This window comes from Streptomyces ambofaciens ATCC 23877 (genome assembly GCF_001267885.1).
GTDB lineage: Bacteria > Actinomycetota > Actinomycetes > Streptomycetales > Streptomycetaceae > Streptomyces > Streptomyces ambofaciens.
The window spans coordinates 8,077,986-8,134,451 of the sequence record NZ_CP012382.1; the positions used below are offsets into that span (position 1 = coordinate 8,077,986).

The 56,466-nt window shown below is 71.0% G+C and carries 47 protein-coding genes, 1 tRNA gene and 9 pseudogenes (1 of these 57 cut by a window edge); 32 read left to right on the forward strand and 25 right to left on the reverse strand.

The annotated features are described in order from the left end of the window. On the forward strand, positions 1-139 hold the 3' portion of the coding sequence (locus tag SAM23877_RS35105) for a hypothetical protein (protein ID WP_244903046.1). It extends 389 nt beyond the left edge of the window; only the last 139 of its 528 coding nucleotides appear in the window; its start codon lies off the left edge, out of view; its stop codon occupies positions 137-139. A gap of 46 nt (positions 140-185) precedes the next feature. On the opposite strand, the gene SAM23877_RS35110 is transcribed toward SAM23877_RS35105, so the two are convergent. Both SAM23877_RS35110 and SAM23877_RS40775 read right to left on the reverse strand, forming a co-directional pair. Next, the gene (locus SAM23877_RS35110) at positions 186-1,739 is read right to left on the reverse strand and encodes an alpha/beta hydrolase (RefSeq protein WP_053141916.1); all 1,554 of its coding nucleotides are present in this window, start codon (positions 1,737-1,739) and stop codon (positions 186-188) included. Positions 1,740-2,215: 476 nt separating this feature from the next. Then, entirely contained in the window at positions 2,216-3,085 is an 870-nt protein-coding gene (locus tag SAM23877_RS40775; protein ID WP_159042046.1) for a GNAT family N-acetyltransferase, read from the reverse strand. Positions 3,086-3,210: 125 nt separating this feature from the next. On the opposite strand from SAM23877_RS40775, the pseudogene SAM23877_RS42240 reads away from it, so the two are divergent. Next, a pseudogene (locus SAM23877_RS42240) lies at positions 3,211-3,326 on the forward strand (MerR family transcriptional regulator); the annotation flags it as partial. Positions 3,327-4,448: 1,122 nt separating this feature from the next. Here SAM23877_RS42240 and SAM23877_RS39860 read toward each other — a convergent pair. The 3 genes from SAM23877_RS39860 to SAM23877_RS35125 form a co-directional block, all read right to left on the reverse strand. Beyond that, positions 4,449-4,640: a hypothetical protein gene (locus SAM23877_RS39860; protein ID WP_159042047.1), complete on the reverse strand. Its 192-nt coding sequence runs from the start codon at positions 4,638-4,640 to the stop codon at positions 4,449-4,451. Between the two features lie 440 nt (positions 4,641-5,080). Continuing rightward, positions 5,081-5,154: transfer RNA gene (locus tag SAM23877_RS35120), tRNA-Met, on the reverse strand. A 14-nt stretch (positions 5,155-5,168) separates the two neighbouring features. Continuing rightward, positions 5,169-5,369, reverse strand: a complete 201-nt coding sequence (locus SAM23877_RS35125; protein ID WP_053141918.1) for a cold-shock protein — start codon at positions 5,367-5,369, stop codon at positions 5,169-5,171. Positions 5,370-5,821: 452 nt separating this feature from the next. Between SAM23877_RS35125 and SAM23877_RS38615 the strand changes: the two genes are divergently transcribed. Together SAM23877_RS38615 and SAM23877_RS35135 are read left to right on the forward strand one after the other, a co-directional pair. Continuing rightward, positions 5,822-6,346 carry a hypothetical protein gene (locus tag SAM23877_RS38615; protein ID WP_079030609.1) on the forward strand — a complete coding sequence of 175 codons (525 nt, stop codon included), beginning with the start codon at positions 5,822-5,824 and terminating at the stop codon, positions 6,344-6,346. 43 nt (positions 6,347-6,389) lie between these two features. Next, on the forward strand, positions 6,390-7,481 hold the full coding sequence (locus tag SAM23877_RS35135) for an IS630 family transposase (RefSeq protein ID WP_053141922.1): 1,092 nt from the start codon (positions 6,390-6,392) through the stop codon (positions 7,479-7,481). On the opposite strand, the gene SAM23877_RS35140 is transcribed toward SAM23877_RS35135, so the two are convergent. Beyond that, on the reverse strand, positions 7,478-8,581 hold the full coding sequence (locus SAM23877_RS35140) for a COG1361 family protein (RefSeq protein WP_053141924.1): 1,104 nt from the start codon (positions 8,579-8,581) through the stop codon (positions 7,478-7,480). The two genes, SAM23877_RS35135 and SAM23877_RS35140, sit on opposite strands and share 4 nt — an antisense overlap. A gap of 443 nt (positions 8,582-9,024) precedes the next feature. Here SAM23877_RS35140 and SAM23877_RS41610 point away from each other — a divergent pair. Next, positions 9,025-9,114 (forward strand): annotated as a pseudogene (locus tag SAM23877_RS41610) (IS5 family transposase); the annotation flags it as partial. A gap of 76 nt (positions 9,115-9,190) precedes the next feature. On the opposite strand, the gene SAM23877_RS42245 reads toward SAM23877_RS41610, so the two are convergent. Then, positions 9,191-10,257, reverse strand: a protein-coding gene (locus tag SAM23877_RS42245; RefSeq protein ID WP_425314744.1) for an IS630 family transposase whose coding sequence is annotated in 2 segments (ribosomal slippage) — positions 9,191-9,811 and positions 9,814-10,257 — 1,065 coding nt in all. Because the reading frame shifts where the segments join, the coding sequence is not laid out codon by codon here. Between the two features lie 61 nt (positions 10,258-10,318). After that, entirely contained in the window at positions 10,319-11,413 is a 1,095-nt protein-coding gene (locus tag SAM23877_RS35155) for an IS630 family transposase (RefSeq protein WP_053141926.1), read from the reverse strand. Positions 11,414-11,598: 185 nt separating this feature from the next. On the opposite strand from SAM23877_RS35155, the gene SAM23877_RS35160 reads away from it, so the two are divergent. Next, entirely contained in the window at positions 11,599-12,060 is a 462-nt protein-coding gene (locus SAM23877_RS35160) for a GNAT family N-acetyltransferase (protein WP_053143188.1), read from the forward strand. A gap of 9 nt (positions 12,061-12,069) precedes the next feature. Here the strand turns inward: SAM23877_RS35160 and SAM23877_RS42250 are convergent. The 4 genes and pseudogenes from SAM23877_RS42250 to SAM23877_RS35170 form a co-directional block, all read right to left on the reverse strand. Continuing rightward, positions 12,070-12,369: pseudogene (locus SAM23877_RS42250) on the reverse strand (IS5 family transposase); the annotation flags it as partial. A 38-nt stretch (positions 12,370-12,407) separates the two neighbouring features. Further along, positions 12,408-12,536, reverse strand: a pseudogene (locus tag SAM23877_RS42255) (hypothetical protein); the annotation flags it as partial. A gap of 64 nt (positions 12,537-12,600) precedes the next feature. Then, entirely contained in the window at positions 12,601-13,518 is a 918-nt protein-coding gene (locus tag SAM23877_RS35165) for a MerR family transcriptional regulator (protein WP_053141927.1), read from the reverse strand. Positions 13,519-13,738: 220 nt separating this feature from the next. Beyond that, the gene (locus tag SAM23877_RS35170; protein ID WP_053141929.1) at positions 13,739-14,350 is read right to left on the reverse strand and encodes a TetR/AcrR family transcriptional regulator; all 612 of its coding nucleotides are present in this window, start codon (positions 14,348-14,350) and stop codon (positions 13,739-13,741) included. A gap of 95 nt (positions 14,351-14,445) precedes the next feature. Between SAM23877_RS35170 and SAM23877_RS35175 the strand changes: the two genes are divergently transcribed. After that, positions 14,446-15,435 (forward strand): GNAT family N-acetyltransferase, encoded by a 990-nt coding sequence (locus tag SAM23877_RS35175; RefSeq protein WP_053141932.1) that lies wholly within the window; start codon positions 14,446-14,448, stop codon positions 15,433-15,435. A gap of 10 nt (positions 15,436-15,445) precedes the next feature. Here SAM23877_RS35175 and SAM23877_RS39865 read toward each other — a convergent pair whose 3' ends face one another. Further along, entirely contained in the window at positions 15,446-15,595 is a 150-nt protein-coding gene (locus SAM23877_RS39865; RefSeq protein WP_159042048.1) for a hypothetical protein, read from the reverse strand. Continuing rightward, positions 15,592-15,900 carry an Lrp/AsnC family transcriptional regulator gene (locus tag SAM23877_RS35180; RefSeq protein WP_053141934.1) on the reverse strand — a complete coding sequence of 103 codons (309 nt, stop codon included), beginning with the start codon at positions 15,898-15,900 and terminating at the stop codon, positions 15,592-15,594. The genes SAM23877_RS39865 and SAM23877_RS35180 overlap by 4 nt, the downstream gene beginning before the upstream one ends. Positions 15,901-15,994: 94 nt before the next feature. On the opposite strand from SAM23877_RS35180, the gene SAM23877_RS39870 reads away from it, so the two are divergent. Next, entirely contained in the window at positions 15,995-16,165 is a 171-nt protein-coding gene (locus SAM23877_RS39870) for a hypothetical protein (protein ID WP_159042049.1), read from the forward strand. 319 nt (positions 16,166-16,484) lie between these two features. Here the strand turns inward: SAM23877_RS39870 and SAM23877_RS35185 are convergent, their stop codons facing one another. Beyond that, positions 16,485-17,417: an oxidoreductase gene (locus SAM23877_RS35185; protein ID WP_079030610.1), complete on the reverse strand. Its 933-nt coding sequence runs from the start codon at positions 17,415-17,417 to the stop codon at positions 16,485-16,487. 81 nt (positions 17,418-17,498) lie between these two features. Between SAM23877_RS35185 and SAM23877_RS35190 the strand changes: the two genes are divergently transcribed. From SAM23877_RS35190 to SAM23877_RS41985, 3 genes and pseudogenes are all read left to right on the forward strand, one after another. Continuing rightward, positions 17,499-18,113, forward strand: a complete 615-nt coding sequence (locus SAM23877_RS35190; protein ID WP_053141938.1) for a TetR family transcriptional regulator — start codon at positions 17,499-17,501, stop codon at positions 18,111-18,113. Positions 18,114-18,894: 781 nt separating this feature from the next. Further along, positions 18,895-20,151 carry a serine hydrolase domain-containing protein gene (locus SAM23877_RS35195; RefSeq protein WP_053141940.1) on the forward strand — a complete coding sequence of 419 codons (1,257 nt, stop codon included), beginning with the start codon at positions 18,895-18,897 and terminating at the stop codon, positions 20,149-20,151. A gap of 92 nt (positions 20,152-20,243) precedes the next feature. Next, positions 20,244-20,627: pseudogene (locus tag SAM23877_RS41985) on the forward strand (helix-turn-helix domain-containing protein); the annotation flags it as partial. A 104-nt stretch (positions 20,628-20,731) separates the two neighbouring features. On the opposite strand, the gene SAM23877_RS35205 reads toward SAM23877_RS41985, so the two are convergent. The 4 genes and pseudogenes from SAM23877_RS35205 to SAM23877_RS41890 all read right to left on the reverse strand — a co-directional run bounded on the left by SAM23877_RS35205 (position 20,732) and on the right by SAM23877_RS41890 (position 24,419). Further along, on the reverse strand, positions 20,732-22,030 hold the full coding sequence (locus SAM23877_RS35205) for an MFS transporter (protein WP_053141942.1): 1,299 nt from the start codon (positions 22,028-22,030) through the stop codon (positions 20,732-20,734). Then, positions 22,027-22,515, reverse strand: coding sequence for a MarR family winged helix-turn-helix transcriptional regulator (locus SAM23877_RS35210; protein WP_053141944.1), 489 nt, complete (start codon positions 22,513-22,515; stop codon positions 22,027-22,029). Before SAM23877_RS35210 ends, SAM23877_RS35205 begins: the two co-directional genes overlap by 4 nt. 30 nt (positions 22,516-22,545) lie before the next feature. Continuing rightward, positions 22,546-22,695, reverse strand: a pseudogene (locus SAM23877_RS41625) (site-specific integrase); the annotation flags it as partial. A 587-nt stretch (positions 22,696-23,282) separates the two neighbouring features. Beyond that, positions 23,283-24,419: a ScbA/BarX family gamma-butyrolactone biosynthesis protein gene (locus SAM23877_RS41890; RefSeq protein WP_053141946.1), complete on the reverse strand. Its 1,137-nt coding sequence runs from the start codon at positions 24,417-24,419 to the stop codon at positions 23,283-23,285. Between the two features lie 2,232 nt (positions 24,420-26,651). Here SAM23877_RS41890 and SAM23877_RS35220 point away from each other — a divergent pair. From SAM23877_RS35220 to SAM23877_RS35225, 4 genes and pseudogenes are all read left to right on the forward strand, one after another. Beyond that, positions 26,652-27,965, forward strand: a complete 1,314-nt coding sequence (locus SAM23877_RS35220) for a cytochrome P450 family protein (protein WP_053141948.1) — start codon at positions 26,652-26,654, stop codon at positions 27,963-27,965. Between the two features lie 511 nt (positions 27,966-28,476). Continuing rightward, a pseudogene (locus SAM23877_RS42260) lies at positions 28,477-28,575 on the forward strand (IS5/IS1182 family transposase); the annotation flags it as partial. 55 nt (positions 28,576-28,630) lie between these two features. Beyond that, a pseudogene (locus SAM23877_RS42265) lies at positions 28,631-28,874 on the forward strand (IS5/IS1182 family transposase); the annotation flags it as partial. A 123-nt stretch (positions 28,875-28,997) separates the two neighbouring features. Continuing rightward, on the forward strand, positions 28,998-29,504 hold the full coding sequence (locus SAM23877_RS35225) for a DUF6624 domain-containing protein (RefSeq protein WP_053125929.1): 507 nt from the start codon (positions 28,998-29,000) through the stop codon (positions 29,502-29,504). A 177-nt stretch (positions 29,505-29,681) separates the two neighbouring features. Here SAM23877_RS35225 and SAM23877_RS35230 read toward each other — a convergent pair whose 3' ends face one another. Beyond that, positions 29,682-30,086 (reverse strand): type II toxin-antitoxin system PemK/MazF family toxin, encoded by a 405-nt coding sequence (locus tag SAM23877_RS35230; protein WP_053125927.1) that lies wholly within the window; start codon positions 30,084-30,086, stop codon positions 29,682-29,684. Between the two features lie 610 nt (positions 30,087-30,696). On the opposite strand from SAM23877_RS35230, the pseudogene SAM23877_RS41640 reads away from it, so the two are divergent. Continuing rightward, a pseudogene (locus SAM23877_RS41640) lies at positions 30,697-30,792 on the forward strand (diadenosine tetraphosphate hydrolase); the annotation flags it as partial. Positions 30,793-30,967: 175 nt separating this feature from the next. On the opposite strand, the gene SAM23877_RS35235 reads toward SAM23877_RS41640, so the two are convergent. After that, positions 30,968-31,351, reverse strand: coding sequence for a winged helix-turn-helix transcriptional regulator (locus SAM23877_RS35235; RefSeq protein ID WP_053125924.1), 384 nt, complete (start codon positions 31,349-31,351; stop codon positions 30,968-30,970). Between the two features lie 104 nt (positions 31,352-31,455). Here SAM23877_RS35235 and SAM23877_RS35240 point away from each other — a divergent pair, with 104 nt between their 5' ends. After that, positions 31,456-31,857: a RidA family protein gene (locus SAM23877_RS35240; protein ID WP_053125922.1), complete on the forward strand. Its 402-nt coding sequence runs from the start codon at positions 31,456-31,458 to the stop codon at positions 31,855-31,857. 468 nt (positions 31,858-32,325) lie between these two features. After that, positions 32,326-32,805, forward strand: a complete 480-nt coding sequence (locus tag SAM23877_RS35245) for an HIT family protein (RefSeq protein WP_053125920.1) — start codon at positions 32,326-32,328, stop codon at positions 32,803-32,805. A 414-nt stretch (positions 32,806-33,219) separates the two neighbouring features. On the opposite strand, the gene SAM23877_RS35250 is transcribed toward SAM23877_RS35245, so the two are convergent. Then, positions 33,220-34,170, reverse strand: a complete 951-nt coding sequence (locus SAM23877_RS35250) for an alpha/beta fold hydrolase (protein WP_053125918.1) — start codon at positions 34,168-34,170, stop codon at positions 33,220-33,222. A gap of 141 nt (positions 34,171-34,311) precedes the next feature. Here SAM23877_RS35250 and SAM23877_RS35255 point away from each other — a divergent pair, with 141 nt between their 5' ends. Next, positions 34,312-34,938 (forward strand): TetR/AcrR family transcriptional regulator, encoded by a 627-nt coding sequence (locus SAM23877_RS35255; protein WP_053125915.1) that lies wholly within the window; start codon positions 34,312-34,314, stop codon positions 34,936-34,938. Between the two features lie 667 nt (positions 34,939-35,605). Here the strand turns inward: SAM23877_RS35255 and SAM23877_RS35260 are convergent. Then, entirely contained in the window at positions 35,606-36,145 is a 540-nt protein-coding gene (locus SAM23877_RS35260; protein ID WP_053125913.1) for a GNAT family N-acetyltransferase, read from the reverse strand. Positions 36,146-37,066: 921 nt separating this feature from the next. Here SAM23877_RS35260 and SAM23877_RS35265 point away from each other — a divergent pair. The 5 genes from SAM23877_RS35265 (at position 37,067) to SAM23877_RS35285 (ending at position 43,064) form a co-directional block, all read left to right on the forward strand. Then, on the forward strand, positions 37,067-37,780 hold the full coding sequence (locus SAM23877_RS35265) for a ScbR family autoregulator-binding transcription factor (RefSeq protein WP_053125912.1): 714 nt from the start codon (positions 37,067-37,069) through the stop codon (positions 37,778-37,780). 1,374 nt (positions 37,781-39,154) lie between these two features. After that, complete coding sequence (locus SAM23877_RS35270) at positions 39,155-39,385, forward strand: acyl-CoA carboxylase epsilon subunit (RefSeq protein WP_053125910.1); 231 nt, start codon at positions 39,155-39,157, stop codon at positions 39,383-39,385. A 132-nt stretch (positions 39,386-39,517) separates the two neighbouring features. Next, positions 39,518-41,110, forward strand: a complete 1,593-nt coding sequence (locus SAM23877_RS35275; protein WP_053125907.1) for an acyl-CoA carboxylase subunit beta — start codon at positions 39,518-39,520, stop codon at positions 41,108-41,110. Positions 41,111-41,143: 33 nt separating this feature from the next. After that, on the forward strand, positions 41,144-41,815 hold the full coding sequence (locus SAM23877_RS35280) for a helix-turn-helix domain-containing protein (RefSeq protein ID WP_244902881.1): 672 nt from the start codon (positions 41,144-41,146) through the stop codon (positions 41,813-41,815). 409 nt (positions 41,816-42,224) lie between these two features. Next, entirely contained in the window at positions 42,225-43,064 is an 840-nt protein-coding gene (locus SAM23877_RS35285; RefSeq protein ID WP_053125904.1) for an AfsR/SARP family transcriptional regulator, read from the forward strand. A gap of 16 nt (positions 43,065-43,080) precedes the next feature. On the opposite strand, the gene SAM23877_RS35290 is transcribed toward SAM23877_RS35285, so the two are convergent. Further along, complete coding sequence (locus tag SAM23877_RS35290; protein ID WP_244902880.1) at positions 43,081-44,088, reverse strand: AfsR/SARP family transcriptional regulator; 1,008 nt, start codon at positions 44,086-44,088, stop codon at positions 43,081-43,083. 877 nt (positions 44,089-44,965) lie between these two features. On the opposite strand from SAM23877_RS35290, the gene SAM23877_RS35295 reads away from it, so the two are divergent. The 4 genes from SAM23877_RS35295 (at position 44,966) to SAM23877_RS35310 (ending at position 49,458) form a co-directional block, all read left to right on the forward strand. Next, complete coding sequence (locus SAM23877_RS35295) at positions 44,966-45,787, forward strand: AfsR/SARP family transcriptional regulator (protein ID WP_053125900.1); 822 nt, start codon at positions 44,966-44,968, stop codon at positions 45,785-45,787. Positions 45,788-46,145: 358 nt separating this feature from the next. Continuing rightward, positions 46,146-46,925: a thioesterase II family protein gene (locus SAM23877_RS35300; protein WP_053125898.1), complete on the forward strand. Its 780-nt coding sequence runs from the start codon at positions 46,146-46,148 to the stop codon at positions 46,923-46,925. Continuing rightward, complete coding sequence (locus tag SAM23877_RS35305; protein WP_053125893.1) at positions 46,922-48,193, forward strand: beta-ketoacyl-[acyl-carrier-protein] synthase family protein; 1,272 nt, start codon at positions 46,922-46,924, stop codon at positions 48,191-48,193. Before SAM23877_RS35300 ends, SAM23877_RS35305 begins: the two co-directional genes overlap by 4 nt. Then, complete coding sequence (locus tag SAM23877_RS35310; RefSeq protein WP_079029946.1) at positions 48,190-49,458, forward strand: ketosynthase chain-length factor; 1,269 nt, start codon at positions 48,190-48,192, stop codon at positions 49,456-49,458. Before SAM23877_RS35305 ends, SAM23877_RS35310 begins: the two co-directional genes overlap by 4 nt. Positions 49,459-49,970: 512 nt before the next feature. On the opposite strand, the gene SAM23877_RS35315 is transcribed toward SAM23877_RS35310, so the two are convergent. After that, entirely contained in the window at positions 49,971-50,213 is a 243-nt protein-coding gene (locus SAM23877_RS35315; protein ID WP_053125890.1) for a DUF6059 family protein, read from the reverse strand. Positions 50,214-50,559: 346 nt separating this feature from the next. Here SAM23877_RS35315 and SAM23877_RS35320 point away from each other — a divergent pair, with 346 nt between their 5' ends. The 4 genes from SAM23877_RS35320 (at position 50,560) to SAM23877_RS35335 (ending at position 56,098) form a co-directional block, all read left to right on the forward strand. Beyond that, a complete protein-coding gene (locus SAM23877_RS35320) occupies positions 50,560-51,444 on the forward strand; it encodes an aromatase/cyclase (protein WP_079030615.1) in 885 nt (294 codons plus the stop codon). After that, complete coding sequence (locus SAM23877_RS35325) at positions 51,441-53,264, forward strand: acyl-CoA dehydrogenase family protein (RefSeq protein WP_053125886.1); 1,824 nt, start codon at positions 51,441-51,443, stop codon at positions 53,262-53,264. The genes SAM23877_RS35320 and SAM23877_RS35325 overlap by 4 nt, the downstream gene beginning before the upstream one ends. Positions 53,265-53,535: 271 nt before the next feature. Next, a complete protein-coding gene (locus SAM23877_RS35330; protein WP_053125884.1) occupies positions 53,536-54,345 on the forward strand; it encodes a 4'-phosphopantetheinyl transferase family protein in 810 nt (269 codons plus the stop codon). A 229-nt stretch (positions 54,346-54,574) separates the two neighbouring features. Further along, the gene (locus SAM23877_RS35335; RefSeq protein WP_053125881.1) at positions 54,575-56,098 is read left to right on the forward strand and encodes a condensation domain-containing protein; all 1,524 of its coding nucleotides are present in this window, start codon (positions 54,575-54,577) and stop codon (positions 56,096-56,098) included. Positions 56,099-56,466 lie beyond the last annotated feature (368 nt).

The window sequence follows — 56,466 nt, forward strand, 5'->3', positions numbered from 1 at the left end:
GGACGACGCGCAGAGCCTCGCGTGGCGGATAGCTGGACCAACGACGAGGACACCATCTACTTCTACAACCCCTCCGGTGCCCGGGCCGACGTCCACAGCTACACCGAAGGCCGCACCAGCGAACCCGGCGCCTGCCTGATCGACAGCCAGAGCATCAAAACCTCCGCCGAGAATCAAACGCTCACTCAGGACATGCTGCCCCGGCACACCGTCCCCGCAGCCGGGGTGCGGCCCGTGCGGAGGTAGGTGTCGACCGCCTCCATGACGCAGCGGTTCTGCGGGTATGTGCCGTGGCCCTCCTCCTCGGCCGTCAGGAGCACGCCGACACCCTCGCCCAGGGCGCGGGCCATGTGGCGGGCACCGGGATACGGGGTGGTCGGGTCGCCGGTGCCGCCGACCACCAGGACCGGGGCCGCGCCGTCGGCGTTCACCTGGGGCGTGACGCGCTCGCCTTCGAACGGCCAGTCGTAACAGAGGTAGACACCGGTGGACCATGCCTCGCCGAAGACGGGCGAGGCGGCCTTGACGCGGGCCTCGTCCCGGGCGAGGCGTTCGACGTCGGGGCGCAGGCTGGAGTCCGCGCAGGTGATCGCGGTCTGGGCGACGTGGCTGATGTCGGGTGGGGTCTTCGTGCGGTCGGCGGAACCCATGTCGGCCGCGCCGTTGCTCAGCGGACCGCCGTCGTTGTGGTCGATCAGCGCGGTGAGGGCCTTGGCCAGGGGCGACCAGCCGTCCGTGCCGAGGACGAGATGGTCGCCCACGCTGAGCGCGAGGTCGTCGGCGTCCAGGCTGCTTCCGTCGCCGGCCGGGGCGGGCTTCTTCTCCAGGCGGTCGGCCAGCCGCGCCATGCGCCGGGCGGCTTCCTCGGGCCCGTCGCCGGTCGGGCAGTGGCGGATACGGGCCGCGCAGTGTGCAGCGAACCGGTCGAACGCCGCCTGGACCGCCTTGACCTGCGACACCTGCTCCTCGCTGAGGTCCTCGGTCGGATCGACGGGAGCTTCCAGGACGAGCCGCCCGACGTGCGAGGGATACAGGTGGGCGTAGACCGCGCCGAGCGCCGTTCCGTAGGAGACGCCGAAGTAGTGCAGCCGCTCGTCGCCGAGGAGGTAGCGCATCAGGTCGAGATCGCGCGCGGTGTGCGAGGTGCCGATATACGGGAGGAACGCCCCGGAGCGCTCGGCGCAGGCGTCGGCCCCGGCGTAGCCGGTGTCGTCCGCGGTCTTCCCGCAGCGCACGGGAATGGTCGCGCCGACGCCACGCGGATCGAAGGAGATCAGGTCGTAGCGGTCCAGGAGCGGCTTGTACTGGTCGAGGTGTTCAGGCAGTCCCTGCACGCCGGACACGCCGGGGCCGCCGAAGTTGAGGACGAGCGAGCCGATACGCCGGTCGTTCGGGCCGGTGGCCCTGCGGCGGATCAGGGCGACCTCGATCGTCCTGCCCTCCGGCTTCTGGTAGTCGAGGGGGGTCTTCATGGTGGCGCACTCGTAATCCGCGCGTGCGGTGGGCACAGAGGTGCAACCGGACCAGTCGAGATGCTGGCCGGTGGTGAGCGCAGGGGGGAGACCGGTGGGCGGGTTGTCCGCGGTGAACTCCGTACGCGGCTGCGCACTCCGGCCGGGAGCATCGTGCTGGAGCCAGGCACCGACGGCTCCGATCACGAGGAGGACGACCCCGGCGATGATCCGCGCGCCGGTCGAGAGGCCCGGTCTGCGGCTTCGTATCGGATGTGCGTCACTCATCGAAATCCCCGCTCCCGCCCCTGGACGCCCGCCCCGTGCCCGCATGCCCGTGTTCGTGATCGTCCGATCGTCGAATGAGTGCACAGTACAAGCCGCCCCCGACAGCAGCTGCCACCCGCGGGCCGTCGGCCACAGCCGGGCGGCGCCGTGGGCGGGGTGTGCGGGCGGGCCTGACGGGTAGTCCTGCCCAGGCCAGGGAGGGCCGCGCAACACCTGGGGAGCTTGAAGTCGGCCCTTCCCTTCTCCTGCCGATGCCACGGCTGGCGGACGGGCCTTGTCCGCCGACCGGGCCGCCGGTGCGGCGACAGCCGCGGTAAACGGGCTCCCACACCCTGGTCGAGCTCGCCGAGTCCGCCCTGGCCTGCCGGGGTGCGATCACCGCGCTCCCACGCCGTCCTCGCCGTCCTCGTCGGCAAGGGCGCCCGCTTCAAAAGCGGTCACCCGCCGACCGCCTGGGGCCAACCCAGCGGCACGGGTCAGCCGATCTCGTATCCGGCCGAGCGCAGAACAGTCAGCGCCTGGGCATGACGCTGTTCGGGGACAAGTATCAGGTCGGCATGGTAGGTCGAGCAGGTGAACACCGGAATTGCGGCGCAGGCCAACGGCGCGAGGACGGCGGCCAGCAGGCCCGGCTCGTCGAGTCCGTGGTTCGGATCGGCGTCGTACAGCGCGATCCAGCGATCGGCCGGGGACACCGAACTGTCCGCAGGACGGATCACCGTCAGCCCTTCCGGCGCCCGTACCAGCGCGAGCCAGTCGTCGCTGCCCGGCTCGCCGAGCTCCCGGCGGTGCTCCAGGGCCAAGACCGCGTCCAGCACCCGGAGCCGACGACGGGTGGGCCGGTCCGGGTCCCGGCCCAGGTCGACGGCGAAGGCCACCCGATCGAGTCCGGGGCCGTCGTAGTCCCGCTGGGTGGGTGCGGCGATGAACCCGAGGCGGGCGTGGAAGGCCTGTGACGCGGTGTTCTCCGGGCTGGTGATGCAGTGGACATACCGGCGGCCGTGGGCCCGCACGAGGGCGAAGAAGGCCCGGTAGAGGGCGCGTCCGACTCCTTGTCCGTGCTGCGCCGGGTCGACGCCGACGAAGTGCACATAGGCGACGTCCGGTTCGGTCTGCGAGAAGAAACCGACAAGGAACGCGGCGAGTTCTCCGTCGGAGCGCTCGATGAGAAAACTGGTGGTGGTGAAGTGCTGGAAGTACAGGCGCGGAAGCAGCAGTGCACGTTCGACTGCCCCTGCCTCGCCCTTGAGTCCGCCCCACCACCTGTCCAGCACGGCCAGCACCCGCGGGTGATCCTCGGCCCTGGGGTGCCGGGCGGCCAGTCCAGCAGGAAGGTCGTTGATCACCCGCGCAGTGTAGAGGCGCTGGAAAGGGGACTGTGCCGGGGTCCAGCAACCGGACACGGCTCGTGGTCCTTCGTTCGCTGCCCTCCCTGGACGCCCGAAGGCCGCCGCAGCCTGAACAACCCCGCGAACCGGAGCGGCGTCCCAACGGGGACCGGGTCGTTGCAGCTCCCGCAACGCCGTCCTGCTCGCCAGAGTGCGCCGACTCGCCGAACTCGGCCCCGGCTGCGATGAAGTGCGCGACTCACCGGCACTCGCGAGACCGTCATCAGCCGCATCTTCCGGCGCTCCGCGGCTGTAGGGGAGCACACCCCCGGCAACCTGCCTGAAGGCCGTCTGCTGGGGCGATGATGGCCTGCGGTGTCCGCGGCACTGGCTGGCGTTGGTCCTTCCAGGTGGGGGATGCGGGCGAGGTGGGCAACGGTGCACGGTGCGGATGTCGCCAGTCTTCTCGGCTGCCGCCGCGGGGCGCCGTCCTCCCTCGCGGCCTTCGGCCTCGGCAGCGCGCGTCCGTCGCCACTCTCCCTTGCGACCTGTGACTACGGCGGGCCGCAGTCCGTCGCCGCCAACAGCTCACCCTCGGCGGAGTACTGCACGCCGTGAAAGGACTGCGTGAGACCCACCTCGCCTTGTCGGCCCGCCAGCGCCTGATCGTGACCGGATGACTCGACAACACGGCCCGCGCCACGCCCGGATCGCCTTCTCTCACGCCGCCGCGAAGTCGTCCCCGAGATCGGCGAAACACCGCCCGGCGACTCCGCCACCACTCAGCTGCGATCGAGCAGGCGAAGGGCGAGAGCCGGTAGGCGGTTGAGGTGGCATGGAAAGAAGCGGGCTCGGCACCCGCAGTGACCGCCCCGGCCAGGGGGAGCCTCTGGAGCAGTTGGCCGGGGCGGCGAGGACCACGGGGGAACGGTCCTCGCGTGCTCTTCCGGGACGCCGGCCCGGGTGGAGGCGGCCCCTGCGCGTATTCACCCCAGTGGGTGACGGGCCGAGTCGCGGGACGACATCCGGTAGACGCCGACCGGGCGCGCCGGCGCGTACCGGATGCCGTGTGTAGCGGTAACGGCGCAGGGACGCTCCACCGAATTGCACGGAGCGCACACTGAGCAACATTCCGGAGGGCCTTCCGCAGTGGGATTCCGACTGCACGGTGCTGCAGTCGGCCCCTCCGAGCCGCTAGTGACCTGGTGGTGTGACCGAGACGGCTCGCCCGGATTCCTCCCTCACCGGAGCGGTGCCAGTGACGGGGCTGGTCGGGACGGAGGGGTCCGGTACGCAACGCTGCGGATCGCGTTCAGCACGGCGGTGCCATCGAAGAGTTGGGCTTCGATAGGCGACGTGGGTCCCTGCCGCCGCGCGGTGACTACGCGTCGTCGTCCGCGTTCTCCAGAGCGGGAGGCTCCTGCCAGGTCAGGGTGTCCAGTGGTCGCGGCAGCTGTCGGGTCGCGCCGGCCCTCGTCACCGCGGACGCCGCGTCGCTGAAGAGGGCGCCAGGGGCGCCCAGAGGCTGGCCGGGCACGGGTGCTGCCGAGCTTGAGGTCTTTGTGGTGGTCATCTGGTCCCCCTGATCCGTCACGGGCCGCGCCGGCCCGGCTAAACGCTGGCACAGGGCCAGCCGCGAAAGCTTATCCAGGTTTCGAACTGTGGCCCGAGGAGACTTCCTCGGGCCGCTTCCGCAGGTTAGGTCTCCTCGCTCCTGTTCGGGCGCCCACCGCTCCTGGCACGGCCGTGCCTGCGCAAGCACGCTGGGTGATCGAGAGCTTTGGAACGTTCGAATGTCGGGACAACAACAACGTTGCTGTTCGCTTCGTCTGTCCGTGGCGGCCTTCTGCCCGAGCCGGACCTTACGATGGACGACTCCAAGTCGGCGATCCCGGCAGCGACGCCGGCAGAGCCTTCTGAGAAAGTCCTGCTGTCGGGCGCAGGGGACTGCCTTTACGGTGCAGGGTCCAGACAGGGCGAGGGGCCCGGACGGAGTCCCGGCCCTTCGGTCAGTAGCGGGGACAGGATTTGAACCTGCGACCTCTGGGTTATGAGCCCAGCGAGCTACCGAGCTGCTCCACCCCGCGTCGGTAGGTTCACTCTACACGGTGGCTGTGGCGGGGAGGCGCGCAACTGCCGGGTCAGCCGCGGCGTCGAAGAAGACCTGCCCACCCTTGCTCAGCTCACGGAACCCGCTGCCGGAGATGCTGAAGCTGAAGTAGCGCACGAAGACGTCCGGTCCGCCGCCATCCTGGGAGGTGAAGCCGAAGCCCCTCTCGGCGTTCATGGTGCCGCTGGCCATGTGTCTGTCCTTCGGCATCGCCGGACGTTCTGGGTTGGCCTGTCGGTGATGCTTTCCGTCACGGAAGGGCGACCGGTAGCCGTTCTACCCCGTGGACGGCGCGGTGTGTTGTGGGCCGGAGGACACGCCTCCCTTCTGGGGCCGAGCAGCGGCGCGAGTCATGATGAGCCAGCTGGCCTCTTGAGTGAGCGGGACGGAACCTGCTGGGCCAACTGGTCGTGGCAGCTCGGTCCGGAGACGCGGCTGGCGGTCGGGCTGAAGCCGACGACGGCAAGCCGTCACGCCATCGGGTGACGCGGCTCGGTCAGACGGGTGGCAGCGGCTGGTGCGGGCTGCTCTCGAGCGGGCCGGTAGTCCAAGATTGGGACCGCCGCCATCCCCTGAGGAGCGTGCATCGACCGCGTCTGCGCCAGTGATCGGCGTGACCAGGCTGTTCCGAGGAGCCCCTCCCTATGCGTTCACGCGTCATCGCAGTCTTGGCCGCCGCGGCTGCGGCCACTGCGGCACTCGCACAACCCGCCCACGCCGCACCGGTCGTGGACGGCGTCTACAGGTTCGCTGCCCTCCAGGACGGCAAATGCCTGGTCTGGCCCAAATCGCACGCGAGCATCGGCTCGGTCGGGTTGGGCGCCTGCGCGGAGAGCGCGTCGACCTCGGCGAACTGGCAGGTGCGAAAGCGCCCCAACGGGACGATGGAAGTATCGACACCAGGCTCGAACCCGCGCACCTGCCTGGGAGTGAACACGGACCACAGGGTGAGCGTCAATGATTCCTGCGCCGACAAGTACGCCGAGTGGACCGTGTCCTTCGGCTCGGCTGGGCCCGGCAGCGTGGTGTGGGCCGACATCGAGCACACCCCCGGCGATCGATCCGACTCGTGGGGGAAGGTAGTCGACATTCCTGAGGTGACCGGTCGTGTCGTGGTAAGGCGGGTCCCCATCGAGCCGCACTACTGGGAATTGCAGCAGGTCAGCTAGTCTTCTGAGTCAGGAGTTCTGTTCAGATTTGTAGGGTTGCCTGGTGGCGCGTACTGAGCGGCCGAAGGCCGAGTTGATCCTGTCGGATGAGGAACGGGCTGCGCTGGAGGGGTGGGTACGGCGCCGTTCCACCCCGCAGGCGTGGGCTCTGCGGTGCCGGATCATCTTGGCCTGCGCGACTGGCGCGTCCAACAAGGACGTGGCCGCACAGCTCGGTTCGACACCGCATGCGGTGGGCCGCTGGCGGAAGCGGTTCGTCGAGCACCGGGTCGCCGGGCTGGGTGACATGCCGCGGTCTGGCGGGCCCCGAACGGTCACCGACGAGCAGGTCGCCGCGGTGGTGAAGCGGACGCTGGAGACCGCACCGAAGAACGCCACGCACTGGTCGACGCGGGCGATGGCCACGGAGATGGGTCTGTCGCAGTCGACCGTGTCGCGGATCTGGCGGGCCTTCGGCCTGCAGCCGCACCGCACCGAGACGTTCAGGCTGTCGACCGACCCGTACTTCGTCGACAAGGTCCACGACGTGGTCGGCCTCTATCTGGACCCGCCCGAGCGGGCCTTGGTGTTCTGTGTCGACGAGAAGTCGCAGATCCAGGCCCTGGACCGGTCCCAGCCGGTGCTGCCGATGATGCCCGGCGTCCCGCAGCGGGTCACCCACGACTACGTGCGCGCGGGCACCACCACGTTGTTCGCCGCACTGGAGGTGGCCACGGGGAAGGTGATCGGCTCCCTGCACCGCCGGCACCGTGCCGAGGAGTTCAAGAAGTTCCTGATCAAACTCGACCCGGAGATACCGGCGGACCTGGACGTGCACCTGGTGCTGGACAACTACGCCACCCACAAGACCCCAGCCATCAAGACCTGGCTACTGGCCCACCCACGCTTCCACCTGCACTTCACGCCCACCGGCTCGTCCTGGCTCAACCTGGTCGAGCGGTGGTTCGCCGAGCTGACGAACAAGCAGATACGGCGAGGCGTCCACAGAAGCGTCCAGGCGCTGGAGAAGGACATCCGGACCTGGATCGCCGCATGGAACACCGATCCCAAGCCCTACGTCTGGACGAAGACCGCAGACGAGATCCTCGAACGCCTCGCCAGCTATTTGAACAGAATTCCTGACTCAGAAGACTAGTTCCTGCGGCGCCTGTTGGTGAGGAAGAGCGTCGCGCCTCCCGTCGCAGCGGCCCCTGCGGCGGCGAGGAGGAGGGACTGGGTGCCGGCCGCGCCCGTCGCGGCGAGTCCCGGCCTGGACGCGGCATGGGTCGGATGTGCCGCCGGGGTGCCGCTGGGCTCCGCCTTGTCCGCGACCTGGAGGGTGAGTGTCGCCGTATTGTCGTCCAGGTTCGCTTCTGTCCCCGGATGCTCGGACAGCACTCTGGCGGAAAGGCGCAGGGTGCTCCCGCGTGCCTCGGGGGCGACTGCGTAGCGGAGCGTCAGGGTGAAGGTGCCGCCCGGGGCCACGGTGTCCTGTACGTCGCACCACTCGCCTACATCGTCCCCTGGCAAGCAGTTGGCGAGCTCGTTGCCTCCGGCGCGCCGTAGCCACTGGTCATGGCCAGGTGAGCTGGTGAGGAACACGCTCATCGTGTCGGGTTCTCGGCCGTGATTGGTCACCGAGAGTCGCGTGGTGACCTGCCCTCCGGGCTGGACGGATGTGGTGGGCTTGGACCACTGCGGGGTCCAGTCGGCGCCCGATTTCACGAGTACGGTCAGGCTGGCGGTGTTGTCCTGCGGGTGTGCGTCCACTGCGTCACCGATGTCGGCTGTCTCCGTGATCGTCAGACGGGTCCCCTCAGGCGCACCGGCCGCGGCTCTGACCCGTACCCTCGCCTCCCCGAACTTGTAGTCGGGCTGGGCGGCATGGCATTTGACCTCACGCAAGTCGGCGGACGCCGCCGTGCAGAGCGGCGGGCCATCACCGACCGTCTCCGGCTCTTCCGGCACGAACGTCAAGCCCTTGGGCAGGTGCACCAGGAAGAAGAGCGGTTTGACCGAGCCCGTCTTCATCCACACGCGCGCCACGACGTCGATGGTGTTGCCAGGCGCTACCTGCGGGCGGTCAAGTTCCAGCGCCACGGCGGCGTCCACCGGGCCTGTGTCGGCCCGCGCCGTCAGCGGCCCGACCGCCATCAGAGCGCCGACAAGACCGCAAACCACCGCGACCCTCTGAATGAGTCCCCGTCTCCGGTCCACCCGGGTGTCCTCCTCGCACTGTTGCTCATCAGCATTCACGAGGAAGACTCCCGGAAGGCGCCGGAAGTTGTGTGCAGCTGCCGGTGAGATGGCCCTCGCAGGCGGGACCGCGAGTCCGCCGACCTGGCCCTCACCGGTCCCGCACACCCGCGGCCCTGCATCGCCGACTCAAGTGCCTGAAGAATCTCTCCCCCCCCCGCATATCGATTTCCAGACCTGACCGACTCCGAGATCGCCGCAGTGGCCATCGCGTATGACGAACGCGTCAATCTCGGTCAGCTCCTGTCCCCGGACCCGACTGCAATCGTCAACGTGGACGTCGGTCATGTCACTTGTCCTACCCGCGACGTCGGACGACTGATCGCCTACACCACGGCAAGGGACATGCCGTGCCGAGTTTGGGCAGCCGGAGATCGGGGCGGTAATGGGCACCGGAGTCCAGGGTGATCGTCTCGGGTTCGTACTGCCACTGGATGCCGTAGCACATCCAGGCCCACGCCGACGCGGCCGGCGACATCGACTGGCTGGTCCAGATCGACTCCACCATCGTCCGCGCCCACCAGCACGCCGCCGCCACCGGCTGAAAAGGGGCGGCACCAACAGGCGCCGCAGGAACTACTGAGGTTGAACTCGTGATGTCGCGCCGGGTCAGGCGGGTCTGATGGTCAGGCCGGTCTCGGCGAGGCAGCCGTCTATGAGGTGGCTGCGGTACTGGATGTGCCGCAGTCCGTGTCGGATGCGCTGGACAAGGTGTTCGGGAGTGGAGAAGGCGACGTTGGAGAGCCAGCCGCGTCGCAGGAGGGACCAGATCCCTTCAACGGGGTTGAGGTCGGGTGCGTAGGGCGGCAGGTAGTAGATGGTCAACCAGTCCCGGGCTTCCGCCCATTCCCGCAGGTCGGCGGCTTTGTGGACGTTGAGGTTGTCCCAGACGAGGACGATCGGGCCGCCGAGTTGCTGGTGGGCGGCGGTCAGCAGGTCCCGGTAGTCGCGCCAGGAGAAGCTCTTGCGTCCGTCGCGCTGCCCCTCGTCCCGGCGCGGCCGGTAGATCAGCCTCGAGCGGTGGCCGGGTTTGTAGCAGGTCAGCGCGGCGATGGATATCCGCCTGCGGGAGCGGCCGCGGACCCGCACCACAGGGGTCCGTCCGCGCTGTGACCAGGTCTTCGCCTGCGGCGGCGTCATGGAGAATCCGGCTTCGTCCTCGAACACGAGCCAGGCTCCACGGGCCGCCGCGAGTCTTCCGCGCAGGGCCACACCTCCTTGACCCACCCGGCAACCGCGTCGTCGTTGCGCTCCATGGCGCGTCGGGCCGGGACCTGGCAGGACCAGCCGTTGCGGATCAGGAGCTTGCGCACGCCCTGGATCGTGTAGGTCAGGTGGAAGCGCCGGCCGATCACGGTCTTCACACGGCTCAGGGTCCAGCGCTGGTCCTCCCAGCCGTGCGCGGCCGGCCCCCTGGCCAGCTCCGCTTCCAACTGCGCGAACTGCTTCTCACTCAGCCTCGGCAACGACGCGGGTCCCTGCGACCTCAGAGCCCGCGGACCGCCCTCGTCCCACGTCCGCCGCCATCGCTGCACCGACCGGACACTGACCCGCAGGTCCTTGGCGATCACCGAACTCGCCTTACCCCGGGCGAACCCCTCGGCCGCCTGGAGCCGTAACTCCTCGCGAGAATGCTGTCGTTCGGGGGTCAGCCCGCCCCCTTGTGGATACCGCATGCCCCGGTGATACCGCAGCCGACCACGAGCCGTCAGCACCTACGACACCACGAGTTCAACCTCAGTAGTCTTCTGAGTCAGGAATTCTGTTCAAATAGCTGGCGAGGCGTTCGAGGATCTCGTCTGCGGTCTTCGTCCAGACGTAGGGCTTGGGATCGGTGTTCCATGCGGCGATCCAGGTCCGGATGTCCTTCTCCAGCGCCTGGACGCTTCTGTGGACGCCTCGCCGTATCTGCTTGTTCGTCAGCTCGGCGAACCACCGCTCGACCAGGTTGAGCCAGGACGAGCCGGTGGGCGTGAAGTGCAGGTGGAAGCGTGGGTGGGCCAGTAGCCAGGTCTTGATGGCTGGGGTCTTGTGGGTGGCGTAGTTGTCCAGCACCAGGTGCACGTCCAGGTCCGCCGGTATCTCCGGGTCGAGTTTGATCAGGAACTTCTTGAACTCCTCGGCACGGTGCCGGCGGTGCAGGGAGCCGATCACCTTCCCCGTGGCCACCTCCAGTGCGGCGAACAACGTGGTGGTGCCCGCGCGCACGTAGTCGTGGGTGACCCGCTGCGGGACGCCGGGCATCATCGGCAGCACCGGCTGGGACCGGTCCAGGGCCTGGATCTGCGACTTCTCGTCGACACAGAACACCAAGGCCCGCTCGGGCGGGTCCAGATAGAGGCCGACCACGTCGTGGACCTTGTCGACGAAGTACGGGTCGGTCGACAGCCTGAACGTCTCGGTGCGGTGCGGCTGCAGGCCGAAGGCCCGCCAGATCCGCGACACGGTCGACTGCGACAGACCCATCTCCGTGGCCATCGCCCGCGTCGACCAGTGCGTGGCGTTCTTCGGTGCGGTCTCCAGCGTCCGCTTCACCACCGCGGCGACCTGCTCGTCGGTGACCGTTCGGGGCCCGCCAGACCGCGGCATGTCACCCAGCCCGGCGACCCGGTGCTCGACGAACCGCTTCCGCCAGCGGCCCACCGCATGCGGTGTCGAACCGAGCTGTGCGGCCACGTCCTTGTTGGACGCGCCAGTCGCGCAGGCCAAGATGATCCGGCACCGCAGAGCCCACGCCTGCGGGGTGGAACGGCGCCGTACCCACCCCTCCAGCGCAGCCCGTTCCTCATCCGACAGGATCAACTCGGCCTTCGGCCGCTCAGTACGCGCCACCAGGCAACCCTACAAATCTGAACAGAACTCCTGACTCAGAAGACTAGGGCCTTATCGAAAGTGGCTGGTTGTGACTCTGTGGCCTGTGTTTCGATGCCCGAGTGAACATCGAGAGCTCCGGGTTGCCGGATGAGAGGCCGAGCCGCTGGGTTCGGCAGAGGGCTGATGGCGATGTGGAGGAGTGCGTGCGGGTCCTCGCGGAGGTCCATGCGCGCGATGGCTATCCGGTGAACTGGCCGGATCAGCCCGGCGAGTGGCTGTCGCGAGGTCCGCTGCTGGGGTCCTGGGTTGCCGAAGTCGAAGGCGTCGTGGTGGGGCACGTCAGTTTGTCGCAAGGGGGCGAAGGCGATCTGGCCCCGACGTTGTGGAGCGAGCGGAACGGGGCGACACGGGGTATGACCGCCGTGGTCAGCAGGCTGTTCGTTGCCCCGCGAGCGAGGGGACATCGGATCGGTGCACTGTTGATCGGCCAGGCCGTGGAGGAAGCGCGGCGTCGTGGCCTGCACCCGGTGCTCGACGTCGTCGCATCCGACACCGCGGCGGCAGCCCTGTACGAGCGGCTGGGCTGGAAGCTGATGGCCACAGTCGAGCAGCAGTGGAGTCCGCACCAGACGGTGGCCGTCCGCTGTTACGCAGCGCCATCGTGACGTGGTCAGTCATAGCCACTCGTTGATGGCCACGACGGGGACGGTCGCCTCGTAGCGGACCGCGAGCTTGCCGTATCTCGTGGCCACGGCCGGTGCCTCCTGAGACGATTGATCCCGCACTCGACCGCGTGCCGAGCTTTGTAGTCCTCTGGGTCGAACTTCGGCGGGCCGGCCGCCGTGCGAACCGCGTTTCCTGCGGTTGCCGGCCTGGGCGGCCTTGCCCGGGGTGGTGCAGCGGATCCCGCGCCGCAGGTAAGCACGGCTGTTCCGGGAGGCGTACGCCTTGTCGGCCCGCACCCGATCGGGCCTGGTGAGCTCCAGCCGTGCCGCTTGAGCAGGGCGGCCACGCCTTGCACGGTGTAGCTCTTGTGGAAGCGGCGCCCGATCAGGCCGCCTGTGTCGCCCTCGGAACCATTTCGGAAGATCGAACGGGGCGAGCGAGGCGTCAGGACGGTCGAGATCCAGCCCAACTCCATCCCCGGTGAGGCCGGTGAAGCCGACCTCTACGCCCCGGAACACCCGGCGGCCCCAGGGCGTGTTTCAGGCAGCGGGTGAGTCTTGGGCGGAGAGTTCTACGGCCAGTTCCATACAGCGCAGGCGGGCTGGGGAGAAGTCGTAGGGCATCTTGCCCATGGCTTCGAACACGCTCATGGAGTCAGTCTCCCGCCCGCCGGAGCTGAGATCGGCCTCGTCCTCGTCCTCGCCCTCATCGGCAGGAGCAGGGTGCAAAGCGTCCCAGGCGTCGAAGAGGGCATCGTCGTCCTTTTCCAGACCGGACTTCTCGATGACGGCGTGCAGGGCGCTTTCGAAGGCGTGCCGTTCGGCGGCCACCTGGGCCACGCGCGGATCATCGACGGCGACGCTGTCATCGAGTGCCTCCTCGGCGTCATCGATGCGGTCGGAGTCCTCCCGCAGAGCGGGGTGGGTGGCCAGGACGACGAAGCGGGTGGCCTGGACGGTCGCGCCGAGCGGGCCGAAGATCCGCTCAGTGATCAGCAGGCTGTCCAGGTCCGCCTGACGCAGGGAGCCCTCGGGCAGGCTCTTGAGGCGTTCGGTGACGAAGGCGGAGAGCAGACCCATCCGGCTGCCTTCGGTGCGCATCCGCTGCACGGCGGTCCGCTGCCGCCGCACTTCTGCTTCCTGCTCGGCGAGGGTTTCCTCCACCCGCTCCAGGATGCCCGCGATACCGTCTCCGCTGTCCGCACCGGCGGAAGCCGTGCCGGTGGTAAAGGCGTCACGGATGTCGTCCAGGGCGACCCCGGCGTCGGTCATCTTGCGAATCCACAGCAACCGGATCATGTCTTCGTAGCCGTAGCGGCGGCGGTCATCGCCGCCCCGCTCAGGCTCGGGGAGCAGGCCGATCTCGTGGTAATGACGGATCGCCCGCGGCGTGGTGCCGGCGAAGGCCGCCGCGTCACCGATCTTGACCTGGCGAGGTGGCATGAAGGACGAATGCATGAGCAGGGATCTTTCCTCAAGGGATCGGGACGTAAGTCCACCGGACCACATGCCGCTACGGAAGGTGCAACCCCATACGCACTGCCCCACGCCAATGCCAGGAAATGCGCCCTTCCTCCGTAATGAGAGTTCGGGGTGCCGCAGGCAACTCGTCGGCAGAGATGGCGTGCTTTATGCGGCGGGCGGCAGAGTCGTCAGAAACAGCTGCATGGGAATTGACCTAACCGGTGAGGGGCGTCAACCCGGCGAGCTGGGCGATGAAGTCGTCGACCATGGCGATCTGCACGTCCTTGGAGAATCGTCCGGGGTCGAAGAGCGCTTGGACCACGAGTCCGTGGGCGAAGGCGACTGCGGCAGCGGTCAGTTGGTCGGTGTCTGTGTTCGGGGGGATCTCCCCGAGGCCACGTCCCGTCTCGAAATGAGGGCGGAAGCGGTCGCGCAGCCTCGCGTACCGATCGCCCTGTCGGGCGGCCAGCGTCTCGTCGGCGAGAGACAGGTCCCAGGAGCTGACCCAGATGCGGTTGCGGGCGGTGCCGGCCGAAGTGAGCGGCAGGATGTCGAGCAGCATGGCCCGTACGGCGGGCAGACCGTCTGCGGGTGGAGTCCGGCGCGGACGTTCCGCCGTGTCCTGTTCCAGCAGGTCCAGCGCGTGCGTGACGAGGGCCCGTTTGCTCGGGAAGTAGTGCGTCAGCATGCCGGTCGAGACGCCCATCTCCGCGGCGACGGCGCGCAGTGTCAGCCCACCGAAACCTTTGCCGGCAAGGACACGCCACACCGCTTCGGACACGTCCTTGCGGCGGGCCTCGTGATCTCCGCGTGCGGGGGGCGCCATGCCGCTACTCTACATACCAAACGATTGTTACGTACCTTCAACGTCATGTGCCCTCCGACATCTCCGGCCGGCTGGGCTTGGAAGGCGGAACGCCGATGCTCACCAACCCGCTCGACGACCACGCGCAACTCTGTCCTCTGGAACCCTGGCAGGCACCGGAGTTCCTCGCGCACATCGACCGGGCTCGCCCTCTGGTCGACCCATGGATCCCCTGGGCGTCGCTCACCACCGACCTCGCCTCGGCCACAACGACCCTCCAGCGCTACGCCGACCTCTCGTCCTCCGACAGCGGCCGGATATACGGGATCCGGCTGGACGGTGTGCTCGTCGGCGGCGTCATGTTCACCCGCTTCGAGACCGCCTCGGGAGTGTGTGAGATCGGCTGCTGGCTGGAGGAGGCCGGGCAGGGCCGAGGGCTGGTCACCCGCGCGTGCCGGGCACTGATCGACTGGGCCTTCACCGAACGCGGGATGAGCAGGGTCGAGTGGTGGGTCGCCTCAGGTAACACCCGCAGCATCGCGACCGCCCGCCGTCTGGGCATGACCCGCGACGGCGTGCTCCGACAGCGTTACCCGTACCGCGGGGTCCGGAACAACAGCGAGGTGTGGTCCGTCCTGGCGCAGGAGTGGCCCCCGGCAGCGGATGGTGGTAGGTCCGCCCCCACGTGCGACGACCAGGCGGAAGTCGACCGTTTGACAGGCCTGTTCATGGACTCCTTCACCAACACCGGCGGACGGTGCGCCGATCTCCGGATCATCCGGGAGCTGTTCGTCCCGGAAGGGCGGATCATCTCGAACATTGGGAGCGACCCCGTGATCATGAATGTGGACGCTTTCGTCGAGCCGCGTCAGAAGATGCTCACCGACGGAACGCTGACGGAGTTCTCCGAATGGGAGGTGTCCCAACGCACGGAGATCTTCGGATCGGTCGCGCACCGATTCAGCGAGTACCGCAAGTCCGGTGTCCGGGACGGTGCGCGCTTCGAGGGACGCGGCCACAAGACCACCCAGTTCCTGCGGACCCGGGAAGGCTGGAGGATGGCCTCCATGGCCTGGGACGACGAGCCGGTCCACGTCCCGGAGTGACGGGCCTCTTTCAGCTGTCCTGCAGGAGCCATGCGGCGATGTCCACGTCACGGGGATGCACAGGCTCGGAGAGGACCACGCCGGTGGTGGTGTCGCCCATCTCCGAGAGGTGCTCGATGACCTGTTCCAGGTGCTGTGCGTCCCGGCCCGCGATCGTCACTCGTAGCAGTTCGCCCCGATGACGTGGACACACGACAGGACGTGGCCCATGGCGAGCAGTCGGTCGCGCAGGCTCTCCGCGTTGCGGGTGGAACGGAGCCGGGGACGCAGCGAAACGTGGGCCCGCAAACCCAGCCCCAGCTCAGCGAGATCAAGATGAACGCCGTACCCCTTGATCACACCGGAGTCCTCCAGGCGCCGCACCCGCTCGGCAACCGCCGGACGGCTGAGAGACACCTTGCGCCCCAACTCGGCCAGGCTGACGCGTGCGTTGCGGGAGAGTTCACGGATGATCGCGAGATCCATGGCATTTGCTTCTGACGTTCGGTTAGCCGAAATGCCCAACTACCTTCCGATCGACGGAGACAGTACGGATGTCCCGCCGAAGTGCCATGGCCGGATGGGCAACGGCAGCCGCATCGACAAGATGACCCCGGGCCTCTACCGCATCACGCAGGTCACCGAGCGCGAGCCGGGGTGCACCTGCGCCGATCCCGGCCTCGGAGGGAAGTGTGCCAACCGCCGATGGGGCACCGGCCGGGTGCAGCGCCTCGTGCTGCTCGGCCGCTGACGTTCCTGGTGGTGAAGGGTGCAAGGCGTCTGCTGCACGTCCGGTGAGGAGTGCAGCGCAGCATTCGCACGGTCCAGGTGGCACACAGGTGCTGCACGGGTAGCAAGTCCGGCCTTACTCGTGCAGCGGATCGCCGCTGTATCGGGTCGGTTACGCGGTCGCTGCTGCTACCCCCGGCTTGCTGCTCGGCCGGCCGCTGCTCCGCCCGCACGCCCGCACGGCGCAGTCGAGGAGGACGTGTCCTGCCTGCCGCGGAGATCCCGAAGCTATGCCTGACCTGCGGAAACCGGTCACTCAAGTACGGAAGGACAGCAGCCGCTCAGGTGGCGGCGCGGAGCACGTACCGCACGTCGGTCAGCTGCTCCGACAGCTGCCACAGTCGGCTGCCGGTGTCGGGATCGGTGGCCCTCGGGGCCAGTTGGGCCCGCTTCGGTGCGCCGCGCAGCTCGCCCATGCCGTCCGGCGCAAACAGCTCGCCGCCTTGTACCTCTGGTGCGGTCGCCGCGTACAACTGCGGCAGGGCGCCCTGGTCGGGGGACTGGGCGAGCGGCAGCAGGAGGCGGCCGAAGAGCAGTTTGACCATGCCCGCAGGGGTGCTTGTCTGCAAGTTGGTGGCGGCGTAGCCGGGGTGGGCCAGTACGCTGCGGACCGGGCTGCCGGCCGCGCTCAGTCGTCGGTGCAACTCCCACCCGAAGGCGGCGTTGGCGAGCTTCGACTGGTTGTAGTGGCCCATCGGCGAGTACTTCCGTTCGCCGGACAAGTCGTCGAAGGCGATGCGCGCCTGGCGGTGATTGGCCGAGGTCACCGTGACCACGCGGGGATCGTCGCTGTCCGTCATCAGGTCCAGCAGAAGGCCGGTGAGGGCGAAGTGGCCGAGGTGGTTGGCGGCGAACTGCAGCTCGTGGCCCTGAAGGGTGAGAGTTCGGGGCGGTGCCATCAGGCCGGCGTTGTTGACGAGCACGTCGACCCGGTAGCCGTCGGTGTGCAGTTGGTGGGCGAAGGCGCGCACCGAGGCGGGATCGGCCAGGTCGAGACGGCGCACCTCGAGGTGGGCACCCGGCTGCTCGGCAATGATCGCGTCGGCCGCCCGGCGCCCCTTCTCCTCGTCGCGTACGGCGAGGATCACCTGGGCGCCCTTACGGGCGAGCGTCTTGGTTGTCGCCAGGCCGAGGCCGCTGTTGGCTCCGGTGACTACGGATACCCGCCCGGTCTGGTCTGGGATCTGTTCGGCGGTCCAGCGCTGTCGTGTCATGTAACACAAGCTGTCGCACATGACACTCGGTGTCAAGGTGCGCCTGAGTGTCATGCGAGGCATATCGTGTACTCTTGTCCGGTGAGTTCTCGCCCTCAAGCCAGCCTGGCCCAGCGCAAGCGTCAGCTCGTCGCCGACGAACTGAGCGAAGCGGCACTGCAGTTGCTTGCGCTGAAGGGGTTCGACGTGGTCACGGTCGACGAGATCGTGACCGCCGCCGGCGTGTCCAAGCGGACGTTCTTCCGGTACTTCGCGTCCAAGGAGGACGTGGTCGTCCAGTTCCTGACCGAGATGGGCGCCGGTGTCTGCTCGGAGTTGGCGGCTCGTCCAGGCGAAGAGCGCCCCTCCGCGGCGCTGAAGCACGCCGTCTCGGTTCCCCTCGCCGCGTGCACTGACCACTCGGACCGGGCGCTGCGCGTCGTTCAGTTGATTTTGCGTACCCCGGCACTGCATGCGCGTTTCCTGGAGCGCCAAGCACAGTGGCACAGCGATTTGACGTCGGAGTTGGCGAGCCGCCAAGGGCTCGCCCGTGATCGTGAGCTGTACCCGCAGATGGCCGCCGGAATGGCATTGACCGCGTTCAACGCCGTGCTGCAACGGTGGAGCGACAGTGACGGCGCTGAAGATCCTGCCGCGCTGACCGACCGGGCCTTCGCCGTCATCGCGCCGGCCCTGGACGCCATCGTGCGCACTTGACCAGTTTGGCAAGGGTGTCGCCCCTGGCGCTGTCTTGTGGTGAGTGCGGCATCCCTATCCCGGGCGAGATGGGATACGCGGATGCTGGTCGGCATCGTGGCCGGGTCAGCCGGCGCGGCGCGAGCGGGCCAGGGCCCTGGGCCCGGGCGCAGTCTCACCGTTCACACTGCTGGTCGCGCCCCGCGACGGCGAACTGGCCCTCGCCCACGGCAACCCCGATGCGGCCCATTCGTCCTCCGACACCGGGGACGTCGCAGCGGCGCTGGTGGCGGTTAGCAGCGACGAGCGGGCCTGGGGACGGGTCTGGCACGCTCCGGTCATCACCACGACCGCGCGTCATGCCGCAACCGACCTCGCCGGACTCCACGGAGCGCCGGAACCGCGGCTGGAGCAGCTCACCGAACGGGACATGACACTGCTGCCCTTCACCGATTCCACTGTGGCGGGAGTTCGCCGAGATGAGCTACATGTCCGAGCGTCCATTCATCGTGGGCGACGGCGATATCCGCGACACCTTCGGACTCAAGCCTTTAACGCTCCGGGAAGCGCTGGCGGCCTGATGCGGCGGTGGGCGAGCCGGGATCCCGACCCGCCCACACGTGGACATGAGGTGTGAGGGGTGCTCGACGATCGCCGCGCGGTCCCGCACTGCGCAAGCGCATGAGACCGGGGGTGCGGCAAGGAGGGTGGTGGCCGTCGGGTGGTAGGGGGGCCAGCACCACCCCCGTCCGGGCAGCCAGCTGGATGGTCCGCGGCGCCGGGCCTCCGTAGCGTTCCGGTCATGGAGATCACGAAGAGTACGCGGTGGGGCCGGTCCGGACGGTGGCGTGCGGGGTTGGCCGTGGCCGGGGTCGCCGCAATCGGGACCGCATCGCTTCTCGGGCCGGGCACCACGGCCGAGGCCATGGGCGCCGGCGGCGCGGACGCGCGGTCGCGGCTGCAGCGGGACGCGGACGCGGTACGGGACACGGGAGCCACCGGGCTGACGGTGCTCGCCCGGGACGCGGCCGGGCGCGAGACGCAGGCCCGGTCCGGCACCGCGAGCCTGAAGGACGGGGGCCGGGTGCCCTTCGACGCCTACTACCGCATCGGCAGCGACACCAAGACCTTCACGGCCGTTGCCGCGCTCCAGCTCGTCGGCGAGGGCACGCTGAGCCTCGACGACACCGTCGAGCAGTGGCTGCCCGGGGTGGTCGCCGGCAACGGCAACGACGGCAGCCGCATCACCCTGCGCAACCTGCTCCAGCACACCAGCGGCCTGGCCAATTACACGGACATCGCCTTCGAGGACCCGGCGGAGCTGACGCCCGAGCGCTTCCACGCACAGCGGTTCCGCTCGCAGACCCCCGAGGAGCAGGTCGCCGCGGCGATGGAGCGCGCCCCCGGCTGGCTGCCGGACGCGGACGATCCGGGCGCCGAGACGCAGTGGGCGTACTCCAACACCAACTACGTGCTGCTCGGGATGGTCATCGAGAAGGCCACCGGCAACCCCTGGGCGCAGGAGGTGCACGACCGGATCATCGAGCCGCTGGGGCTGCGCCGCACGCTGATACCGGACACCTCGCCGTACGTGCCGATGCCGACGGCCGCCGGGTACACGCAGTTCCCCGGCCGGGACGACCTCACCGACACCACGCTGGCCGTGGGCGGGGGCGCGGACGGCGGCATCATCAGCACCACCCGCGACATGAACACCTTCCTGCGCGCCCTGATGGGCGGCCGGCTGCTGCCGCCGGAGCAGCTGGAGCAGATGCGCACCACCGTCCCGGCGCCCGGCTACGCCACCGACGGCAGGACCCGCTACGGGCTCGGCCTCGCCTGGCGCCCGGCCGAGGGCTGCGGGGGAGGGGTCTGGTACCACGGCGGCACGTCCTTCGGCACCGCCTCCGAGACCGCCGTCACGCCCGACGGGCGGGTGTCGGCCGCGGCCGCTGTCTTCACCACGCGCTTCGGTGACGAGAAGCGCTTCCTCGAGCAGGCGGAGGCCGCGGTCCGCCTGCTGGACCAGGCGGTGTGCGGCGACCGGAAGCGCGGGTGACCAGGGGCGCACACTCGCAGAGGACACCGCTTGATTCCTTCGGTAGGAGTCGCGTCGTCGAGAACGTGGGCCGACAACAGGTCCACTCGAGCAACTTCAACGCCGACGGCTTCGACTCGCTCTATCCGAAGTACAAGGGCGGCCGACCCAAGACCTTCACCGTCCCGGAACGCCGTGAGACCAAGAGGTTCGCCAAGTCCCGGCCGGGCGAGCACGGCCTGCCGTTCTCGGTCTGGAGCCTGACCTAGCTGGCGGACTTCCTGGTCGCTGAGGGGGTGGTCGACGACATCAGCGACGAGGGCCTGCGGGTCCTGCTCCGCGAGGAGGGCGTGTCGTTTCAACGCGTGAAGTTCTGGAAGATCTCCCGCGACCCCGACTACGCGGCGAAGAAGGCCCACGTCGAGCACCTCTATGCGATCGCCGACGTCGAGGTCGTAGCCGAGGGTGGCGAGCCCGAAGTCGTCTTATGCCTCGACTGGGCGGTCCGGACGCCGCCGACAAGGAATGACACTCAGTGAGGGGGCGTTAGCTGCGCAGGCGCTGACGTTCCCTCTCACCGGGCTCGAGGCTGGAGGCGAATTCAGGAAATCTGACCAGTGGTCGCCGCCGCGTCGGCGATCCCAGGGACCGGCTTCGCGGCAGAAGGCGGCGTGCGGTAGGCGCGAAGGGGCGCGTTGGTCGCGGCCACGGCGGCGATCGCCAGGATGGCGGACAGCCCGCCGAAGACCAGGGAGAAGGAGGCGGAGGTGGCCGACGCCGACAGGCCACCACGGAAGTTGCCGAGTTCGGGGCCCGCGACACCGATGACGTGTTCTACCGAGGAGACCCGTCCCCGGTACGCGTCCGGGGTCTCCAATTGGACCAGGGCACTGCGGGTGACGACAGACACGGTGTCGGCAGCGCCCGCCACGGCCAGGCAGCCGAGGGCCAGCCACAACGGCCCCGCCAGACCGAAACAGGCCAGCGCCAGGCCCCAGACACCGGCTGCGGACATCTGGACCAGGCCGCCACGGTGCCAGCGCGTCACCGTACCGGAGAGCAGACCAGCCGTGATCCCCCCGACCGCGACGGCCGAGAGGAACAGGCCGAGGGTCTGCGGGTTTCCCCCGAAGCGGATCTCGTTGACCAGCGGGAAGAGCGCGACGGGCATGGCGAGCAGGGTTGCGGACAGGTCGGTGGCCATCGAGCCCCACAGCGTTGGGCGGCGCAGGACGATCCGCCAACCGCCACGCTCCGGCCGGCGTCTGCCGCCTGCCGCGTCGGCGCCTTCGGGCCGCATGGCAGGCAAGCGGATCACCGTGAGCATCGAGACGACCATGGCCACGGCCTGGGTCGCGTATGCGGCAGAAAGGTCCCAGCGGGCGATGATCAGTCCGGCCATGGCGGGACCGGCCAGCATCGCGGCCTGGAAGGAGACGTTGGTCAGCGCAAGACCGGCCGCGACCTGGTCGCCCGGCAACAGCCGGACCGGGAAGGTGCGCCGGGCAGGAGCGCCGAGAGCACCGCTGCTCGTCCCCATGGCTACCAGGGCGAGCAGCAGCAGCACGTTGCGGTTGTCCGCCAGGGCCTGGGCGCACAGCCCTGCGGCGGCCAGCAGTTGGCCCGCGGTGGTGGCCCGTACCACTGCACGGCGGTCAAAGGTGTCGGCCAACGTGCCGCCGAGCAGACCGAACAGCACCATCGGCAGGCCGGTGGCGAGCCCGATGGCACCGGTGCCCACTGGGCTGCCGGTCAGATCCCAGACCTGGGCCAGCACCGCCACGTTGGCTATCTGTCCACCGACTTGAGAGACCGAGGTGCCGATCCACAGGTCGCGAAACGACTGACTGCTACGCAGCGGGCGGGTGTCGAGGAACCGGACACGGACGCGCCCCTTCATCGCGGTGGCTCGACGAGGTGGTGGAGGATCCGCTGTCGCATCGACCGGCGTTCCAGCGCCCGCCGCACCTCCTCGACAACGGTGGTCATCGCGTACGGGATCTCGCCGTCCAGCTCGGCAACTGTCTCGTGGGTAGCGCGCCACTCCGCCTCCAGGAACGGCACCAACGACCGGCCGCGCTCGGTCAGGTCGATTCTCCGGGTGCGGGCGTCAGGCCCCGGCTCGGAGGTGACCAGATCCTCCTTGCGCATGGCGGCGACGGTCTGGCTGATCGCGGAGTGCGAGCGGTCCAGGGACTTTGCAAGCTCGCGAATGGTCAGTGGCCCGGTGTGGGCAAGCCGGATCAGCGGATAGGCGAACCGCGGCCGCACCCCCTCGATGCCACGCTCGACGTAGACCTGCTCGATCTCGGCGTCCATGGCGGCCAGGAGCTCGTGCAGGGCATGCCAGGGATCGGGCACAGCTGTGGGATCTGAAGATGTCACAGGACTAATATAACAGCGCTGTGATAATCGAGCCTCCGGGGAGGGATGGAAGTACTTCCGTACGTCCTCTGCCTTCTTGTGCCGCGACTTCGCCATCAGCATCAGCAGGCTCGCCCCTCCCTCGCCGAGGTGGGTCAACCCGGAGTGCCGCCACTCATACAAATCCCAGCCCGTGCCCGGCTCACCGCCGATCGGTTGGTTCGGGACGTGGCACCTGTTGTTGATGCTGCTGTGGCTTGTTTGGTGGTGTGTGTCTGACGCGGTTGTGTCGTTCCTGCGGATGCGGCGTTGTTGCGGCTTTCGGGGCTGAGCGGTGTGGGACCCTCGGCAGTGATCTCGCCTCCGGTCGGTGGGCTGAGCGCAGCGGTGACCTGGCCGGCCTGGATGCGGCGGATCTCGGTCTCCGTTTGCCCATCGTCTGACCCGCGTTGCGGGGGCAGCGTCGTGGTGGCTCTTGGCCGGCCTGCTGGTTCGGGTGGTCAGGGAGCCCTTCCCGTGTGGCGCCCGGTCAGCTGGTCTGGGCTTGTTCGGCTTGGGCCTATGGCGGGGGTGAGGCGGTAGGATTCGGTGCCGGTCTGGGGGTGGTGCTGTTGAAGGTCGGCCGGTCGACGGTGGCCGTGCAGGGCCGGGGATCGGTGAGTGTCTTCGTCCCGTTCGCTGAACCCTTCGTTCGCGATGGCGACGAGAGCGTGCACATGCTCTTCGGGGAATGCCTCGTGGATGCGGGAGGCAAGCACCCGGTGGGCTGCGCTGCGGAGCGTCTGCAATTAGCCGTGGCTGGTGGTGGGTTGGGTGGGTGTGGTGGTGTGGGTGGTGGTGAAGATGGTGGTGTTGTTTTGGGTGCCGGTGATGGTGTGGGTGGTGGTGTGGTTGGGGGTGGTGGGGTGGGGGGTGATGTGGATGTGGAGGGGTGTGTGGTATTCGGCGTAGTGGTGGAAGGTGGTGTTGAGGGTGGTGGTGTGGGGGCCGCTACTGCCGTTGCCGCCGTTGGCGTTGCTGTTGCCGCTGTTGTCGTTGCCGCTGTTGGTGTTGCTGCTGTTTGAGCTGTTGCTGTTGCTGTTGCTGTTGCTGTTGCCGTTGGTGGTGTTGGTGGTGTTGGTGGTGTTGGTGGTGTTGGTGGTGGTGTGGTGGGTGGTGGCTTGTTGGGCGGCTTCGAGGAGGACCATGCCGGGGTAGTGGTCGGTGGTGTGTTCGAAGAGGATGGGGTGGTGGGGGTCGGGGGTGAGGAGGTAGGTGTGGGGGTGGGGGGTGGTGGTGAGGACGGTGTCGGTGGGGTGGGTGCGGCCGGTGTGGGTGGGGGGGATGAGGTGGTGGGTGGGTCGGGTGGTGGGGGGTGGGGTGGTGTGGGGGCGGAGGCGTTTGTAGGTGTTGGGGGAGATGCAGGTGAAGCGGCCGCTGCCGGTGGCGGTGAGGTGGTGGTTGTGGTGGATGTCGACGGTCATGGTGAATTGGGTGAGGCGGTTGCCTTTGCGGGTGGTGTGGGGGGTGGTGGCGTGGAGGGTGAGTTCGGTGGGGTGGGTGGTGGTGTGGGTGGGGGTGGGGTGGGGGTGGGTGGTGATGTTGAGTTCCCACAGGAGGAAGTGGTGGTCGAGGGGGACGTTGAATTGGGTGTGGGCGAGGTAGAGGCCGGTCTGGCGGATGGTTTCTGCGGCTTGGAGGGGGTCGTGGTGGGTGTTGTTGGTGGTGAAGAAGGTGTGGGTGCGGGGCCATTGGGCGGTGAGGTGGAAGTGGGTGTCGTCGAGGCGTTCGCCTGAGGTGAGGAAGACTTCGGCGTGGCTGGCGCGGTGGACGTACTGGCGGGGGACGGTGGTGGTGAGCCTGGGCGGGGTGTTCTCGCCGGGTGCGGGTCCGCGTCTTTGGCGGGGCAGGACAGGGTCGGCCGTCTGGATCGTCAGGGATGTCACGCTCTTGCCTCTCCACGTGGTGTGCGGTGGGTGATGGGCTCAAGAGTTCGGAGGCCATAAGATACAGACTCACCGGTTTTCTTTTCAAGGCGGTCCGGTCTCTTTCGTGGGGCGTGTTCCGCCGGCCCGCAGCCGGGGGTCAAGCGGGGGTTTTGCTTCCGCCTCCGCCCTCGCGTCCCGGGGTGTGAGGGCGGGACGGAGGGTGGGTGGTCCGTCCGGTATGAAGCGGTAGGGGCCCTTCCGGGGGTGGGGATTCCGGTTGTTTTGCGGGTGGGCTCCCTCCGCTTGCGCGGCGGGTGCGGGGCGGGGTGCCGGGGCGGGGCGGGCGGGGGTGTGCCGAGGCCGGCGGGGTTTCGGCCTGTCGTGGGGTGTGTCTGGTTCTGGCCCCCGCTGCCCCGTTGATAAAACCGGGGGAGCGGTTTTATTTTGTGGGGGTGCTGATGTCCGGCCCTCTTCGGAGGGCCCCTCTGCCGGCTCCCTGCCCGGAGCCCTGCCGGATCCCTGCGGGGAAGTCCTGGCGGGTCTCCTCGCCGGGGGCCCGGGCGGGTCTGCCCTCGGGAGCTCTGCCGGATCCCCTTGGCGGAGTCCGGCCCGCCCCCCCCTTCATGGGGGGCCTGCCCGGACCCCCTCCCGGAGGGCTCTGCCGGATGTTCCCGTGGGAGAGCTCTGCCGGATCCCCATTCGGGGAGTTCTGCCGGACCCCTTTGGGGAGTTCGGGCCGGGTCTTCCTCGGGGAGGCCGCTCGGGGTCTCTTCCTCGGGGGCCGTGTCGGACTCTCTTGCGGAGGGCCCTGCTGGGGCCCCTTTTGCGGAGGGCTCTGTCGGTCTTCCCTTGGGGGGAGTTCGGGCCGGTCTCCCACGGGGAGCCCGGTGGGGGTCTCTTCTTCGGGGGTCTTGCCGGACCCTTTTCGGGGAGGCATGCCGGACTCCTTTGGGGAGTCCCGCCGGGTCTCCTCGCCGGGGGCCTGCCGGGTCTCCTCTCGGGAGCTCTGCCGGATCCCCTTCGTGGAGTCCGGCCCGCCCCCCCTCATGGGGCCCTGCCCGGACGCCCTCTCGGAGGGCTCGGTCGGTCTTCCCCTGGGAGAGTTCTGCCGGATCCCCTTTTCGGGGAGGTCTGCCGGATCCCTTTGGGGAGTTCGGGCCGGGTCTTCCTCGGGGAGCCCGGTTGGGGACTCTTCCTCGAAGGCCGTTCGGACCCTCCTCTGGAGGGCCCTGCTGGGGCCTCTTTGCGGAGGGCTCTGTCGGTCTTCCCTTGGGGGGAGTTCGGGCCGGTCGCCCTGGGGGAGCCCGGTTGGGGTCTCTTCCTCGAAGGCCGTTCGGACTCTCCTGCGGAGGGCCCTGCTGGGGCCCTTTTCGCAGGGCCCTGCAGGTTTTCCCTTGGGAGGACTCTGTTGGTCCTCCTGGGGAGTTCGGCCGGGTCCTCTTCTTCGGGGGCTGTGTCGGGCCCTCTTGCGTGGGAGTCCTGTCGGGGCTTCTTCGCGAGGGTCTGGGCGGGTCTGCTTCCTGGTGGGCCGGGCCGGCTCCTTGTCGGGAGGTCCGGGCCGGGTCTCCTTCGTCGGCAGTTCTGCCGGGTCTCCTCGCGTGGGTCCGGGCGGGTCTCCTTGTCGGGCGTCCTGCTGGGTCTGTCTCGGGGGCCTGGCGGTACTCCTTCTCCGGGGTTCGGGCCGGGTTTCTTTCTCGGGGGTCTGGCGGGGTCTCCTCGCGAGGGTTCGGGCGGGTCTCCTTTTCGGGGGTCTGGGCCGGGTCTTCTTGGGGGTTCCGGCTGCCGGGTCTCCTCCTTGGAGGGTTCGCCCCGGGGGCCTGCTGTTCGTGGGTCTGGCCTGTGAGGAACCTCCTCGGGAGGTCTGTTCTGTGCCTCCCGCCGGGGGCTTGTCCGGTGTCTCCCGTTGTGGGCTTACTCGGTGCGTCCCGTTGAGGGGCTTGCTGGGTGTCTCCCGTCGGGGGGTTTGTTAGGAAGCCTCCTGTTGGGGGTTTGTTCGGCAGTCTCCTGTCGGGGGGCCCTGTTGGGGTTTCTTGTCGGGGGTGTTGGGTGGGCTTCCTGGTGGGGGTCTTGCGGGGGTCTTCCTTTGCGGGGCTTGTCCGGGGTCTCCTCTTGACGGGGGTCTTGGCGGGGTTCTGTGGTGGGGGGTCTGGTGCGGGGCCTGGTGCCGGGGGTCTGGTGGGTGCCTCCCGTTGGGGGGTTGGCCGGTTTTGTCAGGTGACCCTTGTCGGGGTCGTGCTGGGGGGAGTTGTGATGGTGTCTGTGCAGGGGTGCCCGTATGCGTTTGATGCGTCGGGTGGGGATGTGCAGGGGGAAGCGGCGCGGTTGCGTGAGCGGGGGGTGGTGGCGGCTGCGGTGTTGCCGGGCGGGGTGGGGGCGTGGGCGGTGACGGGTGCGGAGGAGATCAGGGCTCTGCTGACGGACGGGCGGGTGTCGAAGGATGCCTACCGGCACTGGCCTGCGTGGCGTGAGGGGCGGGTGGAGCAGGCGTGGCCGCTGGCGATCTGGGTGTCGGTGCGGAACATGGTGACGGCGTACGGGGCGGATCACACGCGGTTGCGGCGGCTGGTGGCGTCGGCGTTCACGGTGCGGCGGGTGGAGGTGCTGCGGGGGCGGGTCGAGGAGATCACGGCTTCTTTGCTGGATGCTCTGCAGGAGCGGCCGGGGGGCGGGCCGGTGGATGTGCGGCGGGAGTTCGCCTGTCTGCTGCCGATGCAGGTGCTCACCGAGCTGTTCGGTATTCCGGTGGCCTACCGGGAGCGGCTGCGGCGGATCATTCTGGGGTTCTTCGATACGGCGGTGTCGCTGGCGGACGCGCAGCGCAATGCCGCGGACCTGTATCAGATGATGGATGATCTGGTGGCGTGCAAGCGCAGGGTGCCGGGGGACGATCTGACCAGTGCGCTGATCGCGGTGCGTGACGAGGACGGTTCGCGGCTCAGTGAGCGGGAGCTGGTGGACAATCTGATCCTGCTGTACACGGCCGGGTACGAGACGACGGTCAATCTCCTGGACAACACGATCGCGTTGCTGCTGGCCCATCCCGGCCAGCTCGAGCTGGTGCGTTCGGGCGTGGCGGGCTGGGACGACGCGGTGGAGGAGGCGCTGCGGCTGGAGGCGCCGGGTGCGAACGGCATCCTGCGTTTCGCGGTCGAGGACGTGGAGGTGGGCGGGGTGGTCATCCCCGCGGGTGACCCGGTGGTGATCTCGTATGCGGGGGCGGGGCGTGATCCGGTGGTGCACGGCGAGGACGCCGGCCGCTACGACGTCACCCGCGCCACGCGCCGCAGTCACCTGTCCTTCGGGCACGGCACGCATTACTGCATCGGTGCTCCGCTGGCCCGGATGGAGGCGCAGATCGCGCTGAGCGGCCTGTTCACCCGCTTCCCCGGCCTGCAGCTCGCGGTGGCCTACGAAGAGCTGCGTCCGCTGCAGTCGTTCATCTCCAACGGTCATCGTGAGCTGCCTGTGCTGCTGGGTCCCGCGGCGGCCGCCGGTGCGGGTGCGGGTGAGGGGCGGGCCGGGGAGCAGCCCGCGGCGCGGCCCGTCCCGGCAGCGACCGCCTGAGCGGAAGCAAAGAGAGAGGGGGCAGGGCGGCGACGTGACCCGCCGCCCCCTCGAAGACCCTCCAGCCCCCGCCGGCCTTCCGTCCGTCCAGCCGTCCGGCCCCCGCCGTCCTGCCGGCCGTCCGGCCCCCGCCGTCCTGCCGGCCGTCCGGCCCCCGCCGTCCTGCCGGCCGTCCGGCCCCCGCCGTCCTGCCGGCCGTCCGGCCCCCGCCGTCCTGCCGGCCTTCCCTCCTGCCGGCCTTTTGTCCCCTGGTTCTTGGCCTTGGGCGCCCGGTCCTTCGGCTCCGTCTTCTTCCTGGTGCTTCCGGCCCTCAGGGGCTTCTGCCTTTTCCGGGTTTTGTGCTCTGCGGGTTGCGGGCCTCCGGCCTTTCCACCCTGGCCTTGCGGCTTTTCTGTTCCGCCGGCCTTCCGCCCCGCTGGGCCTTCGGCCTTCCGGCCCCGGTCCTTCGGACGTTCAGGCCCTGTCCGACGGATCATGTGACTGCCTCGGATTCGAGTCGTTGGCAATGTTCATGGGGCGGGGAGATCCGACAGACGGCGAATGGGCACGCTTGCGTCCGCGCCTGCCGAAGTCCGGCCAGAGGGACGGGCGTGGGGTAAGCCGTCGCAGGGTGATCAACAAAATCCTCTTCCGGCAGCGCACCGGGGTGCCGTGGCGGGATCTGCCTGCGCCGACGGCAGATCAAGCACACCGTCCCCGAACCGGGCAGCCGGCGGGCCAACCGAAAGCATCGTGGCGGCCGGCCCACCGGCTTTCGGCAAGACGATCTGCAAGCCAAGGAATGAAGTTGAGCGGACGATCAACGCCCTCAAGCGCTTCCGGGACGTGGCCACAAGGTTCGGCAAGCGCGCCTACGTCTTCCAGGGCACCGTGACTGTCGTAGCGATCCGGCTCTGGCTTCGGGCGTAGATCCATTATCCCCATGCGGGGAGGTGCCTGTCACCGTTCTCAAGAATGATCTTTACGTCTGATCTGCCCCTTTAGGCTTGCGGGCAACAGGCACAACGTAGCGAGCCAAACTGGGAGTTGAGAGTGGCGCACGACGTTGCCGCGCTGGCCGTGGAGCTCGCGGACATGGCTGCAGCCGATCACCAGTGCGCAGTCCGCGCGAACAGCGATGACCCTGCCGACCAGCTGGCCTGGCGGCGGCTGACCGCCCGGCACGGTGACCGGCTGGGCGAGATCATGGACGAATACGGCTGGCCCACGGCAGAACTGGTCGGTGAGGAGGCCGCACGCGCAGCCTGGCTGATCGCCCAGCACGCCGACCGGCAACTCGATGTGCAGCGGCGCGCCCTCCACCTGATGCAGCAGGCGGTGTCGGCGGGCGCGGCAAGCCCGCGCGAGCTGGCCTTCCTGTGCGACCGCACGCTGGTCAACGAGGGACGCAAGCAGGTCTACGGCACTCAAATCGCCGGCCTGAAGGACGGGGCACCGATTCCGTGGCCTTGTGAAGAGCCCGAGCGCATGAACGAACTCCGAGCAGAAGTCGGGATCGAGCCCTTCGACGAGTACGTTGCCAAGTTCTCCCCGGCCTGACGCGCTGTTCCCAGTCGCGTGCTGCGGATCATTGCCCCAGGCTCGCTGCCGCAGGCAATGACCCGCCGGACCGGACCTGGCACTCCGGCCGCAGGCCGTGGTCTTGTTGCTGGAGTGCGGTGGAGTGAGGCGGCCGTCGGTCGTCGGCGGGATCGGGCTGGGCGGTGGAGGCGTCCGCTACTCGAGTCCTGCGGCGCGGTGGGCGTCTTTGATCTGGTGGAGCCTGGCCAGCGTTGTCGGGGTCCACTTTCTTCTCTGTCCGGCGGCGTGGAGGGCTTCTTCGACCTCGCTGAGCTTCGCGCAGGACAGCACGCCCGCCCGCTCGATCAGGTCGTCTTGGGCCACGGTGGTCAGCCAGGTGCAGGGAGTGAGGCCTGGACGCGGGAGGGCGAACCGCAGCACGCCTTCGAAGGGGAGTCCTTCCTGGGCGCCTATCGCCACTTCGACGCCCAGGCCGCTGATGTCGACGCCCGCTGGTGCAACGACCTGGATGGCCTGGAGCCCGGAGGGCTCGTCGCCCGACAGCAGCACGATGGGACGTCGCTCGTCGAAGTCGGCCCACCAGACTTCGCCGCGTTGCATGTGTCCTCCTGGCACGAGTCGGCGGGCGGACGCTGCGTGCCCGAGCGGGAGACGGAATACGGCCCGTCTTCGCACGTCGTGACCGCGGGGGGGCCGGTGAAGACGGGTGCGGATCATCGGTGATCCCCGGCGTGGGAAGACGGAAGACCGTGCGATGTGGACGCGAGTCACAGCGTAGACCCTGTCCGCCGGCAGGAGGCGTTCGAGGTCCTGATGGGCCCCGGCAGCGGGCCGGACAGCGGCCGCTTGAACCCCGGCGTCGGGTAAGGGACTTGGTACAGGGCTGCCGTCGGGCCTGCCGCGCGGGAACTGCTGGAGCACCGCCGGGACCGGGGACGTGATGAAAAGACGCGCACAGCGGTCCAGGGGCCTGCGGCCTTCGGGTTTTCAGGTCCCCCGTCATCCGCACCCGGCCCGGTTCCCCGCCCCTGCCGGGCTCTCGGGCCCTGCCGGCCTTCGGGCCCGCCCGCCTTCTCCGCCTCCCTCAAGGTCCTGCGGATGGTGGTTCGCGGGTCTTCCGGCCGCCGGTCCCTTGCCGGGGGAATCTCTGGAAGCCGGCCCGGGGCTGCTCCTGGCCCTGCTTGTCCGCTCCGTGAACTGAGAACTGTGGGCGGTCGAGCGGGTGTGCCGGCGGCTGGATCCGGCGTTCCGGCGGGTCAACCCGGAGATCCTGGGGAACAGGGACCCGTTCTTGCATGCGCAATTGGCTTCGTTCACTTCGGACAGCAGCGTTTGTCTGCTGGTTCGGGCAGCAGTTGGTGATCTTGAAGTTCATGGATGGTCACGAGAGACAGCAGCAAGTCCGTGGGACAGTCAGCCGCCTGTGACAGTGTGTTCGATCAAGGAATCGCGCAACGCGCGAGGGTGTCGCTGCCGGCCCGTCAGGCGTCGAAACGGCCGCGTGCACTCTCGATGTGCCCGAGGTGCTGGTGGGTCCAGCCGCAGATGGCGTCGACCGCGGTGCGCAGGGCCCGGCCCGGCTCGGTGAGGGTGTACTCGACTCGCGGTGGCACGGTGGGGTGCACCTTCCGGTCGACCAGGCCATTGCGCTCCAGCATGCGCAGGTTCTGGGTGAGCATCTTGTGGCTGACGCCCTCGACCTCGTTGCGCAGCTCGCTGAAGCGCAGGGTGTGCTCGCCGAGCGCCTCGATGATCAGGAGCGCCCACTTGTTGGCGACGTCCGAGAAGATCTCCCGCGCGAGGGAGTCGGCGCGCCGCAGGTCAGCGTCCTCGGGCAGGCCCTTGAGCAGTTGCTTGGTCACCATGGGGTTCCTCAGTCACGAAAAAGTGCGTTCTTCCAGATCAGCCATCACTCTCCTACAGTCCCTGAGTAACTACAAGAGAGCACACCGGAAGGGGCGCGCGCACCGTGACCACCATGGACGTCTTCAACTACAACGTGCCGGCCGAGAGCGACTTCGGCTACTCACAGGCGATCAAGTCCGGCGAGCTGATCCATGTCTCTGGACAGCTCTCGTTCGGTGAGGCAGGCGAGTTCCTCCACGCGGGCGACTTCGCCGCCCAGCTCGAGCAGACCTACGCCAACATGGACAGGGTCCTGGACCACTACGGCTGCACCCGGAACCAGGTCGTCTCGCAGACCCTGTACGTGGTGAACCTGCGGCAGAACGCCGCAGCGACGGCGGAGGGCAACCTGGGGTACTTCGGCGGCCACCGCCCGGCCAGCACGGTCCTGGGCGTCCCTGAACTGACCTTGCCCGGCCAGGTCATCGAAATCAGCTTCGTCATCGACACGAAACTGCCCGCTTGAGGTCTCCTCCCCGCACGCTCTCCCGCCAGCTGCACGGCCACGTCGCCGAAGCCGGCCTCCGCCTCAATGCCGGGCGGATGAGCATGCGGGATGAACCCCGATGGGCGCCGTGCCCGCCTCCACCGCGATCTGAGGCTTCTGCGCCGGCGACGTGAACAAGGACACGCACAGCGGTCCAGGGGCCTGCGGCCTTCGGCTTTCCAGGTCCCCCGTCATCCGCACCCGGCCCGGTCCCCCGCCCCTGGTGTCTCGGGCCCTGCCGGCCTTCGGGTCCGCCCGCCTTCTCCGCCTCCCTCAAGGTCCTGCAGATTATGGTCCGCGGGTCTTTTGGCCGCCGGTCCCTTGCCGGCGGAATCTCTGGAAGCCGGCCCGGGGCTGCCCCTGGCCCTGCTTGTCTGTGAACTGTGAACTGTGGGCGGGGGAGCGGGGCGAGGGGCGGGTTTCGGTCATGGAGGGCGGGTTCGGGTTGTGGCTGGTGACTGGCGGGCGGACCGGGTCGGGGCTGCGCTGAGAGGGGAGAACCCGACGGTGCTGCGGCGGCTGACAGCAGGGTTCGCGGTGATCGGGGATGTGCAGTTCCTGCCGGGTTACTCGGTTCTGCTCGTGGACGAGCCGGGTGTGGAGCGGTTGTCGGACCTGCCGAGGGCGAAGCGGCTGGCGTTCCTGTCCGACCTCGACCTGCTCGGTGAAGCGGTCGAGCGGGTGTGCCGGCGGCTGGATCCGGCGTTCCGGCGGGTCAACCTGGAGATCCTGGGGAACAGGGACCCGTTCTTGCACGCGCATGTCTGGCCGCGGTTCGCGTGGGAGCCGGCCCATGTGGTGGGTGCGCCGGTGTGGCTCTATCCGCGTGAGCGGTGGAGTGAGGAGCACTCCAGGCTCGGTGGGCAGCATGACGCGCTGCGGGAAGCGCTCGGCGGCGAACTGGACCGGCTGCGCACAGTGACCTGACGTTCCCGGCCTGCCGGCCGTCAGGGCCGGGGGAGTGGCGAAGAGGCGTGCGCCTCGGCCGGGTTCGGGTTCGGTGAAGTGTCTTTCTGCCGTGCTTGCTGGATACGCCTGCGGCGTGGGGTGGGTGTGCCTGCCGCGGCCGGGTCTGCACCTGCCGCTCCTGCGGGTGCGGGTGCGGGTGCGGGTGGGGGAGGGGTGGTGTTTCATCGGCACGGCCCCGGGCGGGGATGCGGGTCTGCCATGTCCGCGGCGGACTCCCGCCGCTTCGGCCGGCGTGGTCGGCATCGGCTGCTCTCGCGAAGGGGGCTCTCCCGGACCGGGCCGCCCCGGTGAGCGGCCGGCCCCGGTGGGGCGGGGTGGTGGTCCGTGTGCCGGGTCAGGCCGCCCCGCGAGTGGTTCCGGATGTCTCACCGGCTAGGCATCGGTGACGTCCCGGGGCGTCACCGGGTGGAAGGAATCGATGTCCTCCATGAAACTCAACATCCGGGCGTTGACGAGGTCGGGGTGGTCGATCTGCGGCCCGTGGCCGGTCGCTGCGACGATCTCGGCGCGGGCGCCGGGAATCACCCGGGGAACGCGTTCGAGCTGACGCTTGGGGTGCACCAGCAGGCTGCGCTTACCCATGATCAGGTAGAACGGCGTGCGGATGGAGCCCAGCTCGGCGTCGGACAGCGGCAGTGGAGCGGGACGGCGTATCCGGAAGGCCTTCACGCCGGCCTGGATCCAGGCGCGCAGATCCGGATCGGATATGACCGGCTGTTCCAGCCACTTGGCGAGAGCCGGGCGCAGCCGCTTGGGAGCGAAGGTGGCGAAGAGGCTGGCGAAGATCCAGACGAAGAAGCGGAGCCCCACCTTCTCCAGCCCGCCCGGGTCGAGGGCGGTGACGGAGACGATCCGTTCGGGCCGGCGGTGGACTTGATTGATGACGAGCCAGCCGCCGTAGGAGGAGCCGACGAGGTGGACCTTGTCGAGGCCGAGGACGTCGAGGGCCTCGTCCATCCACTGGGCGGCCCGCTCGGGTTGCCACATCGGCTCGCGGTGGATGCTGCGGCCCGGGTCGCCGGGGGTGTCAAGGGCGTAGACCGGGCGCTCGGCGCTGAGCGCGGCCGTGTTGGGGTACCACATCGCGGAGCAGCCGCCCGAGCCGTGGATCAGGACGACCGGCGTACGGGCCTCGGCCGCCGGGTCCGCGGGGCCGTACCGGTAGACGTGAGTCGTCCCGAAGCTCGTCTTCACGTCGGTCTCGGAGCGGATCGGTGCACCCTTCGCGTACAGCACGTCGCAGGCGGCGAAGTAGCGGTCGCGCAACTGGTCGTTGACGTAGCGCCCTATGTCGCGGCGCGTTCCGGGCGGGTTCTCGGACATGGGCTACCTCCGTGAGATCCACTCTTTATGATACGACCGTACCATATTGGTGATACGGCGGTACCATGAAAAGGAGCCCTTGAGCCGGACCAGACGGCGAACAGGGATCCCACCAACCCACCACGGCCGGAGACACCACGGATGCCCAAGCGCGTGGACCACGATGAACGCCGCACCCAGATCGCTGAAGCACTCATCCAGGTCGCAGGCCGGCAGGGCCTGCACGCAGTCGGCATGCGTGACGTCGCCGCCGAGGCGGGCGTCTCACTACGCCTGGTGCAGTACTACTTCCAGACCAAGGAAAAGCTGCTCTTCCACGGCCTTCAACACCTGACCGACCGCTTCACCGAACGCGTCGGCGCCCGCCTCGCCGCTGCCGGCCAAGACCCGGGCCCCCGCGCGACCATCGAGGCTCTGCTGCTGGCCTCGCTGCCGACCGACGAGGAGAGCCGAATCTTCCACCTTCTCTACAGCTCCTACTCGATCCTGTCCGTGACCGACGAGGCCCTCGCCACCCAGCCGTTCATCGACAAGCCCGACGACGCCGAGAACGCCATTGCCCAATTGATCCAACGGGCACAGAAGACGGGCCAAGCCGACTCTCGAGCCGACGCCCGCACGGAGGCGATCAGCCTGCTCGCCATGACGGCAACCATGGGCACCAGCATCCTCGTCGGACAGCGCACACCGGAGTCCGCCACCGCGGCACTCCAGTACCACCTCGACAGGATCTTCAATCGCAGCCAGGCCTTGCCTACGACCCGGTGACTTCCGCTCTTGTCTTCATTGGCATCGGCCTGAGGTGCTGTTGAGCTGGGACATCAGCTCGCGGTTGGTGGCCCAAGTGGCTGCCGGATCCTCGTCGCGTTCACCAAGCTGCGAGTTGACCTCCGCAACTTGCGGCTCGAGGTGGGTCAGCTTCTCCTCGAGGGCGTCGGCATCGTGAAAACTCCGAGCCCAGCAGCCTGCCAGGCCTCCTGACCGAGGACATGGGACAGCCGTTGTTCAAGCTCATGAACTGCTGGACCTGGCGGGTCGTCGGCAAGTTAGCGAGGTACGGCCTGGAGGAAGCGGCGACTGACCTCGGACCCAGAGGACCCTGCCGACGGTTGCACAGCACAGGCCAGTACGGCGGCGTGGAGATCGCCGTGCCGGTAGATCAGTTGCGGTGCACGTGCGCCAGGCGCGCAACGACAGACAAAGCGATCTTCAGCCTGCCGCAGGTCAGTCGTCGAAGGCGGCCAGGACGCGGCGGCGTCCGCGGACTGAATCGTCCAGAGCATGCCTTCGCGAGCGGGTCGGCAGGCAGCGGCCAGCTAACGCTTCCCCGCCTGGCCGGATACCGCTCGCGGCAGAACGGATGACGGCCCGCCTCGTGTCTCAGCTCGGAACACTGAACAGTCTTCGGGCGAGGGACCACACACGCGGAGTGTACTCAGCCAGGCAGTTTCGCTGCGTAGATCCAGTCGAAGCCGTCGTATCCGGGGCCGTCGAGATGTTCTGCCCGCATCAGGCCGGCACGTGCCGCCACGCGCTGCGAGGCAGCGTTAGCCGGTCTGACTCGGGCGATCAGCGGGAGGTCGGGAACGTGGCGCGATACCCAGTCGGTCACTGCAGTCGCCGCCTCGCCGGCGAAGCCCTGACCCCATGCCGAGGCGGCGAAACGGTAGAAGAGGTTGAGAACGTTCATGCCATTCAGGTCCATGGGCTTGACCCCGCAGAACCCCAATTGCCGGGCAGAGTTGTGGCGTCGGACAACCCAGTACCCGTATCCGCAGCTCTGCCATTGGTTGTTCCAGCGCTGATAGAGCTCCTTGGCCTCTTCAGGCCGGGCGAGGGCGTCGGAGGGATTGTGCAGGCAGGTTGCGGGGTCACTGTGGATCGCGAAGATTGCCTCGATGTCGGCTTCGGTCGGACGCCGCAGTGATAGTCGGGCGGTCGACAACTCTTCCCCCGCCAGGTCCCATTCGCTCATACGAAGATCGTAGAGTCATGAAGATGACGGCGATGTGGAGTCCGGCGAGGTAGACAGTGGCGGACTCGCTCCCGGCCTCAGTCGTTCAGTACAGCCCCCACACACCCGCCCTCCGGGCCGCCCGGCACCGTCGGACGCTGACCCAGCCTCTAGGCACCAACGTCACCCAGAACCGGAGATATGGAACAGGCACTGAGTGTGGGTGTGGGCCGGGGCGTGGGGGTGTGGTGGCGGTCGGTGTGTGGGCGGGCAGCGGTGGCTGGGCCGCGTGGACCGGAAGGGGGGCGGGGGTTGTCGTTGCCGGTTTGCGGCAGGCACAGCGGGCGGGCCGGGGCGGGTGTCACTCGGTGATTGCCGGGACGGGACGGGGAGTGGGGCGGTGCCGTCGGCGGCCCGGGGTGTGCTGCTTGGCGGTGGTGCGGGGGCGGCCGGTGCCGCAGGCGGGGCGCGGGGCGGGGCGGGGCGTTGCGGGAAGGGCCGGGGAGTGCCGTGTCGTTGACGGGGTGCAGGTGCCCGGGTTCTCCCGTGGGGCGGGAGGTGGAGTGCAGTACCGCGTCGTCGTGTCTGGTGCGGGCCGGCGGGCGGGGGCGGGTGTGCGCTGTTGCGGCGGTGTGCGTTGTTGCCGGTGTGCCTGGCGTGGGTGGTGGGGGCCGGCTGGTGCGGGACGGTTGAATCCGCACGCCCGGTTGTGAAAGCGGGGTGTGTGCCCCGTGGCGTGGTCGGGGGCCGGTTGCTGCTGTGACCAGCGGCGGGTGCGTCGTGAGGGGTTCTGGCCGGTCCCGGTGGGGGTCGGCCGGTGTGAGAAGTACGTGCATGCTGACACGTGTTGGCTTGCGAAAATACGGACTCCCTGGTTTTGTTTTGGGGTGGGGAGCGGTGGTGTCTTGCCCGTTCCTGAGGCAAAGACCGTCGGGAGGTCCCGTGGCTCGGCAGGAACGAGCGATCCGTACCCAGTTGTCGATCCTGAAGGCTGCGGCCGAGGTGTTCGACTCCCATGGCTACGAGGCCGCGACCATCGGGGAGATCCTCAGACGGGCGGGTGTCACCAAGGGGGCGCTGTATTTCCACTTCCCTTCCAAGCAGGCTCTGGCGGAGGGGGTGCTGGAGCAGCAGTTCTCCGTGATCCGGGTGCCGCCCGGTCCGTGCAGGCTCCAGGAGTTCGTGGACACGGGTCTGATCGTGGCCTACCGCATGCGGCGTGATCCGCTGGTGAGCGCGGTCGCCAGGCTGAGTCTGGAGCAGGAACTGCGTGCGGAGTACGGCTCGTCGGCGATCCGGCAGTGGATCGGGGCGTCCGAGGTGCTGCTGGGTGCCGCGAAGGAGCAGGGTGAGCTTCTTCCGCATGTGGTGCCGGCCGAGAGTGCGTGGCTGTTCTCCGCGGCGTGGACCGGTACGCAGCTCTACTCGCAGATCCTGCTGGGGCGCGAGGACCTGGAGGAGCGGGTGGTGGCTCTCTTCCGGCACCTGCTGCCCAGCATCGCCGTGCCGGCCGTGCTCAGCAGTCTGGAGATCACCACCGAGCGGGCGGCCCGGCTCGGTTCGGCGAGCGACGCGTTGCTCGAGGGGCCGGGCGAGCAGGCGGACTCCCCGCAGGAGGAACGCACGCAGCAGGCGGCGGCCGCGGCCACCGCCTGAGGAACAACACCCCGCGGTGCACGCCCGGCCGGTGCCAGGCCCGGCCCGGCTGCAGCCGCACCCGGCCGGCTACGGCCGCGGCCGCGGTCACCGGGCTCCTCGCCCGCACACCCGCCACCCGCCCGCGCGTGCGTCTGCCCGCTTCCTGTCGCGCGTCTGCCCCACGGGGGTGTGGCTGCCGCCTGTGCGTGCCTGCCGCCCCCTGTCCTCGCGTCTGCCGCCCGCGCAGGGGCCTGCCCGCCCCCCTGTGGGTGCGTCTGGCGTCCGGCCCCGCGGCCCTCGCCGGTGTGCGTCTGCCGCCCGTGCGTGCGGCCGTCGCCGGTGTGCGCCTGGCACACGTGCGTGCGCCTGCCGCCCGCCCCCGCCGCCCGCCCTAGCGCCGGCCACCTGGGTGCGCGCCGCCCCCCTGCCGTCTGCCCTGGCGGGCCGTCCCCGCGTGCGCCCGCCCGGCCGTACCCGTGCCTGCCGGGCGTGCTCGCGCCGGTCACCTTGCCCGCGCCGCCCGCCCCTCGCGCCCGTGCCGGCCGCCCGCCCTCGCGCCTGGGCGTCCGCCTCCGCGACCGTCACCTGGATGGCCCGCCCAGCCGTCCCCACCCCCGCGCCAGTCACCTTGCCCGCGCTGTCCGCCCCTCGCGCCCGTGCCGGCCGCCCGCCCTCGCGCCTGCCGCCCGCCCCCGCAGCCGTCACCCGCATGCGACCGCCCGTCCGTGCTCGCGCCGGTCACCTTGCCCGCGCCGCCCGCCCCTCGCGCCCGTGCCGGCCGCCTCCGCGGCCGTCACCCGCATGCGACCGCCCGTCCGTGCTCGCGCCGGTCACCTCGTGCCTGCCGTCCGTCCCCGCGCCCCGGGCGCCCACTCGCCCTCACGCCGCCCGCCCTCGTGCCTGCCGTGCGTGCTCGCGCCGGCCGCCTTGCCCGCGCCGCAGTTCCAGCCCCCGTGCCAGCCCCCGCCCCCGTGCCCGTGCCGCGTGCCCGTGCCGCGTCCGCGTGCCGGCCTTGCGGCTGTCCCGTGTCCGGGGGCCGGTACGGCGCGGGCAGGGCGACCGGCGCCGGCGGGTGTACGCGCACGGTGCCCCGGCTGCCGCGGGCGCCGCCGCGTCTGCCCGGGGGCGGGCCTCGTCGTTCGGGTGCGTCAGGCTGCCGTACGCGTCCGGTGTGCCGGTGTGCCGGTGTGCCGGCGTGCGGATGGGCCGGTGTGCGGGCGCGCGGGTGTGCGGATGGGCCGGTGTGCAGGCGGGCGGGCGTGCGGGCGTGCGGGTGTGCGGCCGGGCGTGGCGGTGTGCGGGTGGGGGTGTGTCGTGTGGTGGCTCTCGACCGGTACGTGAGTGCTCCTGTAGCGGGCTGCCGGACGGTGGCCGGGGTCGGAAGGAGCGGACATGGGGCATGCGGACAGTGCACTGCGGATCGTGCGGGGTGCGGCCGGCGAGGAGGAACTGGCCGCGGTCACCGTCGTTTTGTGCGCGGTGCTGGCCGCCCGGTGCGAGGACGCGGCGGGCGATGCGCCCGAGGTCCCGCCGGGCGGGGCGCAGGGGACGGCGGCGGATGTCCCGCCGTGGCGTCCGGAGCGTTCTGCCGCGGCCTACCGCTCCCCGTACAGCTGGCGGTAGGCCGGCCGGCGCCGGCCGCCGGCCGGCACTTTCATGGCTGATTCATGCGCGTACCACCCACCCCCACTAAAAACCGCACGGACGGTTCGTTATGCTGGGGGTGGCTGGCCGCGCCGTGAGGAGGGAGGCATCGTGACAGTCCTCAATGACGTTCCCCAGGTGTCCGCGGCGCTCGTCGGCGCGCGCGGCCGTGTGGCGGAGCTGCACGGGATCCGTGCGCAGGCGGTGGCCGGGCCGAGTGAGAAGGCGACGGCGGCGCAGCACGCCAAGGGCAAGCTGACCGCGCGGGAGCGGATCGCTCTGCTGCTGGACGCGGGTTCGTTCCAGGAGGTCGAGCAGCTGCGCCGGCACCGGGCGAGCGGGTTCGGCCTGGAGGCGAAGAAGCCCTACACCGACGGGGTGGTCACCGGCTGGGGCACGGTGGAGGGCCGTACCGTCTTCGTCTACGCGCACGACTTCCGGATCTTCGGCGGTGCGCTGGGCGAGGCCCACGCCACGAAGATCCACAAGATCATGGACATGGCCATCGCGGCCGGTGCGCCGCTGGTCTCCCTCAACGACGGCGCGGGCGCGCGTATCCAGGAGGGTGTGTCCGCCCTGGCCGGCTACGGCGGCATCTTCCAGCGCAACACCCGTGCCTCGGGTGTCATCCCGCAGATCAGCGTGATGCTGGGCCCGTGCGCGGGCGGCGCGGCCTACAGCCCGGCGCTGACGGACTTCGTGTTCATGGTCCGCGACACCTCGCAGATGTTCATCACCGGCCCGGACGTGGTCAAGGCCGTCACCGGCGAGGAGATCACCCAGAACGGCCTGGGCGGCGCCGACGTGCACGCCGGCACCTCCGGCGTGGCGCACTTCGCCTACGACGACGAGGAGACCTGCCTGGCCGAGGTCCGCTACCTCCTCTCCCTGCTGCCGCAGAACAACCGGGAGTACCCGCCCTGCGTGCCCTGCTCGGACCCGGCCGGCCGGCGCGGCGAGGCGCTGGTGGACCTGGTGCCCGCCGACGGCAGCCGCCCCTACGACATGACCGAGGTCATCGGGGAGATCGTCGACGACGGCGAGTACCTGGAGGTCCACGAGGGCTGGGCCCGCAACATCATCTGCGCCCTGTCCCGTCTGGGCGGCCAGGTGGTGGGCATCGTCGCCAACCAGCCCAGCGCCCTGGCCGGCGTGCTGGACATCGAGGCCTCGGAGAAGGCCGCCCGGTTCGTGCAGATGTGCGACGCCTTCAACATCCCGGTCATCACGCTGGTGGACGTGCCCGGCTTCCTGCCGGGCGTGGACCAGGAGCACGGCGGCATCATCCGCCACGGCGCCAAGCTGCTGTACGCGTACTGCAACGCGACCGTGCCCCGCATCTCCCTGATCCTGCGCAAGGCCTACGGGGGTGCCTACATCGTCATGGACTCCCAGTCCACCGGCGCGGACCTGACCTTCGCCTGGCCGGCCAACGAGATCGCCGTGATGGGCGCAGAGGGCGCCGCGGGCGTCATCTTCCGCCGCCAGATCGCCGCCGCACCGGACCCCGAGGCGATGCGCCAGAAGATGGTCAAGGAGTACAGGGCCGAGCTGATGCACCCCTACTACGCGGCCGAGCGCGGTCTGGTGGACGACGTCATCGATCCCGCCGAGACCCGTGAGGTGCTCATCCGGTCCCTGGCGATGCTGCGCACCAAGCACGCCGACGTGCCGTCCCGGAAGCACGGCAACCCACCGCAGTGACGGAAGCGAGCGATGGTCAGACAGGAACGTGCAGTGCGTACGCGCGAGGCGCTCATCAGGTCCGCGGCCGAGGTCTTCCACCACGAGGGCTTCACCGCCGCCTCGCTCACCCTGATCAGTTCCAGGGCGGGCGTGAGCAACGGCGCACTGCACTTCCACTTCGCCAGCAAGGCGGTGCTGGCCGACGCGGTGGAGCACGCGGCCGCCGGCGTCCTGCAGACCATCACCGGCCCCGGTCCCGGCCCCGGCCCCGGCTCTGGTCACGGCTCCGGCTCCGGCCGTGGTCCCGGCTCCGGTGCCGGTGCCGGCGGGCGCCGGGACACCAGCACCCTGCAGCGCCTGGTCGACGCCACCCATGAACTCGCCCGCCGGCTGCAGCAGGACGTCGTCCTGCGGGCGGGTTTCGAGCTGAGCGGGGAGGCGGGCCGCCCGGCGCGCACCGACCTGCGGCTGCGCTGGCACACGTGGGTGACGGCCATGGTCGACGCCGCGGAGCGCCGGGGGGAGCTGCGCGAGAGCGTGGCCCGCGAGGGTGTGGTGGCCGCCGTGGTGGCCGTCACCGTGGGCCTGGAGGTGCTCGGCACGCGGGACGAGGCGTGGCTGTCCAGGCGGACGGTCGCCCAGTTCTGGAGACTGCTCCTGCCCGCCCTCGCCCCCGGCCCCGCCCTCGGGGCGCTGGAGGCCCACGGCTCCTTTCCCCGCTGAAATAAGACCGCAAGGTCTGTTCCCCGTGCCCCCTGATCCTGTGCGATCCGGTCATATCCGCAGGAAGGGGCGCTTCCCCCTGCCCGCAGACCCCCGGGCCCGCCCGCCGTATCCGCCGCATCTTTTCGGCCAACGTCTCCTTCCGCTGGACAGGACGTGCTTTCGCCTCCCGGTGGCGCATCACCGTCGGTTCACGCAGCGAGACTGCCTGCTCACGGGCGGGAGGTGGGCAGGTGTTCGATCACGTTCTGACCGGATCGGGGCGGTCGCGGGGCAGCACGGCGGACTCACATTGACAAACCGACTGTGCTGTTTTTTTATCAGGGCTGGAGCCGCGCACCGGTCCCCGGTCACCGGGGGGACGCACCAGGCGGATCACCCGGCCTGCGGCCTGACTCATGGGGGAAACGTGGACGTCGAAGTGCTGGGGACGCTGTCGGTGCGCGAGCACGGGGTACCGGTCGTGCCGACCGCTCCCAAACCGCGTCAGGTCTTGGCCCTGCTCGCCCTCAACGCCGACCAGGTGGTCCCGGTGAGCGCGCTCATCGACGAGCTGTGGGGCGAGCGGCCCCCGCGCAGCGCGCGCACCACGCTGCAGACCTACGTCCTGCAGCTGCGCGAACTGATCGCCCAGGCCCTCGCCCACGGCGCCGGCGCGGGCGAGCGCTGCACCGCCAAGGACGTCCTGGCCACCGTCCCGGGCGGCTACCGCCTGCACACCCGCGGCGGACACGTCGACTACCGGGAGTTCGACCAGCGCGCGGGCGCCGGCTACCGCGCCATGGACGCCGAGGACTACACCGGCGCCGCCCGCCGGCTGGCCGACGCACTGGGCCTGTGGAACGGGCACGCCCTGACCGACATCCAGGCCGGCCTGCTCATCGACACCGAGATCAAACGGCTGGAGGAAGCCCGGCTGTGCGCCCTGGACCAGCGCATCGAGGCGGACCTGCGCCTGGGACGCCACCGCGAGCTGCTGTCCGAACTGACGGTGCTGGTCAGCCAGTACCGGATGCACGAGAGCCTGCACGGACAGTTCATGCTCGCCCTGCACCGCTCCGGCCGCCGCGGTGAAGCCCTCAACGTCTACCAGCGGCTGCGCAGCACCCTCGTCAGCGAACTGGGCCTGGAACCCTCCGCCGCGCTCAGCCGCCTCCAGCGCTCCATCCTCGTCGCCCGCCCCGAAGCACCCGCCGGCGCCGCCCCCGGCGCCACCGGCGGCGCCGGCACCCGCCTCGTCACCCGCTGACACCCCGCACCCTCCGTCACGGGCCCCACCCATGACGTGCCGTCAGCCGGGCGATGCGCCCCGACAGCTCCCGCTGCTCCCGGCGCAGCAGCTCCACATGAGCGCGCAGACACTCCAGCTCCGCGCCCACGGCCCCCGCACCCCCCTCCTCCATCCCCGGCCCGGTGCCCGGCCCGCTGCCGGAACCCGGCCCGGTGCCGGTGCCGGGGCCGGGTGCGGTGCCGTGCAGGATCGCCTCCCTGCGCCCGCGCAGCACCGCACCCGGCCCCACCCCCAGCTCCCGGGCCAGCCGCCGGCGCGCCCGCTCATAGGCGCCCAGCGCCTCCGCGCGGCGCCCGCAGAGCTCCAGCGCCGCCATCAGCTGCTCCTGGAAACGCTCACGCAGCGGATGGACGGCCACCAGCTCCTGCAGCTCACCGGTGATCTCCGCACCGCGGTCCGCCCGCAGGCTCGCATCGAACAGCGACTCCAGGGCGAGCAGCCGCCGCTCCTCCAGCAGCGCCGCCCCGCCCGAACACAACGGCCCCTGACCGCTGCCGTGCAGGGCCGGCCCGCGCCACAGCGCCAGAGCCTGCCGCAGCACATCCGCCGCACACCCCGGCGCGGAGGCGGCCAGCACCCCCGCCCGCGCGGCCAGACGGTCGAAACGCTGCGCGTCCGTGGTCGCGGGCCCCAGCCGCAGCACATAACCCGGCGGGCAGGACTCCAGCCACGGACGCGACGACGGCCCGCACCCGCACCCGGACCCGGGCGCACACCCGCACCCCGACCCAGACCCGCGTCCGGGCAGGGGAACGGACGCGGGACCGGCCAAAGGACCCGGTGCGGGCGCGGGTGCGGGCGGCGGGGGCAGCAGGCGGCGCAGCCGCGCCACATGGGCCTGCAGGGCGTTGGCGGCGTTCGCCGGGGGATGGGCACCCCACAACTCGTCCACCAGGCGCTCGCTGGGCACCACCTGGCCGGCCCGCACGATCAGAGCACCGAGCAGCGCACGCTGCTTGGCACCCCTGGGAACGATCCGCACACCGGCCCGCTCGTCGTGAATCTGAACGGCCCCAAGAATCCGAAACTCCATCTCGCCCTTGCCCGGGAAACACCCGGGGCCGCACCCCGCCGACCCGCATCACGGCCCCGGTATTCCCTCACGAATAGCAGATGCACTTCCTTCCGCCCGGACACTAGCCGACCCCCGTTTCAGGCGCAGGATTCCCCAGCCACCCGCAAACCGCTGTGGAAAAATCCTCGAGGACCCTTCAGCCCTTCGCAGCCCCGGTCCGGCGCAAACACCAGAACACCCCGTTCTCACACCCCCCGGCCACACCCCCCGGCCACACCCCCCGGCCACACCCCCGGCCACCCCCCGGCCTGCCCCGGGCAGGCCCCGCCCGGCCGGTGCGGGCAGCCCCGGGCCGGGACAGTGCAGCCGGCCGGACGGCCGGACGCCCGGCCGCCGCAGCCGCAGGAACCGCGGCGAACCGGGTCCGCCGCGCTCCAGCCCCGCCCCGCGCTCCAGCCCGCCCGTGTTCCGGTCCGGTGCGCGCTCCGGCTCCGGTCCCCTCCGCGCTCCGGCCTTCGCCGCCGGCGCCGCCGAAGGCCAAAAAAGATCCGCGGCCCGTGGCCGGAGCCGTGCTGTGGCGCGGAAAAAGGACCGCCCCGCGGCCGGTACACCGGCGCCCCGCCCGAACGCTGTCGTGCCCGGTCCTCCAGGAAACGAACGAGACGTGCTCGAGCCCCTCTCGCGCGCCGGTCTCAGAAACGTCCGGTTCCTCTTGCCGCAGAGTGGCGGGAATGACACGGGATGGCGTGACGCGACAGTATCGAACCGCTCTATCAACGGCTCAGAACCAACCGCTCTATCAACGGCTCAGAACCAACCGCCCTGACAACTTGCGGAGGGAATCGTGAAAATACAAGTCCTGGGTGCGTTGAACGCTGAATTCAACGGAATCTCGGTCGTGCCCACCGCCGGCAAGCCCCGGCAGATCCTGGCGCTGCTCGCCCTGTGCCCCGGCCGGGTCGTGCCGGTCCCCACCCTCATGGAGGAGATCTGGGGCACCGAACTGCCGCAGAGCTCGATGACCACCCTGCAGACCTACATCCTCCAGCTGCGCCGCCTGCTGGGCACGGCCATGGGCCCCGACGTGCCGGGCTCGGCCAAGGACGTGCTCGCCACCCGCTACGGCGGCTACCTGCTGCAGATACCCGCCGAGGCGGTCGACGCCTTCCAGTACGAACGGCTCGTCGTGGAGGGCCGGCAGGCGTTCGAGGACGGCGAGGACGAGCGTGCGGCCGCGGTGCTGCGCGCGGCGCTCGACCTGTGGGACGGGCCCGCCCTGGTCGACGTACGGGTCGGACCGATCCTGGAGATCGAGGTGATGCGCATGGAGCAGAGCCGCCTGGTCACCCGCGAACGCCGGATCGACGCCGAGCTGCGCCTGGGCCGGCACGTGGAACTCATCGCCGAACTCACCGACCTGGTCGCCCGCCACCCGCAGCACGAAGGGCTGCACTCCCAGGCGATGGTGGCCCTGTACCGCTCCGGACGGCAGGCCGCCGCGCTCGACGTCTACCGCAGACTGCGCCAGCGCCTCATCGAGGAACTGGGCGTCGAACCCTCCCCGCAGCTGCAGCGGCTGCACCAGGCGATGCTCGCCGTCGACCCGCAGCTGGACGTCGTCGCCGGAGCCCGGCGCTCCTCGACGTTCGACCTGTACGCGGCATGACCCCCCGCCCCGCCCCCCGCCCGCCCCGCCCCCACCCCGCCCGGCCGCCGGACGGCCCCGTGCGGCGCACCGTCCGCCGTGCCCGGCCCCCGGACGGCTGCTTGCGGCGTACCGGCCGCCGCGTCCGGCCGCCGGACGGGGGTGTGCGGTCCCGGGGTTGCCGGCTGCCGGGGCGGCCGGGGCTGCCGGGAGGGCCGCGGCCGGGGGCCGGTCGAGCGCCGCACGAGCCGCCGGGGCGAGGCTCGCAGCGCACCTGTCCCCGCCCCGCCCCCCGGCGCCGGGCACCGCGCCCCACCCCGCCGTGCCGGGGCCGCGCCCGCGGCACGCCGGACACAGCCCCTCACGAGGAAGGCGACGGATGGCTTCCCGTACCAAGGCCCGCGCGGCGCGACCCGCCCGGGTCACACTCAACTGCCTGGCCCACGCCGGCGCGGGCGTGGCCAGCTACCGCGACTGGGCCAGCGCGGTCGGTGACGGCGTCGACGTGCACGCCCTGCCCCTGCCCGGCCGCGAAGCACGCCGCCGCGAACCACGCCTGACCACCCGGGCCGACCTCCTCGCCGACCTGCTGCCGGGCCTGCTCACCACCGCCCGCCGCGGCCCCTACGCCCTGTACGGCCACAGCATGGGCGCCCTCGTCGGCTACACCCTCACCCGGGCCCTGGCCGACGCCGGCGCACCGCCGCTGTTCCTGGCGGTGGGCGCCTGCCCGCCCCCGCACACCACCACCGCCCTGGTGGACGGCGCGGACCTGCCCGACGAGGACCTGCTGCCCCTGCTCGACACCATCGGCTCACTGCCGCCGGGCGCCTCCGCGTCCCCCGGCGGACTGTGGCGGCGCACCTTCCTGCCCGTACTGCGCGACGACCTGCGCCTGGCCAAGTCCCTGCGCAACGCCGCCCTGGACCCGGTCACCGGCGGCCCCGTCGACGTCCCCGTCCTGGTCTTCGCCGGCAGCGACGACCCGCTCGCCGCCCCCGCCGCGCTGCGGCACTGGCAGCAGTGGACCACCGACCTGATCGAACTGCACACCGTGTCCGGCGGCCACTTCTTCGCCAGCTCCGCCGGCCTGGCCCAACACGTCGGCCGCGCCTGCCGCGACCACGTGAACGCCCAGCCCGCGGGAGGCCGACGGTGAAACGCGTCGTGATCACCGGCATCGGCGTCGTGGCCCCCGGCGGAGTGGGCACCAAAAGCTTCTGGGACCTGCTGACGATCGGCCGCACCGCCACCCGCCCCATCACCCTCTTCGACGCCTCCGCCTACCGCTCACGCATCGCCGCCGAGGTCGACTTCGACCCCGCCGCCCACGGCTTCGCCTCCGCCGACACCGAACGCCTGGACCGCATCACCCAGTTCGCCCTGGTCGCCGCCCGCGAGGCCATCGCCGACAGCGGCATCGGCGAAAGCGTGGAACGCGCCCCGCTGCGCTGCGCCGTGAGCCTGGGCAGCGCGATCGGCTGCACCACCGCCCTGGCCACCCAGTACGCCATCCTCAGCGACTGCGGAAACACCTGGGACCTCGACCACACCGAGGCCGCCGACTTCCTCTACGACTACTTCGTCCCCAGCTCACTGGCGGCCGCCCTGGCCCGCGACTGCGGCGCACAGGGACCGGTCGCCCTCGTCTCCAGCGGCTGCACCTCCGGCCTGGACGCCATCGGACACGGCGCCGACCTGATCCGCGAGGGCAGCGCCGACATGGCCGTCGTCGGCGGCGCCGAAGCACCCATCGCCCCCATCACCATGGCCAGCTTCGACCGCCTGCGCCTCACCAGCTCACGCAACGACGACCCCGCCACCGCCAGCCGCCCCTTCGACCGCACCCGCGACGGATTCGTCCTCGGCGAAGGCGCGGCCGTCCTGGTCCTGGAAGAACAGGAACACGCCCGCCGCCGCGGCGCCCAGCCCTACGCCGAACTGTCCGGCCTCGCCGCCCACAGCAGCGCCCACCACATGACCGGCCTGCGCCCCGGAGCCCAGGAAATGGCCGCCGCCATCCGCGCCGCACTCGACCAGGCCCGGCTCAACCCGGCGGACATCGACTACATCAGCGCCCACGGCGCCGGCACCCGCCACAACGACCGCCACGAGACCCACGCCTTCAAAGCCGGCCTGGGCCACCACGCCCACCAGGTGCCCGTCAGCTCCATCAAATCGATGATCGGACACGCACTCGGCGCCGCCGGCGCCCTGGACCTGACGGCCGGCGCCCTGGCCATCCGGCACGGCATCGTGCCCCCCACCGCCAACCTCCATCAACCCGACCCCACCTGCGACCTGGACTACACGCCGCTGTTCGCACGGGAACAGCGCACCAGCACCGTCCTGAGCGTCGCCAGCGGATTCGGCGGCTTCCACACCGCGGCCGTCCTCACCCGGCCCCGCCTGCAGGAGGCGGCATGAGCCACCCCGCCCCGCCCGCCCGCAGCCCCCACCCGGCACCGGACGGCCCCCCGCACACACACCAGGCCCTGGTCACCGGCATCGGCATCACCGCCCCCAACGGCCTGGGCGCACCGGCCTACTGGGACGCACTGCTCAGCGGCCGCAGCGGACTGGGCCCCATCACCCGCTTCGACGCCTCCGGCTACCCCGTGCGCATCGCCGGCGAGATCACCGACTTCGCCGACGAGGAACACATCCCCAGCAGACTCCTGCCCTCCACCGACCGCAGCACCCGCCTCGCCCTGGCCGCGGCCCAGGAAGCCCTCGACGACGCGGGCGCCGGCCCCCAGGAGACGGCCGGCAACCAGGCCGGCGTGATGACCGCCAGCCTCGCCGGCGGCGCCGAGTTCGGACAACGCGGCCTGGCCGCCCTGTGGAGCAAGGGCGCCACCCACGTCAGCGCCTACCAGTCCTTCGCCTCCTTCCACGCCGCCGCCCCCGCCCAGATCTCCATCCGCCACCGGCTGCGCGGCCACGGCTCCGCCATCATCACCGAACAGGCCGGCGGCATCGACGCCCTCGCACGCGCCCGGCGCCGCATCCGCGACGGCGCACCCCTCATGGTCACCGGCGGCGTCGACTCCACCCTGTGCCCCTGGGGCTGGGCCGCCCACCTGGCGGACGGCCGGCTCAGCCCCAGCGGCGAACCCCACCACGCCTACCGGCCCTTCGCCGCCACGGCCGACGGCCACACCGTCGGCGAGGGCGGCGCCCTGCTGGTACTGGAGGACGCCCGCTCGGCCGCACGCCGCGGCGCCACCGGCTACGGCACCGTCGCCGGCTGCGCCTCCACCTTCGACGGCCCCCGCCGGCCCCGGCTGCGCGAAGCCGCCGAACTGGCCCTGGCCCAGGCCGGCCTGACCCCCGCCCACGTCGACGTCGTCTTCGCGGACGGCGCCGGCCGGCGCAGCGCCGACCGCACCGAGAGCACCGCACTGTGCGCCCTGTTCGGCCCCTACGGGGTGCCGGTCACCGTCCCCAAGACGATGACCGGACGGCTCGGCGCCGGCGGGGCGGCCCTGGACGTGGCCACCGCCCTGCTGGCCCTGAACGCGAAAACCGTGCCGCCGACCACCGGCACCACACGCGTCGCCGGCGACTGCCCCCTGGACCTGGTCACCGCCCCACGCCGGCTGCCCCACCTCCAAGTGGCCCTGGTCCTCGCCCGCGGACGAGGCGGCTTCAACGCCGCCACGGTCCTGCGCGCACCCCACCCCGGATAACCACCCACCCCAACCCCCCGCCCCCGGGCACCGTCCCGGCCGGCCCCGCACCGGCCGCGACCAGCCCGGCACAAACGGACGCAGGACGGCCCGGACAGCCCGCCAGAAACCACAGGACGGGCGCACGGGCGGACCTGAACGGCCCGGCACAGACCCACGACCGCGACCACCGCGCGGCCCCCCCGGCCACGGGGGCGGCGAAGCCCGGGGGAGCGGGCACCCAGCACGCCGGACAGCACACCGGGAGACCGGTGTGCGGCGGGCTCCCGGCCACGGGCGGCGACACTCCCCGGCCGGCAGGTACACAGCACGCCGGGACAACGCGCCGGGACAGCACGCCGGCAGCCGCAAGGCGCATGCCCCGCGCCGGAACGGCCCCCGGTGCGGGGAGCCCCAAGGACGCGGGGAGCCCCGGGATACGGAAAGCCCAAGGCGCGGTGGCCCCTCGGCCGCCGACGCGCGGGGCCCGTCGCCGAGGGGGGCGGGGGAGAGGTGAGGGGGCGGGGCGCGGACTACGCGGCGTCGCGGTCGTCGTGGGCGCCGCCGTCCAGTTCACGGGCGAGGCGGCGCTCCAGCTCGGTCAGGGGCACGTCCTTGCGCACCCGCTCCGGATGCCCCGGGGGCGGCTCACGCCACAGCTCTTGCGGCCGTACCTCCTCGTACGGCGCCGTCTCACCCCCGATACACAGCCTTCCGTAGGTGACCAGGCCCTCCCACAGGCCGCGGATGAACCGGCGCGGACGCGAGAACCCCATCCCTGCCACCTCCCCGGATCGCTTCTGGGACCACTGCGCCCCCACCGGCACAACCGGCGGCGCACGGCAGGCCACGCTCCGCCGCCGCCCTCGAGAACGCACCGGGCCGCGGTCGAGCACCCCCGGGCCGGCACCCTCCAGGCACACCCGAGCACGGCCCAGGCCGATCCCGAGCGGTTCCGGACAGGGTCGAGGACAGCCGCAGCACAACGGGCCGCCGCGCCCGCCCCCTCGGTGGACCGCGGCCCCTGTGCGGTCGGCCAGGGACCCGGCACGGCGGCGACGCCTTGGACGACGGAGGGTGTGGACGATGCCGGATACGCGAGTGCACCGCACGGCCTGTGAAGTGAGCGTTCCCGCCCCGGCCGGAGTGCTGTACGGCCTGATAGCGGACGCCACCGTGTGGCCGCTGTTCTTCCCCCCGTGCCTGCACGTCGAGCAACTGGACTTCGACGGCACCCGCGAGAGGCTGCGCATGTGGGCGCTGGCCGGAGACCGGATCAGCTCGTGGGTCTCGCGCCGGCACCTGGACATCGGCCAGCGGCGCGTCCGGTTCCGCCAGGAACTGCCCGCCCGCCCCCTCGAGTCGATGACCGGCGTGTGGAGCGTGCACCCCGCCGGCGACGTGTGCCGGGTGAGACTGGAACACGCCTTCACCGTCACCGGCGACGCCCCCGCCGACGTCGCCTGGGCCGCCCGCGTCACCCGCGACAACAGCCGCGCCCAGCTCGACAGCCTGGCCCGCCTCGCCCAGCGCTGGACCCGCCTGGACGACCTCGCGGTCACCTTCGAGGACACCGTACGGGTCAAGGCACCCGCCGAACTCGTCTTCGACTTCCTCTACCGGGCCGCGGACTGGCCCGAGGACCTGGCCTACACGCGTCCGCTCGCCGTACGGGAGGACACCCCGGGCATCCAGACCCTCACCCTGGACGGCCGCTCGGCCACCGGCACCCGGGCCGTGCGCATCGCCTTCCCGAGCGCGGGCCGCCTCGTGCACAAGCATCTGCACACCAGCGGACCGCTGGCCGCCTACACCGGGGAGTGGTCCATCGAATCCCACCCCGCGGGAGTCGACGTGAGCGTCCGTCACCACATCCTGCTCAGCGACGACGCCGCCGCCGGCGGCCAGGACGCCGCCCGGCGTCTGCGCGACGAACTCGCCCGCACCGGACGGCACGTGCTGGAACACGCCACGCGCCACGCCTGCGGCGCGGTGCGGGTCCTGTGACCGCCACGGCCGGCACGGCCCCTACCCCCGCCCACCCCACCACCCCCGCGAACAGCACCGCCCCCGCCCCGGCGGACGGCACCGCCCCCGCCCGGGCGCACGGTTTCGCCCCGGCGCACGACGGCGGCGAACCCGCCCGCGCCGCCCGGCTGGAGGCCGCGCTCGGTGACCCCTTCGACCCCGGCAACCCGCACGGGCACCTGGCACTGGTACGGGCCGACGACAGCCGCGAGGCACCCGCGGCCACCGAGGCACTGCTCGCCGACCACGCCCTGAGCGCCGAATTCGTCCCCCACGACCTCGGCGGACGCCTGACGGACCTCGAACAGCTCGCCCGCGTCCTGCGCCCCCTCTTCCGCCGCGACCTCGCCCTGGGCTACGGCTTCGGCGTCACCTCGCTGTTCGCCGCCTCCTCGGTGTGGACCGCGGGCGACGCCTCCCAGCGCGCCGCCCTCGCCCGCGTCCTGCTCGACGGCGGCCGGGTCGCCATCGTGCACCGCGAGGTCGCCCACGCCAACGCCATCCTGCGCCGCGAGGTCGGCGCCCAGCCCGCCCCGGGCGGCGGGTTCGTGCTGAACGGGAGCAAGGACGCGGTCATGAACGCCGACCGCACCGACACGTTCGTCGTCTACGCCCGCACCTCGCCCCAGGACGGCTCCGCCAGCCACTCGGTGCTCCTGCTGCCCGGACCGCCCGACCGGGGCGAAGTCCACCGCCTGGCACGGGTGGAGATGCCCGGCATGCGCGGCGCACGCTTCCACGGCCTGCGCCTGAACGACGTGCACCTGCCCCCCAGCGCCCTGGTCGGCTCCCCGGGCCAGGGCGTGACCCTGGCCCTGCGCAGCTTCCAGATCAGCCACTGCCTCATCCCCGGCACGGTCCTGGCGGGCGTGGACGGCGTCCTGCGGCTGGCCGTGCGCGCCGCCACCGAGAACCGGCCCGGCCGGCAGCCCGCCCGGCGCTGGCACAAAGCACTCAGCGGCGTCTTCGCCGACCTGCTGGCCTGCGACGCCATGGCCGTCACCGGACTGCGCGCCCTCAGCCTCATGCCGCAGGACGCCTACCTGCTCGCCGCCGCCGTCAAATACACCATGCCCGACCTGCTGCGCGAGGACCTGGAAGAACTGGCCGCCGTCCTGGGCGCCAGGGGATACGACCGCGGCCCGCTCTACGGAGGCTTCCAGAAACTGGCCCGGGACCTGCCCGTGGCCGGCCTCGGCCACTCCGGAACGGCCGTCTGCCAGGCGGTGCTGGTACCCCAGCTGCCGGCGCTCGCCCGCCAGGCCTGGTTCCGCTCCCAGGAACCGCCCGCACACCTGTACACCCCGGGCGCCCCGCTGCCGCCGCTGGAACACCGAAGCCTCACCCACTCCGGGACCGACGACCTGCTCGCCGCGACCCTGATCGCAGCCGCCGAACGCCTCACCGCACAGCCGGCCGCCACCCCGCTGCACGCCGCCCTGGCCCGCCTGGCCCAGACCCTGGTGGGGGAACTGCGCGAGCTGCGCACCCGCTGCGCGGCCCTGCCCGCCACCTCCAGCACCGCGGTCGACCCGCTGGCCTGCGCCCTCGCCGACCGCTACGCCCTGGTGCTGTCCGCCGCCGCCTGCCTGGGCGTCTGGGAGGGCCAGGCGTCAGCCGACACCTTCCTGGCCGACCCCGCCTGGGCGGTACTCGTCCTCAGCCGCATCGCCCGCAGACTCGGCGCCCCGGTGGGGGAGGTGCCCGCCGAAGCACAGCAGACGGTCCTCGCCGAAGTACTGCAACGCTGCCGCCACGCACGCAGCCTCGACCTGTACGCCACCCCCCTGGCCGGCTGAAACACCGTGACACGCACCGGAAAGGAGGCACCCCCGCACCACCCCGCACCACCCCGCACAGCGCAGGCCCGCACCGCCCGTAGGGGTGCGTACCGGCCCGTGCGGGCCCCGTTGGGGCCCCTCGCGGGAGCGCACAGGAACCGGGACGTGCACGGGCCGCCGAACGCCCGCCACGGCACGTCCGGGCATCAGTAGGGGTGCCGGCCCCGGCCGCAGACCACCCCGGCCCGCCGGGGGGACCGGCGGGCGGACCACACGCAGGGAGACGACGATGGACCGGGTCACGTGCGCCGTGCCCCTTCACGTGCCACGGCCCTCCGGGCCCTGGCCCGGGGTACGGGAGAACCTCTCCAGACTCGGCAACGCGCTGGTGTGCACGACCTGGAGCGAATGGCTGCCCAGCGTCCTCACCACCCGGCGGCTGCCGCAACTGCTCGGCGCCGACTGGCCGCGCTACCGGCGCACCCCCGACGCGGCGGTGCGCTACCGCTTCGCCGCGTCCCGGCTGCTCATCAAGAACACGGCCGCCGCGGCCCTGGCCGTCCCGCCCGAGGACCTCGACCTCGCCTACCGGCTGGGCGGACGCCCCTACCTGCGCGGCTTCGACCAGATCGAGCTGAGCCTGAGCCACACCGGCGACCTCATCGCCGTCGGCCTCAGCCGCACCGGCCGCATCGGGGTGGACGTGGAACCCGCCGAGCGGCCCGTACGCCTGGAACTGCTCCAGACCCAGGTCTTCACCCCCGCCGAAGCACGGGAACTGGCGTCCCTGCCCGAGAACGAACGCCCGGGCCGCGCCCTGCGCCTGTGGACCCTGAAGGAGGCCTACAGCAAGGCCCTCGGACAGGGACTGCGCCTGGGCTTCAAGGAGTTCGGCTTCATCGACGGCCGGCTCAGCACCCCCGACGGCAGCGCCGTCGCGGACGGGGAGTGGGGATTCGCCACCTACCCGGTCATGGACCGCTACCTGCTCAGCGTCGCCTGCCACGACGCCGGGCTGAGCACCGCCGGGGACACCTCCGCGGGAACCATGCTGGACCAGGGCTTCCTGGCCGCGATGACCGACACGGCACCCCGGTAGGACCACCCCGCACCGCACCGCACCGCCCCGCCCCGTTCCGACGGCCCCCGCCCCACCACTGCAGAAGCGTTTCTCCGGCAGGCCGCGAGCCGCGTCAGCGCCCCGTCAGCCCCCCGGCAGCCGCCCCTGCCACGATGCCCGGGGAGCACCGCGCCCGAAGACGCTCCCCGTGACCTGCGCGCACGCGCAGCCCGTGCGGGAGGAGGAAGCGACCCGAGGAGGGCGACCCATGGCCAGGCAGCACCGCCCGCATGCCCTGCGGGGCCGCCCCGCCGCGCCCCGCCGGCCGGCCCTGCCGGTCATCTGGCCGCAGCACGACCTGCTGCGCGGCCCGGGCGAGCACCGGCGGGCCGCAGGACACGTCGAGCAGCTGACCTGGCGCTGGAGCGGGCCGCTGGACACCGAACGGTTCACCGCCGCCTGGCAGTCCGTCGTCGACCGCGAGAGCGTGCTGCGGGCCGCCCTCGTCCTCGGACCCAAGCCGCGCCTGATCGTCCACGACCGCGCCCGCGCCGAGGTCGCCCACCACCGTGCGGACACCGCCGGCTTCGAGCGGCTGCTCGAACGCGACCGCCGGCGCGGCTTCGACCTGCGCCGCCCCAGCCCGCTGCGCGTCACCCTCGTCGACCTGGCCGGCGAGCGCGCCGGGTGCGGCCCGCAACCCGTGACACGGGTGGTGCTCACCTTCCCCCACGCCCTGCTGGACGCGTGGAGCGTGCACCTGCTGCTGGAGGAGTTCTGCCGCGCCTACCTCGCCGGCGGCACACTGCCCGGCGGGGAGCGCCGGCCCGACCTGCGCGACTGGGTGGGCTGGCTCCAGCGCCAGGATCTCGCGCCGGCACGGGACTTCTGGATACGGGCCGTGCCCGGCGACCCGGTCACCGTAGTGCCGGCCCGGCCCGGCCCGCGCACCCGGCAGCGGGGCCACGGCCGGGTGGAGGTCCGGCTCAGCCCCGCCGAGGCCGCACGGCTCCACCGCTGGGCCGCGCTGCGCTCCGTGCCCGAATCCAGCGCCCTGCAGACGGCCTGGGCCCTGCTGCTGTACCGCGCGGCCGGACACCAGGAGACCGCGGCCGTCGGCTTCGGCGTCACCGTCTCCGGACGCGGCATCGCCCTGGACTGCGCCGAGCGGCTGCCCGGACCGATGCGCAACTGCCTGCCGATGGTGGTGCGCCTGGACCCCCGGCAGCCGCTGGGCCTGCTGCTGGAGGCGCTGCGGGACCGCGCCCTGGACATGGCCGCCTACGAATGGGTCTCCACCGCCCTCGTCCACCACTGGACCGGCCGGACGGCCGGCGGCGCGGCCGGCGGGGAACTGATGCAGAGCGCGGTGTCGGTGGAGAGCACCCCGCGCCCGCGCACCGACACACGGACCGAACTCGCCGGCGCCGGCGTCGGTCTGGAACCGGAACGGGCCGCCGGCGCCGGACCCGGCGGCCTGCCCCTCGCCCTGCTCGTCCACCGCGGCGCCGACGGCTCACTGACCTGCACCGTCGTCCACGACCGCAGCCTGGTCTCCGACGGCGACGCGCACCTGCTGGCCGACCACTGCGCCCGGCTGCTGCGCCACCTGCCCCACACCGGCGAACTCGCCACCACCGCCGACGTGCTGGACGTACTCGCCGGGCAGGAACTCCCGCGCATCGCACCCCGCAGACGCCGCCCGGCCCGGACGCCGGCCGGCCCACCCGCCGGCGACCCCCCTGCCGACGGCCCGGTCACCGGCGGACCGGCCACCGGCCCCCCACCCTGACGACCCCCGCCCGGCTCCACTTCGTCCGGCCCCGCCCGGCACCGCTCCACCCACCGCGTCCGGCCCGGCCCCGTCCGGCCGCTCCGCCGCATCCGGCCCCGTCCGGCCGCTCCGCCGCATCCGGCCCAGTCCCGCCCGGCCCCGCTCCCACCCCGCCCGGCTCCGACCCCGCCCCGCACCGGTCCGGCCCCGCCCGGCACCGCTCCACCCCCTCCGCCTCGTCCGGCCCCCTCCGGCGTGGCCCCCGCTCCGCTCCCTCCGGGGCCCGTCCCCTTTCGCCGGCCGGCGGGAGCCGCTCGTGCGGTGCGCACGTCCGCCAATCCAGCGGGGATCGAGCGGACGCCGTCATGCTGGCCCGGGCACGGCGG

Coding starts and splice junctions, on each gene's coding strand:
- SAM23877_RS35230 (WP_053125927.1), bottom strand. CDS start 30,086: ATGCAACGCGGCGAAGTCTGGTGGGCCGACTTCGACGAGCGACGTCCC.
- SAM23877_RS35335 (WP_053125881.1), top strand. CDS start 54,575: ATGGCCAGGCAGCACCGCCCGCATGCCCTGCGGGGCCGCCCCGCCGCG.
- SAM23877_RS35270 (WP_053125910.1), top strand. CDS start 39,155: ATGGGGCATGCGGACAGTGCACTGCGGATCGTGCGGGGTGCGGCCGGC.
- SAM23877_RS35185 (WP_079030610.1), bottom strand. CDS start 17,417: ATGACACGACAGCGCTGGACCGCCGAACAGATCCCAGACCAGACCGGG.
- SAM23877_RS39870 (WP_159042049.1), top strand. CDS start 15,995: ATGGGCAACGGCAGCCGCATCGACAAGATGACCCCGGGCCTCTACCGC.
- SAM23877_RS35330 (WP_053125884.1), top strand. CDS start 53,536: ATGGACCGGGTCACGTGCGCCGTGCCCCTTCACGTGCCACGGCCCTCC.
- SAM23877_RS35125 (WP_053141918.1), bottom strand. CDS start 5,369: ATGGCCAGCGGCACCATGAACGCCGAGAGGGGCTTCGGCTTCACCTCC.
- SAM23877_RS35220 (WP_053141948.1), top strand. CDS start 26,652: ATGGTGTCTGTGCAGGGGTGCCCGTATGCGTTTGATGCGTCGGGTGGG.
- SAM23877_RS39860 (WP_159042047.1), bottom strand. CDS start 4,640: ATGACCACCACAAAGACCTCAAGCTCGGCAGCACCCGTGCCCGGCCAG.
- SAM23877_RS35300 (WP_053125898.1), top strand. CDS start 46,146: ATGGCTTCCCGTACCAAGGCCCGCGCGGCGCGACCCGCCCGGGTCACA.
- SAM23877_RS35260 (WP_053125913.1), bottom strand. CDS start 36,145: ATGAGCGAATGGGACCTGGCGGGGGAAGAGTTGTCGACCGCCCGACTA.
- SAM23877_RS35310 (WP_079029946.1), top strand. CDS start 48,190: ATGAGCCACCCCGCCCCGCCCGCCCGCAGCCCCCACCCGGCACCGGAC.
- SAM23877_RS35165 (WP_053141927.1), bottom strand. CDS start 13,518: ATGCATTCGTCCTTCATGCCACCTCGCCAGGTCAAGATCGGTGACGCG.
- SAM23877_RS35235 (WP_053125924.1), bottom strand. CDS start 31,351: ATGGTGACCAAGCAACTGCTCAAGGGCCTGCCCGAGGACGCTGACCTG.
- SAM23877_RS35255 (WP_053125915.1), top strand. CDS start 34,312: ATGCCCAAGCGCGTGGACCACGATGAACGCCGCACCCAGATCGCTGAA.
- SAM23877_RS35110 (WP_053141916.1), bottom strand. CDS start 1,739: ATGAGTGACGCACATCCGATACGAAGCCGCAGACCGGGCCTCTCGACC.
- SAM23877_RS35250 (WP_053125918.1), bottom strand. CDS start 34,170: ATGTCCGAGAACCCGCCCGGAACGCGCCGCGACATAGGGCGCTACGTC.
- SAM23877_RS35195 (WP_053141940.1), top strand. CDS start 18,895: ATGGAGATCACGAAGAGTACGCGGTGGGGCCGGTCCGGACGGTGGCGT.
- SAM23877_RS38615 (WP_079030609.1), top strand. CDS start 5,822: ATGCGTTCACGCGTCATCGCAGTCTTGGCCGCCGCGGCTGCGGCCACT.
- SAM23877_RS35175 (WP_053141932.1), top strand. CDS start 14,446: ATGCTCACCAACCCGCTCGACGACCACGCGCAACTCTGTCCTCTGGAA.
- SAM23877_RS35205 (WP_053141942.1), bottom strand. CDS start 22,030: ATGAAGGGGCGCGTCCGTGTCCGGTTCCTCGACACCCGCCCGCTGCGT.
- SAM23877_RS35315 (WP_053125890.1), bottom strand. CDS start 50,213: ATGGGGTTCTCGCGTCCGCGCCGGTTCATCCGCGGCCTGTGGGAGGGC.
- SAM23877_RS35180 (WP_053141934.1), bottom strand. CDS start 15,900: ATGGATCTCGCGATCATCCGTGAACTCTCCCGCAACGCACGCGTCAGC.
- SAM23877_RS35170 (WP_053141929.1), bottom strand. CDS start 14,350: ATGGCGCCCCCCGCACGCGGAGATCACGAGGCCCGCCGCAAGGACGTG.